Raw genomic sequence first — 57,325 nt, 5'->3', positions numbered from 1 at the left:
CGTCCCTCGAAGCTGATGGACGCGCAGTGGCTGGACGTGAAGGAAGCAGTGAAATGAAGGGGATCAGGAGCGTTGCCCTCGCAGCGCTTCGTCGTCCCTGACACTGGGGGGGCAGCGCGGACCGCGTCATTCATCCAGTTCTTCGACTCGGCATTGCAAAGTCAATTCCTACCCATCGAACCATGGACGCAGAGGATTGACGCGGAGCACAGCGCTCCAGGAGAATATCCCGTACGATGTGCCCGCCAATGCTTTCCGTCTGAGCCTGCAGCAGCGCGACTGGGAACCCAAGAGGAGGCAGTCATGCATCGTCATTCGGTCGAGAGAGTACGCGATGAAATCGCAACCACGAGGAGGCCGTGGCCCGTCCTGCTCGCTGCGCTATTGCTGGGCTCCACGGGCTGCTACCATGCCGGGCGACACGCGGTGGCGCAGCAAATGCAAGCATCATTCAGAGAGGCCCGTCTGAGCGAAGCGCTCAATGATGAGCGGGAGTTGTCTCAGAAGATGCTTGACCTGGAACTGGCCGCCGTACGGCGCTCCGTGGACGTTGAGCGCGACAATGCCCTCACGCTGATCCTGGGGCAGCCACTGGCAGGTGGCGGAGGCAACGGCGAGTGCAGTCCCAAGTGGAGCGGCGGCAAGGCTGGCAGCCTGCTGTGCGACATCGACTTTCGCATTGAGCGACTCCTGTCGGTCCAACACCAATGCCTCACGGGTTCGACTGACGGAGTGGCATGCGCCGAAGCATCCGTGCTCGGCCAGGTGCATGCCTATGTGGAATTCCAGAACAAGAGGGCACGCAATGAAGCCTCGCTCAAGGATTTGGCGCGAATGATCAACCTCACGCGCAAGTCGCGAGGGCTCTCCGCGCTGCCATTGACGTGTTCGACGAGCGGACTCGAAGAGCTCAAGGCCCCACTCTCCAAGGCGAGCCCCGGGGAGGTGGGAATCCCCATGGCTCAAATCTATGTCACCGACTGCACCGATGAGCTCGCCACCAGGCCACCGCAGATAAACACCGGCCTCATCCCGGACGCGCAGCGTGAACTCGATGCGCTCTCCACTGGCTTGGATCAATCATCCACGAACGCGAAGACGGCCAAGCAAGAGTTCGACGCGGCCCTCGCTGCCTACAATGAAGCGGTGTCCAAGGAGAGCGACACCAAGACGGCCTTGGAGAACGTGAAGACGAAGCTCGAACTGCTTGGCACCGCCAAGGGCAACACGCACCTCCCCGAAGAAGCCGCCGACGCCGCTGCGCGGTACGACGCAGTGGTCCTTGCAATCAACCACATCCTCGAAGGCAAGCCGGCGGACAAGAGCGGTATCGAGCGAGCATTGGTGACGGCGATCAACATCGACAAGCTCGAGCAAGCAGAGCGGCTGCCCGTCCTACTGCTTGAAGCGGAGCGGCTGCGGGGCCTGACAGAAGCAGCCAATGCCCGCCTGGCGCATGCGGAGCGGCAGCGCACCCTGCTTCGGACGCGCATCGAGGCGCTTGGGGATGAGCTCCGCCTGCTCCTGGAGGCGCGACGGATTGCGGCGGGCCCCGCGCGTGCCTGTGCCACGGCCAAACCCTCCTTGATGGAGTCACTCCAAGAGGCGAGCGGCACTTGCAAGATCGATCTCGCTACCGCGCTCATTCACTACGGGAACTCATGGTCCGTCGGTGAGCGACGGGCACGTGTCGCCCTGGTCCAACTCAACGGTGACCTCCATCAGCAGGCGCTCGATCTCTCCGCTGTTGCCCTCAGGCAGTGGGAGAACGTCCTGGCGGTACCAATCAATGCCGTGGTGGAGAGGCATGCAGGCGGCGTGAAACCAGAGGACCTGGCGCGCCTCCTCGTGGAGATCGCAGGTTTCACCGCGGTTGGCCTCGCCACGGCTCTTTAACCCCTGACCCAAGGTGGGACGATGATTGGCACTCGATGGATGTTGGTCGGATGCACCCTGGTGGTGATGGGCTGCGGTGGCGTAGGGCCCGAGGTCCGCATCGCCGGGACAGTTGAGGTGTTCCAGAAAAGCGAGCAGGCCTTCGTCGACATGCGGCGGGAAGTCGTGCGTGAGCGGCAGGCACTGATGAACGCCCAGGAGGCAACGGACGCGCGGCTCCGGGCGGAGGTCGACCAGCGAATCGCCGCATACAAGGTGGCGGGCGACGAGAAGCGCCAGAAGGTGTTCGCGGAACTCCTGGCCGCGACGAACACCGCCGCGGAGGTGAGCGATGCGCTCGAAAAGCAGGCGGAGCAACACCGGATGATCCTCGCCGAAGCGAACACGAAAGTGGCCATCCGCCAGGACAAGCTGAACGAGGTGGTCGCGAAGCTGTCGGCGCTGGGGCAGGAGCAGTCCATCGCCGAACAGGCGAAGTTCATGGCCGACTACCTTTCGAAGACGCAGGGGGAGTTCAAGAAACTCAAGGAGGCCGCGGAGGCGGCGCTCGCTCAGGAGAGACAGCAGACGGAAGCCCTGAAGGACGCGAGCGCCCCTCTCACGCGGCCCAAGTGACGTGCTCGGAGCATAGAACGACAGTGGCATGCCTACGACAAGGGAGATGAGGTCATGACAGTCGACGAGAAGCTCAATGAGCTGGGGATGGCGTGGATCCGCATCTACAAAGCGGTGAATCTGCTGGCGGATCGAATCGATGACGCCGATGTAACGGAGGGCGAGCGCGCGATGATCGCTTTGCGCTTTCCGACGCTGCGCGCGGACCGCGACGCGATACAGGCGCGCATCGTGGCGCTCACCGCGAACGCAAGCGAGCTGGGGCTCGTGAGTGATGACGCCTTTCAGCAGATGAAGAGTGTCGTCGCGCAACTGCAATCCGTCACGAAACAGCAGGCCCTCGTGACGCAGCTGCTGAACGTGGCGACGGACGCGGCGGCGGCGGCGCGCTCGATCACCGGCTGAGGCAGCCGCAGCGCGACACGGCGGCACCAGGGGCTGCTGGACAACGGCGTCCCCGTGGTGGCTTGCACTGAGCTCGAGGCCACTGGGACTCCCCCAAGCAGGCGGGACTTGGTCGCGGGGCCCGCCGGCTTCGCGACCGCCTGGGTCACCGTGCCGCTCTCAACCGCTGACGCCGCCTTCACTTCCGGCGCGGGAGCAGGCTCCTCCTTCTTGCTGCATGCGGCACTGCTGAGCACCGCGGAGGCGAGCAGGACGTATGAGATTGGAAAGGCCTTCAACGAAGGCTCCGTGATGGGTTTGGCCGCGTCATCTTCGACGCCGACCGCTGACGCTGGATGTCAGACCGCATCTGTAGAAGGTCATCCCGACGATGACCGACAAAATCACCTTTCCTGAAGAACCAGCATTTCAGGATCCGATCAAAACACCTGGGCGTCTTCGTCAGTCCATGGGGTCCGCGCAAGGAACCGCCCTGCTCTCCGCGGAGCGGCTTTCCTTCGCCTTTCCCCAGGGGACGCCCGTACTCCGCGATGTCTCCCTTCACTTGAAGGGGGGAACATCCGTGGGACTGCTCGGCGCCAATGGCGCGGGCAAGACAACGCTCTTGGGGGCGCTCACCGGCACCGTGCGAGGAACGACGGGAGGCTCGGTGCGGCTCGACGTGGGTGGGCTTCACGCCCGCCGCGCCATCGGGTTCGCGACGCAGGCCATCGCGCTCTATCCCGTGCTCACGGTGGAGGAGAACGTCGGGCACCTGGCCCGGCTGTTGTTGGGGCGCAGAGAAGCGAAGGCCGCCATCGCGCGGACCCTGGAGGAGTTCGCGCTGGGTCCCATTGCCCGCATGCGCGTGCATCACCTGTCGGGTGGGCAGCGGCGGCTCGTGCATCTGGCGGCGAGCTTCGTCCATGCGCCTCCCATCCGGTTGCTGGATGAGCCCACCGTCGCGCTCGACTTCGAAGCCCGCCAGCTGGTGGTGCGCCGGGTACGCGCGTGGCGCGAGGAGGGCGCCGCGGTGCTCGTCACCGCGCACTACCCCGAGGACATCGAGGAGCTGTCCACGGAGCTGGTGCTGCTGCGGGACGGGAAGACTCGTGACCTGGGGGAGTTGGGCACCGTGCTGTCGAATCAGGTTCGCACGCTGTCGCTGCGTGGCGCGCGTCCCGACGCATCGTGGGAACTCACGCTCGCCACCAGCAGCCTGGAGGAGGTCCGCTCCAAGCTGGGCGAGGTCCCCTCCGATGTCCACCTGTCCGAGCTGCGCCTGTCCGGCAACCGGCTCCGCGACATCCTGCTGAGGGACCCGTCCCTGAGCGCCTTCGCTCGGGAGTCAGAGGGGCCATGAATCACGACATCGCTTCCAGTGCCCCCTCCGCTCCCAGCGGCGTGGCGGGTTTTGTCAACGTAGTGCGTTGCTACGCCCTGACGGAGTGGCGGGTGCTCGCACGCGAGCGCACGGCCATGGTGTTCATCTTCATCCTGCCCGCGGTGCTCTCCGCCATCCTGGGCCCGGGTGTGTCGGGGCTCGACACGGCTCCGGGCGCCATGGGCCGGGCCACCATCGGCTTCGCGGTGATGTTCAGCTACATGGTGGTGACCTACTCCGGTCACGCGTTCTACCGGGACTTCTGGTACCACACCGACGGCAGGCAGGCGCTGATCCGCCCCTCCCGGCTCGCGTTCGCCATGGGCAAGGTGCTGCCCGCTTGCGCGATGTCCTTCGTGCAGCTGCTGCTCTTCACGGGCTTCGCGGCGGTGTTCCTGGGCCTGCCGCTCAACGGCAACGTCCTCCAGGTGGCCCTCACCGGCGCGGCGCTGGTGACCAGCGGTTCGGCCCTGGGCTTCCTCCTCTTCGCCATCACGCGCAGCACCGCCACGCTCTCCAACCTCTCCTACCTGGTGCTGGTGACGTTCAGCGCGGTGGGTGGCGCCATCGTCGCCACCGAAGCCCTGCCGGGTTGGTCGCGCACGCTCGGCTACGCCACGCCGCACTACTGGGCCCTGCGCGCGCTCAACGAAGCCACCTTCGGCGCAGGCCGCTGGAGCGTCGTGCTCCAGAGCACCGCCGTCATCCTCACCTTCACCGCTGTCTGCGCGACCGCCGCGAGTCTGGCGTTCGACTTCCGGGACCAAAAACATGACACGACCTGAACAAGACACGGCGGACCGCCCTCGGGCGCCCGTCATCCAGCGGCTGCTCGGGGACCCGCGCGTGGCGCAGGCCCGCCTGGGCAAGCGCATTGGCCGCCTCCCCTACTTCACGCGGGTGGAGTCGGCCACCGGCCCCATCACCCGCATGGAGGGCCGGGACATCCTCAACTTCGGCTCCAACAACTACCTGGGGCTCGCGAACGACCCTCGCGTCATCGCCGCCGCGCAGGAGGCTTCCGCCCGCTGGGGCGCGGGCGTGACGGGTTCGCGCCTGCTCAACGGCAACCTGACACTCCACGAGGAGTTGGAAGAAGCCCTGCGGCGCTTCTATGGCCGCACTGGCGCCATGGTGTTCTCCACCGGCTACGGCGCCAACCTGGGCCTGATGAGCTCGCTCCTGGGCCGCAATGACCGCGCCTGGGTGGACGAGGAGATGCACGCCTCCGTCCTGGACGGCGTGTGGCTGGCGCGCGCGAACATGAAGCGCTTCGGCCACAACGACCCGGAGCACCTGCTGGCCCAGGCGAAGGACGACACCGCCTCCGGCCTCTGTGTCGTGGAGGGCGTCTACTCCATGCGCGGAGACCGGGCCCCGCTGCGCCGGTTCCTGGAGGTGTGCCGGGAGACGCGGCTGGCGCTCGTCGTGGACGAGGCGCACGGCCTGGGCACGGTGGGCGCGCGGGGGCTGGGCACCGTGGAGGAGGACGGCGTCGTCCAGGACGCGGACTTCATCACCATCACCTTCTCCAAGAGCCTGGGCTCCTGCGGCGGCGCCATCATCGGGGACAAGGCCCAGATTGAAGCGCTGCGCGTCCTCACGCGGCCCTTCCTCTTCACCGCCGCCAACACGCCGGCCTCCGTGGCCGCGGCCCTGGCCGCCCTGCGCATCCTCCATGAGGATCCGGGGCTGGTGGCCCAACTGAAGGAACGGGTGCGCTCGCTGCGCGAGGCGCTGGTGGAGCGCGGGCTGCGCCCCATTCCGTCCGACGGTCCCATCGTCAGCGTGGAGGTGGGCGCGGACTTCGACACGCTCCAGGCGTGGAGGCTGCTGTGGAACCGGGGCATCTACGCCAACCCGGTCATCCACCCGGCGGTCCCCGCGGGCCACGGCCTGCTGCGCCTGAGCGTGATGAGGACGCATGAGGAGCAGATGGTGCGCACCGTCGCGGACGCGTGCGCGGACGTTTTCTCGGACTTGCAGCTGTCCCATACGGGACTGGGGAAGGTGGCATCATGAAGCGCACACATCAGCTTTCCAGTGGTCAACCGCTCACCATGCAGACGCTTCGCGCCCATGGCGTGGACGTTGAACGCATCCTGTCGGAGCTGGTCAGTGACCCCGCCTCGTGCGGCGTGCTGCTGACGGGTTCGCTCGCGGCCGGAAATGGCACGCCCAGCTCGGACGTGGACCTGATGGTGCTGGTGCCGCACCGCACGTCGCTCATCTCCACGAAGGAGGGCGTGCGCTTCAAGAACAGCCGCTTCAGTGAAGCGCTCCAGTACTGCGACGGCATCGAGGTCAACATCGAGCTGGCGGAGCGCGGCCGCGTCGCGGAGATCATGACGTGGATGACGGCCATCGCGCCGGCGCTCTACAAGCCGTCCGAGCTGAAGTTCATCCCCATCATCGACGGCCCGGAGCTGCGCTTCCTGCACCGGCTGCGCGTGGGATTGCCGCTGATGAACCCGAGCCTGGTCGCGAGCTGGCGGGACGAGTTCCTGGTGGAGCTGCTGCCCACCTACCTCACCGTGCGGCACTTCATGGAGGTCCACGAGTACCTGGAGGACGCCATCAGCCACCGCGCCGTCAGCGAGGAGTCCAGCCGGCACGTGGCGCGCATCGCGGTGGAGGAGGCGCTGGTCTCCATCCTCGCGGCCCTGGGGATAACGAGCGCGGCGCGCAAGTGGCTGCTCATCGAGTCGCGCAAGGCGATGGCCACCGCGGGTGAGGTGGACCGGGGCCTGCTCGAGGAAGGGCTCCTGCTCCACGCGGACTGCGCGACGGGCCCGCTGGGCGGGTGCCTCACGCGCATCGAAGCACTCCACCAGCGCATGGCCCAACGCATGTCGGCGGAGCCGGAGCTGGCGCGCGCGGTGGAGTTCCTCCAGGGCAGCATCGACTACGTCCTCGAGCACCAGGGATGAGCGCCTCCGGATACACGGCTCACCCGGTCCGCGCTCCCGCGAGGACGCGGCTGGGGGACGCACTGGGACAACTCTACGGGGCGGAGCGCGCGGAGGCGCTCGTCCGGGAGCTGACCCAGGCGGCGGAGGGCGTCCGCGCGTGCCTTCGGCCCGGGCGCGCGGCGGTGGACGCGCGGCCCGCGGTCATCGCCGTGTATCCGGACCACGTGCTCGATGGGGACATGGCTCCGCTCGCGGCGCTGCGGCGCTTCCTCCTTGAGGAGGTGGGCGGCGTGGGGCCGGCCCTGCTGCATGTGCTCCCGCCCTATGTGTCGGACGGGGATGACGGCTTCGCGGTGGTGGACCACCAGGCCGTGCATCCGCGCCTGGGGGCGTGGGAGGACCTGGAGCGGCTGTCGGAGGTGAGCGGCGGGCTGATGCTCGACCTGGTGATGAACCACGTGTCCACGTCGCACCCGGCGTTCCGGGACGTGCTGCGCGGGGAGGGACGGCCAGGGGACTTCCACCTCTTCTCCGAGCCGCGGGCCATCGAATGGGGCACGCGGGTGCGGACCTCCTCCATCCTCCAGCGCTTCGACACGGGGACCCGCGCGGTCTGGGCGTGGTGCACGTACGGGCGCGCACAGGTGGACCTGAACCACGGCTCGCCGGACGTCTTCCTGTCCATGGCGGGGACCCTGCTGCGGCTGGTGGAGGCGGGCGCGCGGGTCGTGCGCCTGGATGCCATTCCCCACGTGTGGAAGCGCGTTCCCGGAGGGCCGCACCAGCCGGAGGCGAAGCTGCTGGTGCGCGCGCTGCGCGCCGTGGCCGACCTGGTGGACCCGTCGGTGCGCCTGCTCGCGGAGACGGACCACCGCACGGGCGAGCGGTGCTACCTGGGCGAGGAACTGGCACAGCACGACAACCACCTCGCGGTGCCGCTGCTCGTCTTCGCGGCGGCGCTCGCGGGCGAGGGCGGTCCGCTGGTGGAGTGGGTGAACGCGTCCGCGTCAGATGCCCACGTCCGTGACGGCTACGCCTTCCTCCAGACGCATGACGGCGTGCACCTGCGTCCCATGGATCCGCCGCTGGCTGCCCCTACCCTGCGGCGGGTGATGGAGCGGCTGGAGCGCGCCGGGGTCCGGGTGTCCCACGCGGACGTGGGGGGCGAACCCCGGCCGTACGAGCTCAACAGCTCCCTGCATCGCATCTTCTCCACGGAGGCGGGGCTCGACGTCGAGCGCTACCTGGCCGCGCACGCGCTGCTCTTCGCGCTCCCCGCCACGCCCTGTCTCTACTTCCCCACGCTGTTCGGGCTGCCGGACGCGGTGGGCGTCGAGCCCTCCAATCCTCGCGCCGCGAACCGGCACCGGTACTCGGATGGGGCCCTGCGTGCGCGGGTCCGTCAGCCGGTGCACACGCGCATCCTGAAGTCCCTGCTGGGCCTCATCCGCCTGCGCGACCGGACGCCCGCGCTGCGGGAGGACAGCGGCTGTGAGGCGCGGCTGCCAGCGCCCCAGGTCCTGCACCTGGCGCGAGGCCATGCCCGTCAGCCCCTGCACGTGTTCGTGAACTTCGGCGTGGACCCCGTGTCCGTCTCCGTGCCGTTGCGGAAGTGGACGGACCTGCTCGGCGGGCGTCAGGGCCAGGGGGACGTCCTGCTCGCGCCTTCCGAAGCGCTGTGGCTCGTGGAAGCCGGGAATGGAGAGCTCACATGAGAAACGCTGCCAGTGTGTCCAGCCTCGTGGAGGCCTTCGGCTCGCGTCCGGGGAGCGAGGAGTTCGTCTTCACGTTCTTCGACCCGTACGCCATCGGGCTCGGGCTCGCGGAGGAGGCGCTCGCGTTCCTGGAGCGCGAGGGCTTCCGCGTCGTGGACCGGCGCTTCGTCCAGTACACGCAGAGCAGCATCGAGGCGGTGTACAGCCCCAACCGGCCCATCGCGCTCGACAAGACGTGGGCCGTGCCCAGCGAGGTGTACCTGCTGGAGTCCTCCTGCGCGCTCATCCTCCGCACCCCGAGCCGGTCGGCCTGCGCGGCGTTCAAGTCGCTCAAGGGGTCGGCGAATCCGCACAAGCGCTCACCGCACCACCTGCGCAGCCAGCTCCAGGCCCCGACGCGCGCGCTGAGCCTCATGCATTCCTCGGACGACACGCGCGCCATGATTGAAGAGGCCGCCACGGCCTTCGATCCTCGTGAGCTGCGCATGCTCCTGGAGTCGGAGGGGCGCCCCACCCGGCGCGCGAGCTCCGCCATCCAGCAGCTGCCGGGGGCGGTCGTGGGCCGGGCATGGCGGCCTTCGCCCATGGAGTTCCTGGTCCACCTCCGCCTGCGCCTCGCGGAGGAGGTGGAGCTCGTCGCGCCCCTGCCGGAGGAGCTGGTCTCGCCGTGGCGCGAGGCTGCGAGCGAGTTGGAGGGGCTCCGCTTCGAGCCCTCGGCGTCGCGCGAGGTGTACCTGCGCGTCGTGGCCCGCGAGGCGGCGCTGGTGAACGACGCGGTCCAGGCGGGGCTTTCGCATCCGCGCCGGCCCGGGATGTTCGACTACCGCGTGGAGCCGGCGCTCGCCGCCACGGTGCTGGAGTTGCTCCACCACCCGGCGCTGTACCGCGAGACGGACCTCACTCGACTCATCGGCCCGCTGGGGGCGCTGGTCCGCAACGCCTACGAGCGCGTGCTCCTGCGCAGCGCGCTCCAGGAGTTCGAATGACCCCGTCACCCTGCCAGCGGTACGCGTTCGAGCACCCGGCTCTTGAGGATGAGGTCGTCGTGCGTACGCAGGATGGAGAGCTCGGTCACGTCGAGCTCCACGATGGTCGTCTCGCGGAAGCGCCTCAGCACGTCGAAGAGTTCGTCCGCCTCGTGCACGTCCAGCTCGGAGTTGAAGCGCAGGTGGTCCATCAGCTGGAGACAGCCGATGTAGAAGCCCGGGTGGAGCGAGTGGCCCAGGCGCGTCTGGACCTCGGTGAGGTGGTCCACGGGGTTCGGGCCATCCGTCAGCTCCGGGTAGACGGGGAAGTAGATGCGGCCGTTCTTCTTGCCCCAGAACCAGCCGCCCTTCACCTGGATGCGGAAGCGCGGGAAGCCCTCCAGCCGCTGCTTCACGAAGGGCACGATGTCCGCGATGAGCATCCGTTCATGCAGCCCGTTGCAGATGGTGAAGTGGTGTCTGTATTTGCGCCGCTCGACGATGTCCCAGGCGATTTTGCGCGCCGCGGCGGTCATGGCCACAGCGTTCATGAAGCGGTTGAACTGGGGGCTCTGCGCGAAGGCGCCGAAGTCCACGAAGCCCACCAGCGAGACGCGGGGCGCGCGGTAGGTGCCCAGCCAGTCGTAGCCGGCCTTGAGGTCGAACGGCACGACCTCCGGGTGGTCGGGCCGCACCAGCGGCAGCTGCATCAAGCGGTACTCGTAGGAGAGGACATGGTCCTCGGACGGGCGGGGCTGAAGCTCATTGCCCGCGCGGCGGTACGCCAGCCGCTCATCCGTGGCGAAGGTTCTCATGCATCGAATCCACCACACGTGGGCAGAGGCCACAATGCGATGCCGCGCACGCGCCATGCCCCACGTCCGCTCGTGCGAGGTCGCCCGTGACAGCCCTGGAATGCGAAGCCGTGATGTTTCGCCCCACCCCTCCGATTGGAAATCCTCCTGACTGCCGCATCCGTGGCGTAGGCCCCGTGCACGCCTCCATGCGGGCCTGGGCCGAGCGCGTCCTGGACACGCTCGCCCAGACGTACGACGGCGTGCCGCTGACGCTCGTGTTCAAGGGAACGGTGCTCCCGCGTCCGCGCGCGCTCCGCCTGCGGCTCCAGGCGGCCCCCGCCATCATCGCAACCTGGCGGGGAGAGTGCCGCTTCATCGTCGGAAGGACCCAGGTGGTACGTGCGGCGATGGAAGGCTGGGACGTGGACGAGGTGGCGGACAGGCTTGCCCAGGCCGGAGACGTGGCGCGCTTCGAGCTGGAAGACGACGAGGTCTCCAGCGAGCCCCAGGCCCCCGTGGGCCGGCTCGTGCTGGGGGACAAGGCGCGCACGCTCGACGTCCTTTCGGAGCTGCACGGGCCGTGGCGCATCTCCCCGCCGCACATCGTGCGGAGCGTGGACTGGACCCGGGACCGGGACGCGGTGCTCCGGCGGGTGCGGGAGCGCTTCGGCAACGACCGCGTCGTGGTGCGCTCCTCCTGCTCCGCGGAGGATGCGTGGACCGCGTCGAACGCGGGACGCTTCCTCTCCGTGCTCGACCTGGACGCGGGTGATGCCGAGGCCGTGGGCAGCGCCATTTCAGACGTGTTCGAGTCGTACGGTCCGAGTGCCAGGGAGGAGAAGGTCTTCCTCCAGTCCTACGTCCACCCCGTGAGCGAAAGCGGCGTGCTGATGGCGCGGCACCCGGAGACGCTGGCCTCGTACTGGGTGGTGGCGTCGGACGTCTCCAGCGGGCGCACGGATCAGATTACGTCCGGCGCATTGGAGAAGCCTTCGTCCGCGTACGTGGAGCACGGCGTGCCGCGGGGCCTGTTGCCGGACTCGCTCCGTCGCGTCGTCAGCGTGGGGCGTGAGCTGGTGAAGCTCATTGGCGTGGAGGCGCTGGACATCGAGTTCGCGCTGGCGGGCGGTGACTTCCACCTCCTCCAGGTGCGGCCCATCGCCAAGGGTTCGTCGCTGCCGGAGGGAGGCGAGGTCCGCCGGGCGATGCTGCTGGCGGATGCCTGCACGGCGCACCAGGCGCTGCTGCGGCCCAAGGCCCCCGTCGTTGGAGACGGCCCCGTCTACAGCACGATGACGGACTGGAACCCGGCGGAGATGATTGGCCGGCGCCCACTTCCGCTCGCGAGGACGCTCTACGGCAGGCTCATCACGGACCGGACCTGGGCGGAGCAGCGCGCGGCCTACGGGTACCGCGACCTGCGCGGCACTCCCCTGCTGCGCGACTTCGCGGGGCACACCTACGTGGACGTGCGCGCCTCGCTCAACTCCTTCATCCCGGCCGTCACCCCCGCGCGCGTGGCGGAGGTCCTGGTCACCCAGCAACTGGCCCGGCTGGCCAGCGCCCCCGAGCTGCACGACAAGGTGGAGTTCGAGATCGCGGACACGTGCGCGAGCCTCGGCCTGCGCGAGCGGCTCCGGAGGCTCTACGCGTCCTCGCTGGATGCAGGCGAGCTGGACGCCCTGGCCACCACGCTGCGGGACATCACGCTCCACGGACTTCGCGACCTGCCCGCGCAGGTGGAGCAGGTGGAGCAGCTGCGGGCGGAACCGTTCGCGCCCGGCTTCGAGGGCGGGCTCGGCCCCATCCTCGCGCGCCTGCGCAAGCTGGGCACCCTGCCCTTCGCGCATCTGGCGCGGACGGCGTTCGTGGTGACCGCGCTGCTCAAGAGCTTCGTGCGCGAAGGCGTGATGAATTCGAGCGAGCAGCGCGAGGTGCTCCAGCGCATCCGGACGGTGGCGGGACAACTGCAAGCGGACGCGCATCGCGTGCGGAGGGGCGAGCTGGGCCTGGAGGCGCTCGTCGCGGAGTTCGGGCACCTGCGCCCCGGGACCTATGACATCCGGATGCCTCACTATGGCGCGGATCCCGAGCGCTACTTCGGCCCGCTCATCTCTGGAGCGGAGGAACCGTTCAGGCACGAGGCGCCCCTGTCCCGGAGCCTCCACGAGCGCCTGGGCGCGGGCCTCCGGAGCGCCGGCCTGTCGATGACCAGCGAGGTGTTCCTCGCGCACCTGGGCGCGGGCATCGCGGGGCGCGAGTACGGCAAGCACGTGTTCACGAAGACGCTGAGTGGCGTGCTCGAACACCTCGCGGCGTGGGGCGAGCCGCTGGGGCTGAGCCGGGATGACCTGGCGCACCTGTCGCTGGAGCAGGTGGAGACCGCCCTGGCGCTGCCTCCGCTTGAAGCCCGGTCGTGGTGCCGCGACGCCGTGGAGGAGGCCCGCGAGCATGCCTCCGCCGTCAACCTCATCGAGCTGCCGGACATCCTGACGCGCACGTCGCACCTGCTCTTCCACGTGAGCAGTGGAGAGCAGCCCCTGTTCGTCACCAAGGCGTGCGTGCGCGCGCCGGTGCTGGTCGCGGACGGGCTGCCAGACCCGGAGAGCGTGCGCGGCAACATCGTGCTGCTGGAGCGCGCCGACCCCGGCTACGACGGGCTGCTCGCGCTGGGCGTCGCCGGCATTGTCACGGCGTACGGGGGCGCGAACTCGCACATGGCGGTGCGCTGCACCGAGTTGCAGCTGCCCGCCGCCATCGGCGTGGGCCGGGAGCAGTTCCGGCGGCTGTCGGGTGGGCGGGTGATGACGCTGGACTGCGGGGGGCGCAGGCTCGTCCATGAGTGAGCGCCGCGTGGCCCTCATCACCCAGCGCAGCGACCGTGTCCCGGGGCGTCCGGAGGTGCGGGATGCGCTCGAGGACTCCTGGGCCTCGGGACTGTGGGAGTCCGGCTGGGTGCCGTTCCCCGTGGTGAACGTGGCCGCCGCGGCCGCGGCCCAGTTCGAAGCCCTCCGTCCACGGCTCGTCATCCTGAGTGGAGGCAACGACGCTCCGGGAACGGGACCGGACTGCGTTCCCGCGCGCGACGAGACGGAGTCCGTCCTCCTGTCGCTCGCCGCTCGGACGCGGACGCCGGTGCTGGGCGTGTGCCGGGGCGCGCAGATGCTCGCGCGCTTCGCGGGGATGCGGCTGGTGCCTGTCGAAGGCCACGTGCGCGCGCGCCACGCGCTGACGGGTCCACTCGCCCAGACGTGGCGGGGCCCCGCGGAGGTGGCGAGCTTCCACCACTGGGGCGTGGCGGAGGACTCCATGCCTGACGGATGGGACGTCCTGGCGCGCTCGGAGGACGGCGCGGTGGAGGCCTTCGCGAACCGTGAGCGGCGCTCGCTGGGCGTCCTCTGGCACCCCGAGCGGGAGCCCCATCACCTTTCCTCGGTCCTCGAATCCATGGAGGCGTACGAACCGTGAAAGCCATCATCCTTGCAGCGGGCCTTGGCACCCGCATGGGGCCGCTCGCGGCGAACCGGCCGAAGTGTCTGGTGGAGCTGGCGGGAGCCCCGCTGCTCGACCATCAGCTGGCCGTCTACGCGCACTTCGGCGTGGACGTCACGGTGATGGCTGGCGCGTATCCCGAGCTGACCGGAGCGGGGCGTAACGTGCGCGTCGTGGTGAACCCGGCCTACACCACCGGCAACATGGTCTCCACGCTGCGCTTCAGCCTGCCGGTGGTGTCCCGCACGGAGCCGGTCCTCGTCTCCTATGGGGACATCGTCTTCTCGCACGAGGTGTTGGCGCGGATGCTCTCTGCGTCCCGGGACGTCGAAGTCGCCATCGACACGCAGTGGCGCCGGCTCTGGGAGCTGCGGATGGAGGACCCCACGACGGACTGCGAGTCCTTGCGCCTGGAAGACGAGCGCATCGTGGACATCGGCTCGCGGGTGCGTTCGGTGGAGGAGGTGCAGGGGCAATACATCGGGCTGCTGCGGTTCGGGCCCGGCGTCCTGCACTCGCTCCTGGAGCGCTTCGACCAGCGCGTGGCGAGGGACCCGCGTTACTGGAACATCTCCATGACGGCCTTCCTCCAGGACCTCATCTCCGAGGGCGTGGCGGTCCACGCCGTGCGCATCGCATCCGGCTGGCTGGAGGCGGACAACGCGGAGGACCTGCGCCGCTACACCGAGGCCCACGCTTCGGGAGCACTGGCGGGCTTCTGGTCCCCCACGGCCGTCAGATGAGGCGCACCCACGGGTCCCCGGCGTCCTGGAGCAGCGAGAAGCCAGCGCGGTAGCGCTCCTGGATGTCGGGGACGAAGGTCAGCGCACGGACGGCCTCGTCCCAGTCCGGCCAGGTGAGGTGCTCCGAACGGACGGCGTCGCTGAAGGGCGTGTCGTCCGTGAGGTGGAAGTGCACCTGGCCCACGTCCTGCCGGGGGCCCGCGTTGACGAGCACCGAAGCAGGGGCCCGCTGCCGCGCTCCGGCGATGAGCGCGAAGAGGTCCGCGCGAAGTCCGGCGTGGCGCGGGTGTGCCAGGGCGAAGACATCTGGCACGCCGCGCAGGGGAACGGCGATGTGGTGGAAGGTGCCGTAGACGGGACGCGGGTGGCGGTAGATGGCGGCCTGCTCCGAGCGGTCCACGGAGGTGAGGGGCAGGAGCCGGTCCGCGTGCGCGAAGCCGAAGCGCACCAGGGAGCCAGAGGCAGGGGTACGCGCCATCCGGAACGCCAGCTGTTTCAGGGTTGCCATGAACGTCCTTCGCTCGGGTGTCCGTCGAAGGAAGCATGCCCTCGCGGTCTGACAGCGTGCGCCGCCGGTTCTACTCCAGGCCCCCTGACAGTAGGCCCATGAACGAAACGAGTGGGGTAGTGGGCTATATCCGCTTTAGCAGTTATTACTCGTTCTGGACTGCCATTCGGTCCCATTCACAAAGGAGTCTCCATGTTCTCAAGAAGCCTCGTACTTGCGGCAGGGTGCATCGCGCTGGGATTCGGGTGTGGCGAGCCCGCGGATGAGACGCAGGAAATCGTTGGCAACCTGATCAGCGCCGGGTTCCCGTCCAACGACATCATGGTCGTCGATGGGAAGGTCTATGTCGGGCGGGACGCCGAGGTGTCCCTGGACGCCTCTCGCGAGATGCTCGCGGCCGGCGCGACCCCTGGGGAGCAGTACCGCACGAACAACGTCGTCAGCCCCTCCCTGACGAAGATCTGCATCAACGGTTCGGCGTTCACCGGCGTGTTCAGCACGGCGCTGGACCTCGCCATCCAGAACTACGACGAGCTGCCGCTCACCTTCTCCATGGCGCGCGCGCCGAGCACCGGCTGTAGCTTCACCATCAACGCGGTCATCGACCCGAACATGAATGGTGGCGTGGCCGGATTCCCGGCGAACGGCAACCCGTTCGGGCAGATCACCATCGGCGGCCAGCTCAGCCAGTACGGCGTCGACGTCATCGAGCACGTCATCACGCATGAGATTGGCCACACCATCGGCTTCCGGCACTCGGACTACTACAACCGCGCCATCAGCTGCGGCTCCGGCGGCAACGAGGGTGACGCCGGTGTCGGCGCGATCCACATCCCGGGCACGCCGACCACGGCCACCGTCGGTGCCTCGATCATGAACTCCTGCTTCCGCACGAGCGAGACGGGCGAGTTCACCGCCAGCGACCGCACCGCGCTGGCCGCGATGTACACAACCGCCTCCGCCCCCGCCCTGGTCAGCGCCCTGGACCCGAATCGCTGCCTGGACGTGACCGGCGGCAGCTCGGCGCAAGGAACAGCCACCCAGCTCTGGGAGTGCAACGGTACCGCCGCACAGCAGTGGACCCTGACCGCTCAAGGCGAGCTGCGCAGCAGCCTGGCGCCCAATCTCTGTCTGGACGTCTTCAACGGCGATCCGACGCCGGGCACGCGTGTCCAGATCTACGGGTGCAATGGGACGGCCGCCCAGCGGTGGACGGTGGTAGGCGCCACGGTGCGGAGCGCCCTGGCCCCCAACCTCTGCCTTGACGTCTTCAGTGCCAGCACGGCCCCAGGGACGAAGATTCAAATCTGGGGGTGCAACGCCACGAACGCCCAGAACTGGTTCACGCGCTGAGCGTGAGTTCCGGCGGAAGCTGAAGGATTTGAAATCAGGTCTGGCGGGTGTCATTGACACCTGCCAGACCGGTCGCGAATGAGGGCGCCTGTCTTTTCCCTGGGGGCCCGTCATGAGCGAGTCGCAGGCGATCACGCAGTTCGCCATCTGTCCGTCGATTGGCGTCGCGAGAGTTGGCAACAGCCCGGATGGGTTCTTCTTCGGGCCCGAGCTACCCGGCGCCCCGCGTGACCGGGGCAGGTACCGCGATACGAGCGGCCGCATCAAACTGGGAGCGGCCCGGGCGCCGGACTGGAGACGGAAAGGACCCAGGGTTGTCCCGGACCTGAACGCCCTCAGGAGTGTGTGTGTTTGACATTCAATCCACTCGCTCTGTATAGGCTGCTCGATTTTCTTCATTCACCGCCAGTGAATTCCGGATACCCCTTTGATATCGAGCAGCGGAAGACTTGCCGTGGTCCTCGTGTGGCTGTCAGGGCTTGTCGCATGTGACGCCGGCAGGCTTCCGGAAGGGGCGGACGGTGAAGTCCTGGCCCAGGTGGAGGCCGCGCTTGACGGAGGGAGCGTGGAGCTGCGGTCGAACGTGCTGAAGGGCACGGTGCGGCTCACCAACCAGAATCCAGAGGTGTTGGCGGTGCTGGCGGCGGATCCCTGGGTCCAGGACGCGGGCACCGTCACCGCGACGAGCACGGCGCCCGCGGGCTTCCGGGCCATCGCCAGTCCTTCCGAGCGCATCAGCCCGCTGGAATACCGCTTCGAGATGTCGGTGGAAGCCGGGGCGGGCGGAGACGCGGGCGTCGTCTACAGCGTCGCCGCCACTCGGGGAGGCTATGCCCATCCGGCGTTGTCCGGCGTGACGGTCCGTCCCGTCGCGGTGCAGCCCGAGCCCACGGACGTCACCGTTCAAAGCTGCATGGGGCTGGTCCAGTTCCGGTTCGGAACGGATGAAACCTGCCAGACCCGGGTGCCCCTCGCCGGGCTCAACATCCGGAACTTCCTCTTCCACGGCACGGGGCCCTACACGGCCTACGTCAACGCGGGCACGACGCAAGCCACCACGCTCACGTACACGCTCTCCACCTCCACGGGTGCCGTCACCCGGACGATTCCCGTGCAGGTCGGCGCGGCGTGTGACGAGGTCGTCCGGATGTGCATCCCCGTGGCGCCCCCGGCGCCTCCCGCGGTGGGTTCCATGACGGGAGCCTTCGAGATCCATGGTGAGCCCGTCCATGGATCGTCGCGGATCCTGATCCCGGGAGGCAACAGCCGGAACCAGGTCCTGCATGGGCCCTGGCGTCCCGTGAGTGCGCCGGAGACGTGGTGGACGGTGTCCGACCTGCCCGTGAATGCCTATCTGATGAATGCGATTGTGTATCTGCGGTCGGGGCGGGGCTTCACGGAGGCGTATACGCCGGACCTGGAGCCGTTCCTCGTCGTGGCGGGGCAGACCACGCCCATGACGAAGCAGGTGAACGGGGTGTCGCGTCACGCCTTCGACATCCACCCGGCGTATTTCTATGGCTCCGTCCGGCTGGCGGATCCCTTCATCCCCGCGCATCCCGGCGCCCGGAGCACCCTCCAGTCCCTCTTCTTCGAAGCGGACCACGACGCCAATGGCGATGGCACTCCGGATGTCGTGAGCATCGGCAACCGGGGAACCGCCTTCGTGGCGGAGGCGCCTGGAGGCTCCAGCCGGACCTCCTTTCCCGGGACATTCGATGTCACTCGCGGCGAATTGGCTTCCACGTATGAGCACGTGTTGCCGGGGCCCTATGATTTGACCTACCGCTGGTTCCAGGGCGCCATGTACCTGCGCTTCTGGTCCGAGCCGACGGGCAGCGCGCCCTTCACCACCCGGCCGGGGCTGTATGATCCTGAGCGTTTCCGTTACGGCTCGCTCGCGCTCCGCACCCTGCCCGCGAGTGGTTACACCGCCGACCTGGGTCCCGGGCAGCGCTTCCGCATCGACCACGAGTACTGCTTCAACGAAGTGCAGTTGCAGTACACCTCCACCCAGGGGCGCTTCTTCAATCCCACGGTAGAGGTGTCCACACAGTTCTCGGGCAAGGATTGGCGCGGCCAGCCCGTGGCCTACGTGGCGAATGGCACCTTCTACGGAACCCCCGCCGCCGTGAACGTCACGAACCCCGCCCAGTATGCGGACACCCAGGGACAGGTATCCCTGGCGCTGCCCCAGGGCAGCTTCACCCTGCGCCCCGGAGCATCCATGGTGAGTGAGTCGGGCACGGTGAACACCGCCACCTTCGCGCCCCTGGGCGTGACGCTGGGCTGCGGGCAGCGGATCAAGCTGGTGCCGCCGCTGGCCGTCAGCCTGGACGGCGCGCCAGGCTGTGCCACCTCGGCTTCCGGGGCGGTCTCCGGCCAGGTGAAGAGCCTGCCCGCGCAGGTGGACCGCATCTGGTACCGGCTCAACGGCGGACCCGAGGTCAATCTCTGCACGAACTGTGGCATCGACCCGCGCTTCTCCTTCCAGGTGCCGCTGCAAGCCTGTGACAACGCCATCCAGGTCTTCGCCTTCAGCGAAGGCATGGCCGAGCCCGCCACCGCCATCGAGCAACGCGTCTGGGACGACCCGGCGGATGGCCCGTCATGCGGTGCCGGCTACTGCGTCAACCGGCCGCCCGTGGCGCGCTGCCGGAGCGTGACGGTCCCGGCGGGCGGCGCATGCAGCGGCTGTGGCTCGGTGGATGACGGCTCGTACGACCCAGACCCGGGCGACACCGTGAGCTGCGTGCAGACCCCGGCGTGCCCGTACCCGCTGGGCTCGCACCGGGCAACGTTGACGTGCACGGACAGCGCGGGCCTGAGCGCATCATGCGAGGCCACGGTGACGGTCCGGGATGAGACTCCACCCGCGGTCGTGTGCGGCACCGTGCCGGAGCTGGAGTGTGACGGAGGCGGCGCGACCGCGAGCTTCACTGCGACGGCCACGGACAACTGCGGCGCGGTGACCACCACCTGTGCGCCGGCGTCCGGTGGGCTCTTCCCGCCCGGCACCACCACCACGACCTGCACGGCCACGGACGGCGCGGGCCTGCGCACCCAGTGCACCGTTCCTGTGACGGTGCGGGACACGCAGCCGCCCACGCTCGTCTGCCCGGCCCCCGTCATCGTCGAACGCACGGGGCCGGAGGGCGCCACCGTGGTCCCCGGCACGGCCACCGCGAGCGACACCTGCGCTCCGCCTGGAGTCTCCGGCCCGGCGGCTGGCGTCTACCCGGTCGGAACCACGGCCGTGACGTACACCGCCACGGACCTGGGCGGAAACCAGGCCTCGTGCGTCTCCCACATCCACGTCACGGACCCAGAGCTGGGAAATCCCCCGAACGTCACGATGTGCAACCTGCCCCGCTACACGCGTGAGACGAACCTCATGGCCTGTGGCTGGACCACGCCTGTGCCGGGCAACGCCCCCATCACCTCCGCCTTCTTCCGGGTGGACGGAGGCGCGCCCATCCCCGTGACGCCAGACCTCAGCGGAGGCTTCGTCATCACCTGGCTGGACCTGGAGGAGGGCACGCACGTCGTGGAGCTGACCGCCATCGACACGCGGGGCGCCATCCTCCGGCGGCAGATGACGGTGACGGTGGACCTCACGCCGCCCGTGCTCGCCATCCTTTCCCCTCTGGCGGATGACGTCCTCTCAAGCCCCGTCGTCACCGTGCGCTCCTCCATCGAGGATGCCTCGCCGACGACAGTGCGGACACAGTGGATGGAGTCCAGCCAGCTCGAGACCGGCAGGGGCACGGTCACCCACACGGTGGACCTGGTGAACTGGGGGCAGGTCGCCTTGCTGGTCAGCGCGACGGACGCGGCGGGAAACACCACGCAGCAACTCACGCAGGTCTTCGTCGGCGCCACGCCTCCGGCGCTTCGTGCGAGCGCTCCCGTGCCCTGAGCCGCCACGGCAATGAGGGGGATGGTGCCAGTGTCTGGAAAGCTGGCAGCGCCACTCGCGTGGAATACTGGCAGGCAGGTTCACGTTGCCCACCCTTTCTCCGAGCATGCCCCCAGTTCCTTCCGAGGTCTCGCCCCCCAGCGCCGAAGCCCGTCCCGTGGACTCCGGCGAGCGACTGGCGCTCCTCGACACACTGCGTGGTTTCGCCCTGTGCGGCGTGTTCATCTCCAATGTGATGGTGTGGTTTAGCGGCAGGGTATTCCTGCCGCGAGAGCAGACCCTCGCGGCGATGAACAACGCACCGCTCGCCGACACCGTCACCTGGCAGGCGTTCTCGCTCCTCGTGGCCGGGAAGTTCATCACCCTCTTCTCGTTCCTCTTCGGCCTCGGCTTCGCGGTGCAGATGGGCCGCGCCGAGGCGCGCGGGGCCTCCATCACGCCGCTCTATGTCCGGCGGCTGGGGGTGATGCTGGTGATGGGGCTCTCCCACCTGTTCCTCATCTGGTACGGCGACATCCTCAGCACGTACGCGGTGCTGGGATTCGGACTGCTCCTGTTCCGGGGGCGCTCGGACCGAACGCTGCTCATCTGCGCCCTGCTGTTCGCCCTTGGGTGGTCCGTCGTCGGCGTGGTCATCCTCAAGCTCCCGCAGTTGATGGCGGACACGCCGGAGGCCGGCGCGGCCATTGCCAAGGCGGCCACCGAGAAGTCCGCGGCCATCAAGGCGCAGACGCTCGCGGCCTACACCCATGGAAGCTGGCTGGACGTGACGAAGGCGACCTTTCACTTCGTCGTCCGCGACTACTTCCCGCTGCTGCTGGCCATCACGCTCTCGACGTTTGGCCGGTTCCTGCTGGGCCTGCTGGCGGGGAAGCGCCGCATCTTCCACGACGTGCCCCAGCACCTGCGGCTGTTCCGTCGGCTCCTCGGGTGGGGGCTCGTGGCCGGGGTGATTGGCAGCGGCAGCGGACTGGCGCTGCAACAGCTCATGCTGAAGCAGGTCTTCACCCCGGAGACGCTGCCGACGTGGGTGTCCTTCGCCATCGCGCCGCTGCGGAACCTGGGCGAGCTGGGCTTCGCGGCCGTCTACGTGTCCGGCATCACCCTGCTCTTCCAGCGAGCCACCTGGCAGCGAGCGCTGGGTCTGCTCGCGCCCGTGGGCCGCATGGCGCTGACGAACTACCTGTCACAGTCGATCATCAGCGTGCTGTTCTTCTACGGGTTCGGACTGGGCTTCATCACGAAGCTGGGCCCCGTGGCGTGCGTGGTGTACTGCCTGGCCATCTTCTGCGTCCAGGGGGTGTGGAGCCACCTGTGGCTGGCGAGGTTCCGCTTCGGCCCCGCGGAGTGGGTGTGGCGGTCGCTGACGTATGGAAAGGCCCAGCCGATGCGCCGGGATGACGCCGCGAGCCAACGCACGACGGCGCCAGCGTAGCGCGGACGTCAGCCGCCGCCGTTCCCATCGAACTCCAGATAGGAGCCATTCCAATACGAGAGTGAGTCATACGTGGCGTTGGTCTCGGTACGACAGGCGTCGGTGACCTGGCTGCAATTGGGGCCAGAGCGGAAACGTTCAGGAAGAATGGGGGCGCATGGAATGACAAGACTGGCGCACAGGGGTCGATGCTGACCACCGGGCACAAATTCAGGACATCCCTGGAAGCACCTGCGCTGTTCGGGCAACATGGACAGCCTTCCCCCGCGGTCGCATCCCTGGTGCCTGATGACACGCCTTGGCCTTCCGCAGCGTCTCCTGGTGTTCGCGACCTTGATGGGAGGCGGCGTCTCGGTCGCGGAGGAGGCCCCGGTGGGCGTCGCGGTGGACCGGGCGGATGAGCCTCCGCGCAACTACGGCAACCTGCGCGCCGGGGCGTCCACCTCCGGCCGGCGTCCCAGCATCTGTCTGGAGTTGTCTCCGCTGGCGCGGCTGGGCGTGGAGGCCTGCGGCACGGGTTCGGGGTTCCTCCACCGCGACCCGGAGCCGGAGATCGCCCACTTCCGCGCCAACCTGACGCTCACCTCCTTCAAGACGCGCCTCGGCTGGCTCCAGCCCCGGTTGAGCGCCGGCTTCGCCGAGCTGCAGATTGGCGAGGACAGCTCGGGCTTCGACTTCGGGGGCTCCGGCCCCACCGGCGTGGAGACCGCCGGGCCCGAGGTGGGCGCGTCCCTCCGGGCCCTGCTGCCCATCTCCTCCGGCTTTGAGTTCGTGGGAGAGCTGGGGTTCAGCGCCGCGTACTTCAACGCCGCGCCGCAGCTGATCAGACCGCAGGCCCGCTTCCAGCCGAGCGCCTCGTTCACGCTCGGCGTTGGCTTCTGAGCCGCACCATGACCCTGGCGAGCCCTGGAACGAAGCGCGCGGCGGTGGGCTGGAGCATCTGCGTCTGCGTGGTGCTGGCGGCCATCCTCGTCCCCTTCCTCCTCTTCGGCGAGCGCCTGGAGGCCGCCACTCAATCCTTCCTGGAGGCGCGTCCACCGGACTGGCAGGTGGCGCTCGTGCTGGGAGGGCTGCTGGCGGGGGACATCGTCCTGCCGGTGCCGTCCAGCCTCGTCGGCACGGCGTCCGGGGCGCTGCTGGGCTTCTGGGGCGGCCTGACGGCCTGCTGGGCGGGAATGATGGTGGGCTGTGGTTGGGGCTACCTGCTGGGCGCCAGGGGCGGCGAGGCGGCCTTGCGGCGCACCCTGGGTCCGGTGGAACTTCAGCGGCTGTCCCGCCTGGCCGAACGCCGGGGTCCCTGGTTGCTGATTGCATTGCGCGGCGTGCCAATGCTGGCGGAGTCCTCCGTCCTCTTCGCTGGCGCCAGCCGCATGCCGTTGGGGAGTTTCCTCGGGGCCTGCGCGCTCTCCAACCTGGGCGTCTGCGCCACCTACGCCGCGGTGGGTGCCTCGTCGGCGCGACTCGGGTCATTCCTGACATTGTTCGCGGGCATGGTTGTACTGCCTGGACTCGCGCTCTGGCTGGTGCGGCGCTTGATGAACTGACAGCGGACTTTACCGCCCCAGCATGAATTTCATGAAAAACCGTTTTAAGTCTGTTTAGCCCTCGACGGCTTCTCCCCCGCAGCGATTAAACTCTTGCGCCCACGCCCGGCACCTCGTCGGGCGCAACCGCATGGGGGAGACTGCCTTTGTCCGACAAACCGCGCATCCTGCTCGCCGTGGCACTTGGTGCCACGGGCCTCCTGGCCTGCCCAACAACGTCGCTCATGGATTCGGGCCCCTCCGCCCCCAAGGCGACGGCGCTCGAGGCCAATGACTGCCCGGCGGACGTGGCCTGGCTCAACAGCTCCACCCTCCCCAGCGAAGTGCCGGGGAACAAGACCATCTGCAACTTCGAGCAGTTCATGTGGCAGAGCATGCTCGCGCTCGTCCAGCCGGCCAGCGGCAAGCCGGACATGGTGCAATTCGAGACGTGGATGCCGTCCTACGGCATCTTCATCAAGGACGGGGTACCGACGCCCTGGGGCCAGGAGCCGCCTGTCTCCTGCACCAACGCCGTGAAGCCCACGGCGGGTGGCAAGCCGCCCCGCCTCTACACCGACATCATCAAACAGGCCGGCGCGGATCAGCCGCTGATCGACCTGAAGGGCGAGTTCGTCTACTACGGCATGTCCGTCAACCAGAGCACCTACACGATGCTGACGTCCTGTCAGCTCTACCAGGCGAACTGCGCGGGACAGCTCAAGCCCGGGAACAACGGCATCGACATCATCAAGAAGTATCCGAACCTCGCGTACCCGGACACGGCCGTCGAGCTGAAGACGAGCTGGATGGTGCTCGACGAAGCGACGGCCAGCTCGGGCCTCTTCTATGTGGTTCCCGGCCTCATCCAGGTCAAGGACAGCCCCTGCCGGCAGGTGAACCTGGGACTGACCGGCATGCACATCGTGTCCAAGACGCCCAGCTTCCCGGCGATGATCTGGGCCACATTCGAGCACCGCAACAACGCGCCCGACTGCAGCAACCTCTCCGGGGCGCCTCCGCTCGGGGGCACGTGGAACTTCTACAACCCGGCCTGCACCGACTGCGTGACCAACACCTATCAGCCGGGCAAGCCCGCCCAGGTCTGCCGCATGCACCCGCAGGGGGACTCGGCCATCGGCACCTTCCCTGGCGGCGTCGACTGTAGTGTCAATCCCAATCAGTTCGCCTGTCAGGACAAGACCCGCACGATGCTCGCCGAGAGCACCCAGGCGCTCAACGCCATCAACAGCAGCGTCCAGGCGCTGATCCAGGCCAACCCCGGCCGCATCAACAAGGTCTGGGCCAACTACGAGCTCGTCGGCAACGTGTGGACCGTCAACGGCACGGTCCCGCCCTATCTGCAAGCGCAGCAGGGTTCGCTGTCCGCCGCCAATACCTCCATGGAGACCTTCGTCCAGAACGGCGTCGCGGCGATGACCAATCCCTACAGCTGCTTGAGCTGCCACGACATGTCGGGCCCCACCGGAAGCCAGAACCTGCCGCCCGCGGGCTTGAGCCACCTGTTCGACGAAGTCCAGATGCCCGGTGGGTGCACGAATGGCTCGCTTCCCGCCGCGTGCGCCCCCTACATCGGCAGCGGCAACTAGAACCCCGAGGAGACCTCCATGAGCTACCTTGATACGCCTCGCATCAACTTCTCTGGTTCGTTCCAGGCTTCGCCGGCCACCATCAACAACACGCCCAACAACTACAACCCGGCGAACTACAACGAGGACTCGCTCAAGCCCAACAACATCGAGCTCTACTGGGAGCCCAAGGGCGACAGCATCTTCGACCTGCTCGACTGCAAGGTGACCACCGTCGAGCTGCCCGGCGGCGGCAGTGATTCCCTCATGGGAGCCGGGGTGAGCTGCCTGTACATGGGGTCTCCGCCCAAGCTGGTGGACCTGGATCCCATGCAGCAGAACGGCAGTGAGATCTGGGGCTTCAACGTCATCATCGGTGACATCAGCGGCGCCAATGTCCAGGGCGTGTTCACGCCGGTTGCATTCAACGGCATCTGGATGAATTCGCAGGACCCAAACACCCCCAGGAGCTCCGCGAGCGGCTCCGCCGCCTATCAATCAACGCTCACGAACCTGAAGTGGAACGTCGGCAATTCGGCGGTCCTCCAGGCACTGCAGAAGGCGTCCCCCCACCGCCTGTCCATCCGCCTGGTGGTCAGCGCCCACAACAACGCCCCGTACCTCTTCGCCTTCAACTCCGCCACCTTCCAGGCGATGCAGGCACAGGGGGTCCCCGCCGCCATCGTGGACAAGCTCGCGATCCTCCAGGACTACGTGATGAACGTGGACGGAGATGGCAAGCCGCTGGATCCGGGTCGGGGCTACATCCCCACGCAGATGTACGTCAGCTCCCTGCTGGAGCAGTTGCTGGGCCAGGCCACGGCTCAACAGTACGGGCCCACCATCCTGGCGGTGACCCAGCAGCCCTACCATCCGTGGATCAACTACACCACCAAGGAGCCCCTGCCCCAGCAGCCGCTCTTCAACTTCAATTACGGCAAGCTCGTTGGCTCCGTGGGCCCCTGTCTGGATGACGAGCCCACCTTCGCCGTGCCCGCGCGCACCCTGGCGCAAATCCCGCACCCGCGCCCGGCCGTGAACGCGTGGTGGGCCCTGGCGCAGCTCAACCTGGACTCCACGCCCTCGTTGACGCTCGACCTGGGCAACTCATTGCCCGTCCAGTGGCCGGGCCGTTCGCTCTGGACGGAGAAGCTGGGAACACTATCGCTCGCGTACTACACGGGCTCCGGTGACTCGAAGACGTATACGACCATCGTCCCGTCGATTGACTACAGCAATCCCGATTTCATCGACAAGCAGTCCGGGATGCTGGTCGTCACGAACTTTGGCGGTGTCGATCCCAAGAGCCTCGCGAACCTGCCGCTCGCGCTCCGGAGCACGACCGGCACCGGCACCGATGCCGTGACGCTGACCCTGCTGGAGGAGAACTCCGAGGGTTTGAGCCTGCGCGCGGATCAGTTCATCTACCGCATGAACCCGGGCATGCAGACCACGCCTGGCTTCCAGCTCGGGGAGACCAACACCCTCAACCTCTACGTGCGCAAGTTCGGCCGCATCGAGGGGACGGAGCAATGGAAGATCGCCCTGCACACCCTCACCCCGGCCGAAGCGGCCGACTACACCCTGAAGACCCTGGGCACGCAGGGCACCAATGGCATCAGCGAGAAGAACATCTCGACCCCCGAGAACATCCTGGCGCTCTCCCCGAATGTCGTGAGCGTCACCGGAGGCAAGGCCACCGTCACCCTCACCGCAGCGGATCCAAAGAATCCCCGGCTCTATGTGGACGGGCAGGTCTACTTCACCCGGTACACCTTCAGTCCCACGGTCGCTGACTACAAGCAGGACCCCAACGACCTGGTCAGCGTTCAGATCTACCAGCAGACCCCCATCACGGGCACGCCGACGTGGGTCAATGGGATTGGAGACATCCTGCGGCAGTACGGCATGCTCTATCCCGTCATGGGCCGCTTCCAGCTGTGGACCTATGACGGCATCATCAACAACCGCGAGAAGATCGCGCGGGTGCTCGGCCTGGACATCAGCCAGCCGCTGCACATGCCGGTGAGCCGCGACCTGTCCGCCATCAAGCTCAAGCTCATCCTGGATTGGTTCAACGCGGGCATGCCCTACGGACCCATGGGCCCCGAGGGCGGTTCGGGGACGGCCTGGGACAACCTGCCGGCGGTCAGCGGATGGGGGCCCATGACGAGCCTCCTGGTGCGCTCGGGCGACATCATCGACGCCATCCAGCCGAGCTATGGCTCCAACGCCGCGCCCTACCAGGGAGGCCCTGGCGGGAACGCGCACACGCTCGACCTCACGGACGACGGAATCGTGTCGATGACGGGCTACACGGGCACGTACTTCGGCATGACGCAGATTGCCCAGGTCACGTTCAAGACGGCGCGGGGCAAGACCTACGGCCCCTACGGGACGATGGCGAACGTGTCTGGCACGAAGCCCTACTCGCTCGTCGTGCCCACCGGCAGCGCGATCCGGTCCTTCTTCGGAACGACGGTCGTGCACTCGGGCGGAACGAAGTACATCGCCTCGCTCGGCGGCAACGTGCAGTTGCTCTGAACAAGGGACTGCTACCGCCGTGACTCGCGGCGGGCCTGATGCGTGGGCCCGCCGCAGGTCTTCAACGGCAGCCCACCGCCTTGGCAATCAGCTCGGTGACGGCCTCGGGGTGGCTGATCATCGCAACGTGTGAGCTGCGGATCTCGACGGTATGGGCGCGAGCGCGCCGGGCCATGAAGCGCTCGGCCTCTGGCGGGATGGTGTTGTCGTCGCGGGCAACCATGTACCAGGACGGAATGACCTTCCACGCAGGCGGTCCGGATGGCTCATTGAAGACGGAGACCGCGGCCGGGCGCTGACTCGAGGCCCCCACCGCCGCGTCCTTCTCACGGATATCGGCCGCGAAGAGCTCCTGGAAGAAGGCGGGGTCGATGTATGCGTCGGCGTCCGAGGTTCCTCCCCCTGGGAACGGGCGCAAGATGAGGTGCTCGCCGAGCTCGGAATGGCCGCCGCCGAGAGTGTTGGCCTCCGAGATGGTCTCCCCTTGGTCGAGTGCATACGCGGCGATGTACACAAGCGCTTTCACGTTCGCATTCCCGGTAGCTGCGTTCGTGATGATGGCTCCACCGTAGGAGTGGCCGACCAGTACGATGGGACCGGTGAGGGTCCCCAGGAAGTACCGCAGGTACTCCGCATCACCCGAGATGCTGCGCAAGGGATTCGCGAACGCGTAGGCCGTGTAGCCTTGTTTCTGCAGCCGCTTGATCACGTCGGCCCAGCCGGATGCGTCGGCGAACGCGCCGTGGACGAGGACGATGGTGGGCTTGCGACGACAGCCGGTGCTCCATTCGTCTTCGGATGCAACGGCCAGGGAAGGAGTGACGCTGACAGCCATCAGTGCCCAGAGGGCATAGAGCAGACCCAGCCGGCATGCGTTCTGTTGGGTGAAGCGCTGAGCGTTCATCGGCCTCTCCGAATGGGCCCGCGCGTGGCGCGGGACGGCGCGGAAGGTGGGTGGCCGACACGACCGCGACAACCCAGACCGGAGTCCAGGCCTGATGACTCAGCCTGGGAAGGGATTCGACTGGGGCGCCCGGCTGGCGACACCCCGCGCCACGCGCAGCCACACCAGCGAGACCATCAGCCACGCCGCCGTGAGCGCGCTCCACGTCTGGGGCGCGCTGGCCCAGACCAGCCACAGCGTCACCGACACTCCCATCGCGAGCACCCGGACGAGCTCCAAGGGCTCGCTCCACGCCTTCGACTCCAGCATCCCGCTCCAGGCGGTCGCCATCGCCCAGAGCAGCAGACTCAACGCGACCTTCTGCCAGCCTGACAGCGGCGAGGCATGGTGGCTCACCAGGAGCATGAACGGCATCGACGCGAACAACTGGAAGACGAGGTACCCACGGACGCCAGGCAGCTCCCGCGAGTGATACTTCACCTCCGCGCCCTCCTGCTTCCAGTACCCCAACACGCGAGGAGGCAGGTCCGCGGGCCGCCAGCCCGTGGGCATCAGCCAGAGGCGCAGCCGGTCCCAGTGGCTCTTCGTGGCGACGGCGTCCGCGAAGAGCCGGGCCCATGCCTGGAAGTTGATGACCGTCGGGTCCCAGGTGTTCGCCGGGGTGGTCAGGCCGTAGGAGCACGGCTCGGTCTCCTCCGCGTAGGTGCCGAACATCCGGTCCCAGATGATGAGGAAGCCCGCGTAGTTCTTGTCGATGTAGGCGTCGTTGCGCGCGTGGTGCACGCGGTGGTGCGACGGCGTGTTCAGCCACGACTCCACCCACCGCGGGAGCTTGGGGATGACCCGCGTGTGGGGGATGAACTGGAGCACCAGGTGGAAGGCCACCATCGCCAGCACCGCCTCCGGCGGAAAGCCCACCAGCACCAGCGGCCAGTAGAAGAGGAACGAGAAGAGGCGCTGCGTCACGCTCGCGCGCAGGGCCACCGCGTAGTTGAGCTCCTCGGTGGAATGGTGCGGCGAATGGGCCGCCCAGCCGATGTTGGTGCGGTGCCCGAAGCGGTGGAACCAGTAGAAGAGGAAGTCGACGCCCAGGAAGAGCGCCACCAGCGACAGCGGCGACGAGGCGTCCAGCCGCCACGGCGCGAACTGGCCCAGCTGCGTGAAGAGGGGCAGCACCATCAGGGCCACCGCGACGTTGACGCACTGGTTCATCACCGCCGTGCCCATGCTCGCGATGGAGTCCTGGAAGCTGTAGTAGCCGTTGCGGCGCACCACGCACCAGGCGAACTCGGTCAGGGCCAGGACGATGACGAAGGGCGTCGCCACGGCGTAGACGTTGATGGACATGCCTCCGGTATATGTTTCCCGGAGCGGCCTGCGCCTTAACCCAGGTCAAGCCAGGGTCCTTAGAGACGTGAGATTCCCCAAGCTCTTCGAGCGCCTCGCCACGCTGGCCCCGCTTCCCCCCGAGGAGTGGGCGAAGGCCGAGGCCGTGGCGAAGGAACAGTCGCTCGCGAAGCGGGAGTTCTTCATGCGTCCGGGAGATGCGGCGGACCGGTTCGCCGTGGTGCTTCAGGGCGTCTTCCGGGGCGTGCGCGTGTCGCCACGCGGGGGCGAGTCCATCAAGGCCTTCCGCGCCGAGGGAGAGCTGATTGGCGCCTACGCGGAGATGTTGCAGCGGCGGCCTTCAATGACCGCGATTGAAGCGCTGGAGCCGAGCCGCGTGCTGGTGTTCCAGACGCGGGACTTCCAGACGCTGGAGCAGGGCCACGTGTGCTGGGAGCGGCTGGCGCGCCGGGTGGCGGAGCAGCACTTCCTCCTCAAGGAGCGCCGCGAGCAGGAGTTCCTGGAGCTGTCCGCGGAGGAGCGGCTCGTGAACTTCTGGGAGGAACATCCCCATTTGAAGGGACGGATTCCCCAGCGCGACGTGGCGGCCTACCTCGGCATCACCGAGGTGGGGCTGAGCCGCATCATGTCGCGGCGCCGCAAGCGCACCACGTCGCCCGCGTAACGCGGACCCGCGAAGGCCAACGACACACAGTATGGGCTCAGGCCGATTGACAGGACGCTTCGTGGAAACTTGATACAACCAGAGCCAAAGTTTTCATCCATCCTCCCGCGACAGATGCAGGTTGTCTGGCGAGCATGCCCGCCTCTACGCTTGCCTGATGACCCGACTGCTCGCAGCGTTGATCCTTCTTCCTTCGATGGCCTTCGGGCAGGTGCGTGTGGACATCGACGTGAAGCTGCCTGACATCGTCTTCACGACCCCGCCGCCACTCGTCGTCGTGCAGCCCGGCGTGCAGGTGGTGGAGGACTACGACGAGGACCTCTACGTCGTGGACAATGTGTACTGGGTGCGCCGCGATGGGCGGTGGTTCCGGGCGCGCGACTACCACGGCGGCTGGGAGGTCGTGGAGGAGCGGCGAGTCCCCGTCACCGTCGTCAAGGTGCCTCCCGGCCGTTACAAGCGGTGGAAGCACCCGAAGAAGCGGGGGGCCGTGCCCGCGTCGTACCATGAGCGCGACCGCCATGATGATCACCACGGCGGTCATCACGACGACCACCACAAGGGCGGCAAGGGCAAGGGGAGGAAGAAGTAGCCCGCCTCCGGCCGGCCATAGCGGGGGAATCCGAGGCCCGGGCTCCGGCCGCGAGCGGAGCGAGGACCCCTTACAGCAGCGGCATGACGTCCAAGAGCGCCATGCCGCCGGCTCCAGGCAGGCCCCGCTACGGCCCCAACTCCTGCCCCAGGTCGAGCACGGCGAATGCCATGACCACCAGGACCGTCCCCAGGAGCACGCCCCTGAGGATGAGTTGCGAGGGGCCCACCTCGTCCCCCACGCGTTGATGCTGCTGGGGGTCGTGCGGCAGGTAACGCACCTGGATGGAGTCTCCCTCCGCGGGCGGACGGTCCCACGGGGTGGACCGGACGCGGTAGGAGTCGTGGATCTCTTCGCCTCCCGGGAGGGGGAAGACGTACTCCACGATGTGCTCAGGATACCGTGCCCTGAGGGCCCTGCGGACGCGGATGAGCGTCCCTTGGGCGGGATGGCCCTCCGCTCGCAGCTTCTGGCTGAGCCAATACGCGTTCAACGACATCGCCATGAGCCGCAGCGGGATGCTTCCGAAGGCCACGGCGATCAGGAGCAGGAAGAAGGGGGACATGGCGCCCCCCGGCTGCAAGGAGCAGACCGCCGGCGCCTACTTCTTCGAAACGGACAGCACGAGCTTCCCGCGTCCGTGCCCCGAGTCGAGCTGTCGGTGGGCTTCGGCGACCTGCTCCAGCGGCAGCACGCGCTCGACGAGGGGACGCATCTGCTTGTTCTCGAGGCTCGGAGGCTTCCTGGCGATGATGTCCGCGCCGACGAGGGCGAGCTCCGAGTACGTGCCGTGAGGGTTCTGGAAGATCTCCGGCGTGTAGAAGACCTCGTCACCGGGCTTGAACCCGGTGACGCCGGGCCCCGCCTGTTCGATGACGCCAGAGGCGTCGTAGCCAATGACGGCGGGAGGCTGTAGCCCGGCCCATGAGCCGTCCTGGCGCAGCTTCGCGTCCACGGGGTTGGGCGGCCAGGAGTTGGAACAGGGACGTCGCGGACTTCGAACAGCGCGGGCCCGCCGACCCGCCTGGCCTCGGCGCGGGGGCCACCATCCTGCCGCACGGCAAGAGGGCTCCCCTTCCACCTATGCTGGGGCGGTGAACACATCACGACTGAAGCCGTGCGCATTCCTGGCTGTCTCCCTCTGGCTGGCATGTACGGGCCAGCTTGGCCAGGACGTTCCCGCGGAAGGCCCTCCAGATTCGGGCGTGCGTCCCCAGGACGACGCCGGGACGCAGCCCGATGCCGGGCCTGGTGACGCGGGCGTCCTGGATGCTGGCAGTCCCGATGCCGGCAGCCCTGACGCGGGGACGTCCCCCATCACGAGCGCCCGGGTCTTCTTCTCCGGACACAGCCTGCTCGACAACCCGATGCCCGACCATTTCGACGACATCGCCAGGAGTCGGGGCAAGGACTTCAACTGGAACCAGCAGATCGTGATTGGTTCACCCCTCCGCGCGCGGACCTGGGGCAGCGGCAACTGGCAGGGCTACCGCTCGGGCAAGAACCGCGTGGGCGACAGCATGAACGTCATCCAGGAGCTGTTGTCCCCCCAGACGCTGGGCGCGGGGGAGAAGTACGACACCCTCCTCGTCACCGAGCGGCATGACATCCTGGGCCCCGTCCAATGGGAGGACACCATCGGCCAGCTGCGGCACTTCCATGACCGGATGGTCGCCGGGAATCCCCAATCCGTCACATACTTTTATCATACATGGCTGGACATCAACAAGTCCGACCCGTCCCAGTGGATTGAGTACGAGACGAACGCCCGGGTTGCCTGGGAATGTGTTTCATCCAAGGTAAACCTCACGTTGCAGGCCGAAGGCCGGCCGGCCCGCGTGGTGTCGCTCCCAGGGAGCGCGGCGCTGGTCCACCTGGTGGAGCGGGTCATCGCGAACGAGGTGCCCGGCATCAGCGGTTCGACCTCGCAGAAGCTCAACGTGCTCTTCAGCGACAACGTCCACCTGACGTCCCTGGGGTCGTATTACATGGCCTCGGTCCACCATGCGGCCGTGTTCCGGCAGTCGCCCGAAGGCGCCCAGGTGCCCTCTGGCCAGAACGCGGCGACCGTGCAGGCCCTCCAGCGCATCGCGTGGGACTTCGTGAGCGCCTATTACGCGCAGCCTGGCGCGGGGGAGCGGACGATGGAGGACTGCCGCACGCGAGTCCCCAGGGACGTCTGCCCTGGCTTCTGGACGATGCTGGGGCGCCCCGAGAACATCGAGGGCTGCCAGCGCTTCTTTGGCAACGCGACCGCGAGCCAGGGTGGAAACCCCTTCGTCTGGCCTGATCCGTACTGGCAGCCGCTGCCCGCTCCGTAGGCAAACGAAAACGGGCTGGGGGGGCGAATGGACGGCTCTCATTTCCCCTCCCATGCTCCCCATGTTAGGAGCCTCCCAATTCCGGGAGGAATTCATGCGTTCATCACAGGCATTGGGGCCGCCCCTGTGCTGGGTCTTTCTCGTCATCCTGCCGTCAGTCGGGCTGGCGGCTCCAAGCAGCGAGGTGAAGAACCATCTGGAGGCCATCGCCAGCCTCTACGAGGAGCTTGAGTTTGAAAGTGCCCTCGGCCAGCTCGCCACGGCACGGCGGCAGGCGCGCGGACCGGACGACGAGGTCGCGCTTTCCATCTGGGAAGGCCTGCTCATGGCGGAGTTGAGCCGGACGGAGGAGGCCTCCGCTGCCTTCATGGCCGCCCTGTTCGTGCGGCCGGACGCACAGCTCCCCGTGAAGGTGTCGCCCAAGGTGTCGGGCCAGTTCGAGTCGCTGCGGAAGGCCGTGAAGAGCACACAACAAACGCGCCGTGGCGACCCCAAACCCTCGTCCGCGCCGCGACAGGCGACGGATGCACCGCGTGAAGGTTCTCCGCCGCCCGCACCGCCCCGAATCGCGTCCCCGTCCAGCGTCGTGGCGGCACCGGCGCCCATCGCGCCCCCGCTCCGGGTGGCCCAGGAGACGCGGACCAGCTCCTTGCGCTCCAAGGCCTATATCCCCGCGATCGCCGGCGGCGCGCTCACCGTCGCGGGTGGGATTTCCTGGGCCCTGTCGCGTGGGGAGCTGTCCAAGCTTCGCAACGCGGACCCGTCCCTCGCGAACTTCTCGGACATTGACCGGGCCGCGTCGCGGGGGCGAACACTGCAAACCGCGGGCGTGGGCCTGCTGGGAGCCGGTGTCTTGGGGCTGGGATTGGCGACGGGCATGTATCTGCTCGGGGCTCCGGAGAAGACTCTCGCGATGCAGATGGGGACGGATGGACGATCGGCGCTTGTGTATGGGAGGTGGCCATGAACTTGTTTCCACTGCGGGCAGTGCTGGTCATGTTCGTGCTCGCGAGCGTGGCCTGTGCCGACTTCGACCTGGAAAAGCAGAAGCTGTGCACCCAGTTCCCTGAACGGTGTGGCAACGCCGATGGAAGCATGGGCGATTGGACGGGCGGAGCGCTGAACGTCACCCTCGGCTACAGCGGCTTCACGCGCGGATGCGTCACGGTGACCGCTACGGACTCGGACAACGTGAGGAACACGAGCAGCATCGACGTGGCGATCCCCGCCAAGACGCCGGGCACCGTGTTGGTGGCGGTGTTCGGGAAGAAGACCTGGGGCCGCGCGCTGAGCGTGACGACGCAGCTGCGTGAGTTCGACTGTTCGGGACCCGCGGTGGGCGACCCGCAGGAGCTGAAGGCGCAAGTTCCCGAGGAAGGCACGCGGGACGTGGCCTTCACCGTGAGGGCCATCGATGCGGATGGGGACGGCTATTTCAGCAGCGCCGACGCGGAAGGTGTCGTCAGCGGCACGGACTGCCGTGACGAAGACCCCGCCGTGAACCCCAAAGCCACGGAGGTGTGCAACGGGAAGGATGACAACTGCACCCTGGGGGAGTCGGACGCGACCGACAAGAAGGCCTGGTTCGTGGACGCGGATGGGGACGGCTACGGAAGCACCCAGGTGGAGGCCTGCATCCAGCCTGCTGGAGCCGCCAACAGAGGCGGTGACTGCAACGACAACGACGCGCAGGTCCGGCCGGATCGGGCGGAGTTCCTCTGCGATGGGAAGGATGACAACTGCAATGGCATGAACGACGAGGACTTCAACGTCGACGGTGATTGCCAGGATGATCTCAAGTGCGCGGGCAAAGTCGCGTGTGCCTCCACGCCGAGCCAGACGACCTGTACGCGACTCCCAGGGGAGAATCCGGTGGCATGGTACGTGGACGGCGACGGCGACGGTTTCAAGGGACAGCTCGCAGGGATGGGCTGTGAGTCGCCCGTGGAGGGCGGTGTTTCCCAATCCGAGGACTGCGATGAAAGCTCCGTCTACGTCCGGCCTGGGATGCCGGAGCTCTGCGACCGGCTGGACAACAACTGCTCCAATGCCGTGGACGAGGGATGTGGCGCCCTCGCTTGGACGACGCAAGCGGGCGTTGGAGGAACTGCGGACGTGACGGCCATCGCCCTTTACGACGAGGGGCGGAAGGCGTGGCTGGTCGGTACGGACAAGCTCGTCCATTTCGACAGCACGACCAACACGACGACGTCGTTTACGAGAGCTTCCTGCAAGGGGAACTGGAGAGCGGTGTGGGCGTCCGCGAGCGGGCGCGTCTTCGCCGTCGGGGATTCAGGGAGGATGACGACCCGGGGCCCCGACCCCTCCGATCAGGAGTGTTTCACTCTCACCGCGCCCAACTCAAACGCTCAGACGACGCTGTATGGCATCACGGGTATCGAGCAGCTCAAAGACCCCACTGTCTATGTGGTCTCGAACCAGGGCAAGACCTTCAAATGGGTAGAGCCCTACTACAATCTCAGCGTGAATCTGACTGAGTTCGGCACTGTTCCCGCCAACCTTCGTGCGGTCTCGAGCGCCGGGTCCGAGGACACCTTGCTGGCCGTGGGCGGGGATGGCATTAACAAGGCAGTTGCCTACCGCTATGACACGGCAAGTTCCTCGTGGCAGCCGGATCTCCAGAGCGGAGTCTTCGACGGATTCCTCAGGGGCATCCATGTCACGGATGGCCGCTTCGCCTACGCGGCAGGCGAGAATGGGCTGGTCCTCAAGAGGAGTGGAGGCGTCTGGACCTCGCTGCCTACCGTCTTCGAATCCAACGGAACAACGAGGGCCATCATCCGGGACGTCCTGGCCTTCAGCGAGAAGGGCATCTACGTCGCAACCAGCGAAGGGAACATCCTTTTCTACAATGGCTCCGTGTGGACCACCGCGTACTCAGGGACAACCCCGCTGTCCTCGTTGGATGGCCCCAACCCCACTCGCATCGTGGCCGGGGGAGGCAGTGGCACCGTTGTGAGCTTCACGGCTCCCGCGCCGCCGGTGCCCTGACCGGCTGGAATCGCGCGTCGAATCCATCGACGCGCTTTCCACGTGCCGTCTCGATGAGGGAGTAGAAGAGCGCGGCCTTGCTGGCCCCAGCCGCCTCCCAGCAGGAGGGCTCTCATTTCGCTTGAACTTCTCCTTTGATCAGCGGTAGAGCGACGTCCTCACATGGGCTCAGGTGCAGTGCCTGTTCCGCCCATGAGCGTTTTGTGGGGAGTTAGTTCAGTTGGTTAGAACGCCGGCCTGTCACGCCGGAGGCCACGGGTTCAAGTCCCGTACTCCTCGCCACAGAGAAGGGCCCGGAATCGAAAGGTTCCGGGCCCTTCGTTTTTCGGCCCGCTGAGCATGATGGCCATGCCACGCGTGCCGCCCTCGGCTACCGCGTGACGTCCACGGTGTAGACGCCATCGCCGGACGTGGCGGTGCCCGTCACATGGGTGCTGCCCGGCGTGCGGCGGACCTGGCCGGTGCCGTCGTCCTCGATTTCACCCGTGAGGGCGAGGTCCAGGGTGACGCTGCCCTCCAGGTCCCCGGTCATCTGGAAGGGCCCCTTGAGCGTCCCGGTGAACGTGCCTCCCGGGATGTCGCGCAGCTGGAGGGTGAGCTCCGGCTGCGCCGCCGTGTCCGTGCTCGAAGCATAGGTGATGTTCACCGGGTCCTCGTCCCCGCCCAGGAGGACCTCCCCGTCGGAGTACCCGGTCATGCCAATGCGCAGGCGCATGCCCTTGTTGGCCGAGCTGCCCTGGTCCACCTGCCCGGTGACGAGCAGCGTCCCGGAGACCGCGCCCGTCGCGGACTGGGGCGGGATGTTCGCGCTGGACGCGGCGTTGAAGCCGACGAAGCCCAGTTGCAGGGCCTTGCTCACGGACGGGTCGAGTCCGAGGTACGCGCGGCGGGCCTGCTCGTCGGAGCTGATGTCGTCATCACCGCAAGCCGTGAGGCCCAGGGACAAAAAGAGGGAACACGCGACAGCGGTCACGGCACGCGGAAGGGGTATGAGCATGATGGGTGTCTCCTGTCATCCGATGGGGCTGTTGCACCGGCAAGGCTCCGTGCCAGTGCAGGCTTCCCCGGCGATCGTCTCGCAGTTGAGCTTCACGCAACACGGGCTGGTGGGCGAGCACGCCTGACCGCCAGCAGAGCAGGTCGAACCCGTCTCGCAGGTGCCGACGATGCTCCCACCCGGGATGTTGCAGCCGAGCCCGACGCAGCAGTCCGCGGGCGAGGTGCAGGCCTGCCCCTGGGGCTGACAGACACTGGGGGTCGAGCAGGTACCATTGGTGCAAATGCCGGAGCAGCAGGCGGCACCCGAGGCACAGGCCTTCCCGTTCGCGGCGCACAAGCCCGCGTCCGTCCCACCCGAGCCACCGTCCGTGCCGCCACCGCCCGGCGTGGCCCCGGCACGGCAGGCGTAGGCGATTTCGGAGACGATGGAGCAGGTGGTGCCAGCACAGCACTTGGAGTCCTGCGGATCACAGAGCGTGCCCACGGGATCGCACGTCACCTTCTGGCAGGTCAGGCCGCCATCCGCGCCAGGCAGGCAGCGCGCGCCGCCGCAGCACTGGTCGGAGAACTGGCACTGCTGGTCCTGCGCGATGCAGCACGGCTCCTCGCCGGTGTAGCCCGTGGGGCAGCCCGCCGGACAGCTGTTGTTGGGACAGCCGCCGAAGCAGCGCGGCACGCCGACGGAGTCCACCTTGCACACGGCCTTCTGGCCGTCGCAGCAGGCCTCGCGGGCGTTCACGTCGATGATGCCGCCATCCGGCAGCTGGCCGCTGCCGCAGATGTTGCCCACCGGGTTGCAGCCATTCGGCTTGTCACAGCGGCTCTCGCGGCAGTCCACCGCGTTGGACAGCTTCTCACCGCCACAGCACACGCCGTCGTCAGTGCAATAATTGCCCGTGGGACGGCAGCCGCCCACCGGCTGGCACACGGTGGTCCCGTAGCCCAGGTCCACGCACGCGCGCGAACAGCAGGTGCTGGAGCCCGAGCAGGGGTTGCCGTCCTGGAGGCAGCCGCCCGCGCCGCCACCGCTGACCGCCACGCAGCGGCCCGGGGTGCCCGTGTTCTCCTGCGAGCACACACCGCCGCAGCAGTCCGCGCCCTTCATGCACAAATCGTTATTGGCCTGGCACGAGTACGCCGGCTTGCAGAGCCCTCCCTGGCAGTTGCTGGAGCAGCAGTCCCCCGCGCCGGTGCAGGCCTGGCCCGGCACCTTGCAGCTGCTGGTGCTGTTGGAAGGCAGCGCCGCGCACTTGCCGTCCGCGCCGCGGAGCTTCGTGCAGCACTCCTCCGCGCTGGCGCACGTGCTGCCCACGTCCAGGCACTGCAGCGTGGAGCACCTGCCGTCCAGGCAGCTGTTCGTGCAGCACTCGATGCCGCTGGTGCAGGCCTCGCCCGCGGCGGTGCACTGGGCACTGGGGGCCGGACAGACGCCCGTGTCCGAGCAGAGGCCCGTACAGCATGAGGCGCCCGAGTCCCGGCTGCACGCCGTGCCCTCGCCGAGGCACTGGGAGCCAGGCCCCGCGTCGGGCAGGGGCTGCCCCGCATCCGTTCCAGCATCCACCGTGACCGGCGGGGAGTCCGGCGGCTTGCCAATGTCTCCACTGCTACAAGCCACGACACCGAGGGCCACACCCAGGGCCCCCAGCAACAGCCAGCGGTTTGCATTCATCCCCCAGAAGACCCCGGCCGGTGACCACCGGCCACGCGACAGCCCCGCCCACGCCCTGATTCCAGGCTGGAATCCCCTCCGCGCCCGGGCCCACCATCCGCTTCACCATCTGGGACTTGAATCCATCCGTGTACGGCACTGCGTCCTGCCTGCTCTCGCCCCCAAGGCGTGGTCATCCCGGCCGCTCAGCCGAGGCGACAACTTCCCTGACACAGGGGGCCTCCAGGCAGTGTGATCATCCCGGGTCGAGGGAATTGATGGCTTTACGGGCCATGGGTTGGATGACCCTATAGTAGAAGCCGTTGGTCTCCAATGGAGCAGGCGCAGCCCCGTACCCCCCAAAGCCGTGGTCATCCCGCAGCGTGTTGGCGACAAGCAACTCGTTGGCTTTCTTCTGTTCCGGATACTCCCCCTGCTTCCAATTGAAATAACCAGGGGTCTGGTAGACACGGAACGGACCCGAGTTGCTCACGCCACGAAGCTCAGTGAATGACCAAACATCGCTGTTCAACGTCTTGACGTCCGTTCCTCTGGCTCCGGGGCCAAACCGCAGTTTGTTGAACGCGTTCTGGTGCATCCCCGTAATGGAGCCGAAAACCGCCTCTGCTTCGTTTTTTCCGGCGAAAGTGGCGCCGCCCAGGCGGAAGTTCACGCCCTGGTCGAAGTTGCTACCGTACTTGTTTGAAGCGGCAAGGAGAAAGCTGCCCAGGCATTGGTTTTCCACGCCACCGGCACCCGCTCGGGAAAAGCTGATGAAGCTGTCAAGAAAGCGATCCGCAGGATAGCTGTGGATCCACTTGCTGGGTCCGATTTTCAGGTCCAGTACGATGCCCACACGAGTCCCCGCGATGAATGACTTGGTCAGGTCACCGATGGCGTAGCTGGTGTAACCGACGCCAATCTGAGCAATCCACCTGCGCAGCAGGGTCCGGGCGTTTGGCATCACCGGAGTTTCGGGTTCGAGCGTGTCGGCGAGGGACACGACGGAGAGGTCGCCTTCTCCAATATGGTAGAAGGCCGGACGGGCATCCATGGGGAACAGCGCGCTCACGGAGGCACCCGCCACGGGGGCGGGGTGCTTGTAGATGGTGACGGTCCAGCCGCATGATATCCAGCTGAGGATGTTGAACGCTGACAGGTAGTTGATGGGGCCGTTCCCAATCCAGACGCAATTGATTTTCTTCTGTGCCTTGGGAAGCTCTGCCAGTGTGGGCATGTTCGGATCCTGTCGCGTGGAGATAACCCTGAGCATAGGACGACACATAAGACGGATGGGGCCCTACCGTTGCGCGAGGATCCGGTCAGCAGGGCTCGGAGGGCATCCCTTCCAGGTCGCTGGAAGTGGCCGCGGGCATGGAGCGGCTGTGGCTGGGACGCGGCGGAGGACGTGCAGCCCGGTGGCACGACGGGCGGCGCGCCAGGCTTCCGCTGGGGGGCGCGTCAACGCACGACGGTGAAGCGTCCCCGCGCGAGGAAGACGTGCGCATCGTCGATGATCACCTGGGTCTCCGGCTGCGAGCGCCACAGGTCGATGAGCTCGCGGAGTCGCTCCGGGGTGACGGGCGCGGGGATGCCCAGAGGCGGCTTCTCCACCAGCACCAGGTCATAGACGAGGACACCATCCGCCTGGGGCCCGCCCACCATGTAGATCTCGTCCCGCGACGCCACGTCCGGCACCAGGTTACCGCCGAGCAGGACCTTGCCCCCCGGGCTCGCGGCGAGGACGTCCTTCGCGTGCTGGAGGGCCGAGAGGCGTTCGGGTGTGGCGGGGCAGTGCGCGGGAAGGGACTCCGACCGGGAGACGCTGCGCCATGACGAGCGCAGGAGGTTCTGGTTGGTGGTGAAGAGCAGCACGCCGGTGGTGAGCAACACCCAGGGCGGAGGGCCACGCCGGAGCAGCAGCGGTAGCAGGGTCATGAGCGCGGCGGCCATGAGCGGGGCGCCGTACTGGGCGCGCCATGCCATGCCCAAGAAGCGGATGCCAATCATCGGCAGCAGTAGCGACAGCCATACCCAATCGGGCTTCCACTTCCGCCGCCAGGCCCAGAGGCCCACGGGGATGAAGACGGTGAGCAGGGTGCCGACGCGCCGCATGGGGTCGAGCGCGAAACGCTCGGCCAGATACGCGCCCAGCCCCTGGCCCGCGGTCGGCGACAGCCGCGCGCGGTAGTCCACTGTCTCGCCCCACAACGCGGAGCGCCCGAAGAACACGAACGCAAGCCACGCTGCGGACAGCGTGAACACCCACAGCGCGGCGCGACGCTCGCCCCGGAGCAAGAGCCCGCCCGCGAGCATCAGTCCCACGAAGGCGAATTCCTCCTTGCAGGCGAACAGCAACACCAGCGCGGCGATCATCCACCCCGTGCGCCGAAGGCAGTACGCCACCGCGAACCACGTCCACGGCAGCATGGCCCACGTGGTGGGGTGGGCGGGATAGATGAGCGCCGCCAGGGTGCCGGTGTTGAAGAGCAGCACCGCGCCCAGGAACACCGTGGAGGCCCGGTCCAACAGGCCGCGCACGTGGAGCCACGCGAGCGGCGCGACCGACAGCAGGACGAAGACGGCCTCCGCCACCAGCGCCGTCCACATCGCCGGCAGCAGCGCACCCAGCGGACGGGCCAGCCACAGCACGGGGTCGAAGTGGTCCGCGAAGATGAAGACCTGCCGCGCGCTGAGCCAGGGGTTCGGATCGCTCAACGACAGCCGCGCCAGGGCCTGGGCGTAGATGCCCAGATCATAGGTCGCGAAGCAGGAGCGCGCGGCCTGGAGCCACACCGGCGCCACCGCGACCACCGCCCAGAGGAGCGCCAGCGCGGACAGCACCAGCAGGCCCGGGAGCGCACGGCGAGAGGAGTCGGGAGTCGGGGTGGAGGTCATCGCGCGCGCGGGTGGCGCGGCCCATCTAGCGCATTCCCCCCGGAGACTCCACCGGAGGCCATGGTGCCCGCTTCAGCGACTCCTCGCCCCGAAGCCAGAACCCGCGTTCGTTGGAGTTGAGCGAGCCTTCGAGGAAACCAGAGAAGGAGTCCGCAATCTGGCGTAGCTGACGGCTCCGCCTCCTCATGGGAAGGCGGCTTGAGCGGTGAGTCAGGACACGTCGCCGGAGGACCGGCAGGGCAGTGCCCCGAACCAACGACCTGCGCGCCCTGCCTCAAACAGGCAGCGACCATCGGCCGGTGCGGATGACCCTTTTCGTGCCGGTCCGTGAGCAGACGCAGTACGTTCGGACGGAGGATGACGTCAATCCCTCCCGATGGAGTCACGACATGGTGAAGGTGTTCGCCTTTCTCACGAAGAAGCAGGGACTCGAGACGCAGGCCTTCATCGACTACTACGAGAAGAACCACGTGCCGCTGGTCTGCGGCCTGGCGCCCCCGCCCATCGTCTACAAACGCAACTTCCTGGTGCGGGGCGATGCGCTGAACATGGAAGACAGCTCCATCGACTTCGACGTCATCACCGAGCTGGTGTTCCCCGACCGGGAGTCCTTCCATGCATGGGGGGCTCTGCTCTTCGCTCCTTCCAATGGTGACGCGATCGCCAAGGACGAAGAGAATTTCCTCGAACGCTCACGGACCCGGGCCTACGTCGTCGAGGAGCACGTGACGACCTCCGGGTGACCGGTGGCCTCAGCGCCAGGCGTGCCGCAGGAGGCGGGCGGAACGGCGTGCGCTCCGCAGGCGGCGGAGGCCGAAGAGGAGGAGCGCCGTGCCCGCGAGCCACTGCGCGCCCCGGATGATGCGATTGACGTCCACGGCGGGAACCCAGGTGACGTTGCCCTCGCGGATGACGAAGGCGCCCGCGGGGCGGGCCTTCAGACCGAAGCCACTGCCAGAGCCGCTGCCCTTCACGGCCTCTCCCTCCACTCCGGCCTGCTGGATCGCCGCCGGCCCCTCGCCGCCGCCTCCGCCGCCTCCGCCGGCCACCAGGGCCGCGGGAATCACGGTGATTCCGTCCTGCTGGATGGCCTCTCCGTAGACACGCTTCACGGAGATGCTGTCGCGGGCCCGGTCGATGACCTCATTGACGTCCATGGCGTCCCCCAAGATGGGATGTCGGTGTCCTCTCAGCGAGAGGTGGACACGGTGCGGCATGAGGACCGGATGGGCAGGCCGGCGGGCCGTGGGGCGACACGGGGAGCAGGGGCTCCAGGACAGGGCGCTCGGGCGCAGGGGCCGGAGGGGCTCGGGCTTCACCGTCAGGCCGCTGCCCGGCACCGCGAGCTCAGGACGTCTTGTACTCCAGCGCCTTGCGTTGCTCCGGCTCCAGCCGCTCAATGGCATAGCGCAGGGTATCCCGCTGCATCCCGGAGATGTTCTCCTGGATGAACCTCACCACCGCCTCCCGGTGGTGGTCCGCCGCTACCTTCAGCAGCAACCCCACGCTCTTCTGCACGTACGGCTCTGGATCCGATAGCAATTGGCGTGCATTGCCGGGGATCACCTCGCCAGGGCACACGCTGCCGTCAGCCTCCCACTGGCTTCTCGTGAGCCCTGCGAGACTGGGGAACTCGGGCCGCTCGCGTCCGTGAGCGGGTTGACCCTGTGGGGCCGCATGTGCCCCCAGTGTGCCCCTCCAGCGGGGCTGAGAACGGGACAAGACGGGATGGGGCGGCACCACGAACCGACGTGAGATCAAGGCGATAGCGGGTAACAGCGCGTCCTGCCTGGGGTTTGCTATCGCCCTGCCCACGGGTTCAAGTCCCATACTCCTCGCCACTGAGAAGGGCCCGGAATCGAAAGGTTCCGGGCCCTTCGCTTTTAGCCACAGGGCCCTGGCCACCGACTCGCCACCGGCCGGGTCGAGCTCCAGGGTGCAATCGAATGGATAGGCTGGCGTACACCTCGCGTCCCACCCCCTTCCTTCGGTGAACCCATGCGTCGTTCCCTGTCCCGCCTCGTGCTCGCGGCCATCCTGTTCAGCCCGGGTGGTGCGGCCCTCGCGGCGGAGGGGACGAAGAAGCCCGCCACGCAATGGTTGGCCAGCCCTGCTCAGGCGGCCCGCGCTGCGCGAGTGGAGGCGGGCCTGGCCCCGGTCGTCATCGAAGGCGAGAAACCCCAGAGCCTGACGCTCCCGCAGTGGATGGCGCTGTACCGGATCCCCGGACTGAGCATCGCCGTCTTCGACAAGCACGCCATCGTCTGGGCCAGGACCTATGGCGTGAGGGAGGCGGGTGGCTCGGAGCCCGTCACCCTGGAGACGCTGTTCCAGGCGGGCTCCATCAGCAAGCCGGTGACGGCCCTGGCGGCGCTGCACTTCGCCGAGGCCGGCAAATGGTCGCTCGATGAGAACATCAACGACAGGCTGCGCTCGTGGAATGTCCCCGAGAACGACTTCACGAAGGAGCAGAAGGTCACCCTGCGCCGGCTGCTCAGCCACAGCGCGGGGACGACCGTGCATGGCTTCCCCGGGTACGCCGTGGACGCGCCCATGCCCACGCTGGTGCAGGTGCTGGAGGGCGTGGCGCCCGCGAACACCGCCCCGGTGCGCGTCGACCTCGTCCCCGGTACGAAGACGCGCTACAGCGGCGGTGGCACGTCCATCGTCCAGCTGATGATGGTGGATCAGCTCCAGAAGCCGTTCCCCCAGGTCATGCGGGAAACGGTGCTGAAGCCGCTCGGCATGAGCAGCAGTTCCTACGAGCAGCCCCTGCCTCCGGCCCTCGCCGCCAGGACGGCGACCGGGACGTACCCCAGCGGGAAGAGCGTCGCGGGCCGCTGGCACGTGTACCCGGAGATGGCCGCGGCCGGACTGTGGACCACGCCGTCCGACCTCGCGCGGGTCGCCCTCGAAGTGTCCAGCGCGAAAGCGGGGAAGTCCAAGCGAGTGCTGTCACAAGCGATGACGAAGCAGATGCTGACGCGGCAGTCGGAGCGGTTCGGGCTGGGCTTCCAGGTGGAACCCGGCACCGACCGCTTCTGGCACGGAGGCGCGGACGAAGGCTTCCAGGCCGCGTTCATGGCCTTCAGTGACACGGGCAGCGGCGTGGTCGTCATGGCCAACTCCGACAACGGCTTCCTGCTCTTCGACCGCCTCATCGCCAGCGTCGCGTCCGAGTATGCCTGGACCGCGTTCAGGCCCGAGCCCGTGTCGCCGTCCGCACAGGTGGATGTGCTCATGCGGCTCAAGGGCGTCGACACCGCGCTCGCCTGGTACACCGCGAAGCATCGCGAGGGCATGAAGGGCCTGGAGTCGGGGCACCTGAACCAGCTCGGTTACCAGATGCTGGGAGACGGCAAGGGCGCGGAAGCGGTGCGGGTGTTCGAAGCGAACGTGAAGCTCTTCCCGACGGATGCGAATGCCTACGACAGCCTCGGCGAGGCACAGCTCCAACTGGGACAGAAGGACGAGGCCATCGCGAGCTACAGGAAGTCACTCGCACTGGACCCGGGGAATGCCAATGCGGTGAAGGTCCTCGGGAAACTTGGCGTGCCCACCGGGAAGTGAGCGGAAGGCAATCACAAGCGCCGCGCCTGGAGGCGCTACAGTCTCGCGCATGCTCACGGGTCGCTCCGCCCTCGAAACGACCGACTGGTCCCGCCTGCTCCACGCCTATGGTCGCGCCACGGACGCGCCCGGGCACCTGCGCGCGGCGGACGTGCCCCTCCGGGACAGCGCGAGAGGGAGATGCGGCCGGCCTACAGCCCTACCTGGAACAGGAGGATGAGCCGCGAGAAGGAGTCCGTGCCCTCCCACAGCGCCGGATAGTGGTCCCAGCTGAGCGCGGCCCCCAGCGGACCGAAGTGCAGGTCCGCGAGCAGCCGCAGTCCCGGCCTGGCTTCGGGGAGCACCTGCACCGGCACACCCAGGCCGAGCCCGAGGCTCGGGATGATGACGACCTGGGGCGTCGCATACTGCGTGAGCGGCGTGAGGACGAGCTGCTCTCGGAAGTCCGTCTCCACCGAGAGCGAATGCAGGAAGGACTCGGGCGCGGCGAGCTGGTAGCCGAGCCGCGCCATGAAGCGGGAACCGCCCCCGAGCCGCGCGCCCAGGCCCAACTGCACACCGCCCGGAATCCACCACGGCTGGGGCTTCGTCAGCGTGACGTTGAGCCACTCGGGCGCGCTCTCCGCCGTGAGGCTCCGCTCCGCCACCACCTGCTCGCCCTCATGCCGAAGCCGCCAGCCCGTGGCCACCGGCAGCGTGCGCGCGGATGCATCCGGGCTGCTGCCCACCTCCCACGCGGAAGGGACACGCACCGTGACGTGGAGCGTGGGGTTGCCCGCCCAGGTCCGGATGGGCCCCAGCAGATAGTCGATGTCCCAGTGCGTGGCCCGCGCCGGTCCGGGGGACAGCAGTGCGTGGCGCGACTGGACCGCGGGCCACACGTACCCCGAGGGCAGGAAGCGCCGCTCGAGCTGCATCACGCCGCGCACCCACAGCTCCCCTTCCCGCCCGGGCGGAAGCGTGAGGGTGAAGCCAAAGCGCTCCACCGGGGAATGCGCGGGCCTTCCGAACGCATCCTCCGGTGTGGGGCCCATCGCTGCCCCCTGCCCCTCTGTCACCGGGAGAGGCTCCTCGTCGAATCGCACGCGGACCTCGCGCGTCCGGAGTCCCAGGAAGGCGGCATCGATGACCTCCGCCTCGGAGGTCCCGTTGCGCAGCCGGTAACGCGCCTCGAAGCGACAGACCGCCTCCTGCTCCGCCTCCGCGCAATCGAAGTCCAGCTTCTCGCTGAGCACCTCCGTGCGCGTGCGCGCGGTCCCCGGGGACAGGGTGAAGGTCGCCGGCGTCCGCCTGGATGCGGCCACGTTGGCGGCGGCGGGCAATGCAGCGAGGAGACACACGAGGAACGCAAGGCGGACCGCCATGTCCGCCATTGTCGCTCAACGAATGCCGTAGGGGACGAAGAACGAGCCCCAGATGAAAGCGGGCTGAAGCGCCAGATGAGCTCCAGCCCGTTTCATCATTGTCCCGGGTTGCCAGGGTGGCCGCGAGCCGTTCGCCCTGCCCCGGCTTCCCCAGGTCGAAGACGAACGCGTCTTCTCCTTCGCCAGGGGAAGGTCCGCTGGATGGAACCATCAGGCTCACGCGTCCACCTACTCACCCGCTTGCCACCCTGACAGACGAATTGTCCGCGCACCTGCTGCTCGATGGGCCGAGAGACTCATTTCGTAGATGAAATGGTTTGGCTGCCCTTCATGGCCACGCCGCCACCGCGAGGACCGTCAGCGCACATTCACGCCCCACACATTGCATCTGCCCAACCCACGCGGGGATGACGAGCCGTGGTGTGTATGGGTGATGCATTACCCATGAGTGTGGGGTGCCACCCGGGTGTTGCCGCGCGGACTTGAAGTCTCCCATTGTCGGTGACAAGGATGCGCGTCGCCGCTCCGTGAGGGATGGAAAGGCTTCCACCTTCGCGTGAGCCGGCGATCACGCCCGAACATGACAAGGACCTTCTTGCCATGGCAGGGCTTCGCTCCAAGGGGGGCAATCCATGACGCGTTCCTTCGCATCCACCTTCCCATCCATCGTGTTGCTGCTCGCCAGCACGGCTTGCGGTCCCGGCCCGTACTACGACCAGGAGCCGACGGGGCCCTCCCCCGCGGTCGAGGTGGCCACCGAGCGCCAGGCCCTCGCCAGTTGGAGCTCCGCCGCGCCGATGTCCACGGCCCGATTCGACCACAGCGCCACCGTCCTGCCGTCGGGCAAGGTGCTGGTGGCGGGCGGCGACCCTGGCACGACCACCTACCTTTCCAGCGCGGCGCTCTATAACCCGGCAACCAACACCTGGGCCGCCACGGGGAGCATGACGCAGGCCCGCTCGGCCCACGTCGCCGTCCTGCTGTCGTCGGGCAAGGTGCTCGTCATCGGCGGCACCTTCGGCAGCACCACCACCGCGGAGCTGTACGACCCGGCCACGGGGACGTGGACCGCCACCGGCAGCCTCTCCACGCTCCGCACCAACTTCTCCGCGACCCTGCTGTCCTCGGGACAGGTCCTCGTCACGGGCGGCCGTGGCACTGGGGGCGTCTACCTGACCAGCTGCGAGCTGTACGACCCGGCCACCGGCACCTGGTCCGCCACGGGCAGCCTCGCCGAGGGCCGCATGGACCACTCCGCCTTGCGGCTCGGCAACGGGCAGGTGCTCGTCAGCGGCGGCCTCTACATGATCTTCACCTCCCTGTACCGGATCGACAGCGCGGAGCTGTACGACCCCGCCACCGGCACCTGGTCCACGACAGGAAGCCTCGCCACGGGCCGCAGCGAGCACCTGTCGCTCCTGCTGCCCTCCGGCGATGCGCTGATCGTGGGAGGGGTGGCCGGCAACGGCAGGCTCCCCGGTCACTACTCGGTCTCCGCGGCCGAGTCGTTCAGCGCGGGCACCATGTCGTCCGCGGGCACGATGAGCAGCCCGCGCCACGGCCACGCCGCCGCCGCACTGCCTTCGGGCGCCGTCCTGGTGGCGGGGGGCCTGAACAAGATTGGCAGCACCACCACGACGCAATTCCTGTCCAGCGCGAGCCTGTACGACCCGGCCACCGGCACCTGGAGCGCCACGACCAGCATGCTGGCGGTGCGCAACCACTTCACGCTCAGCCCCCTGCCGTCGGGCAAGGTGCTGGCGGTGGGCGGAACCAACAGCTCGGGCCTGGGGCTCGCATCCACGGAGCTCTACACCCCGTGACCTGAGTGCCCCGGGGCCCCGCTCGCATGCGGGAGCCCCGAGGCGCGGGTGTCTACTTCTTGAGCTTGAGCCCTTTTGATGGAGGGCAGCCTGGGCTTCCGTCAGCCAATGACTGAGCAAGAAATCCGTGCAACCCGAGCGGTTCCTTGACGCTGATAGGAATTCAAGCCTTCATGGCCTTCCACCCATCCTGCATTGAGGAACGGCTCACCCCATGAAGAAATCCAAGACATTTGTGCGTGCCACGCTTGTAATGGCTCTCGTCTGCGGCGGCTGCGGGCCGGCACCGGAGGGAACGGAAAGCGACACACTCTCCAATACCTCCGGACGGGCTGTCACGTTCGAGGAGTTTCGCGGCACCGTCCACCAGGACTCGCGCGGCCGGTACATCTACGACGGGGACATGGTGGCGCATGACCTGACGGAGCTGAGGCAGGCCTGGGAGCGGATGCATCCACAGAACGGAGCCCTCACCGTCAACCAGTACAATGCGGCGCTGGACGCAATCTGGAGGAACGGCGAGCAGCTCTATCTCACCTATTGCGTCAGCGACTCTTTCGGAGGCAACAAGCAGGCCGTCGTCAACGCCATGAGCACCGCTGGCGCCGCCTGGGGCGCGAAGGCTCGCATCAACTTCGTCTATGTTCCCGCGCAGGACACCAACTGCACCAACGCGAACGGGAGCGTCGTCTTCAACGTCAGCCCCATGTCGGGAGGCGCGGCCCTTGCGACCGCCTTCTTTCCCGGAACCGCGCGACCGCTACGCACGCTCGATCTCGATGCCTCCGCGTTCAACCTCCAGGGCTGGGCGACGCTGGCGGGCATCCTGACGCACGAGCTGGGTCATACGCTCGGCTTCCGTCACGAGTTCCTCCAGTCCGGCATGTGCTACGCCGGCATGGAGCCCGGGGGCTGGCGAGGCGTCACGCCGTATGACGCGGGCTCCATCATGAACTACCCCTATCCGGAGTGCGGCGGCTTCAACTCCACGGGCCCGTCCACCACCGACCACGAGGGGGCCACCCAGCTCTACGGCAGCCGCGTCTGGGTCAACGCGAGCGCTCCGACAGGGTGCGGCCAGATTCTCGGTGGCAAGGGCCTCGACCGGGATCAACTTCTCTGGTCGTGCGATGGCCGTTTCTATCTCCACCACTCGCCGTTCGGCATCCTTCAGCTCGTCAAGTACACCCCGGGCCCTGGCGGAGCAACCGTCCAGACGCTCTGGACGTCTGGCACCTCGGGGCAGCCGGGCTACGGCACGTACATGCAGACCGACGGCAACCTCGTCATCTACTCGGGTCTCGGGAGGGCCATCTGGCATTCCGGGACCTATGGGAACCCGGGCTCCGCGCTGGCGCTCCAGAACGACGGCAACCTGGTCATCTATTCGCCGCAGGGACAGGTGCTGTGGACCAGCGGCACCGGGGGCCACTGACCTGACGGGCTGACAGCCTGGACTACGGCGCCGCCATCGGCCCCAGGGCGTGAGCGCACGCGCAACGCTCGGTGGATGAAGCACAGCGGCCCTCCCTGAACGTTGGGGCGGGCCGCTTTGGCGGAACGAGAGGTGTCAACCCGACGTCAGCAAACGCCGTCGCGGGACTCGCAGTAGCTGAAGCGAATGGAAGGAGAGCCGGGGGTGCGGCATTCGCTGCCGTCGCAGCAATACATGACGCCCCAGGAAGCATGCTTCGAGTCCGCGCTGGATGAGGCACACTGCGCCTCGCACGTGGCAGCGGGACCAGTGCACGTGGTGCCGTTGGCGCACGTAATGTACACATCTCCGTCGGACGTGCCCCCACAGCCCGCCAGCATCCCTGCTGCCCTCACGCGGAAGCGGGAGAGTCGGTTGCCCGGTCCCCAGCGGCGTGACGCTGGCAATCCAGCCAGGGCGCCTTGCTCATCCCGAAAATGAAGACGGGCTGGAGACCTTTCGGCCTCCAGACAGCTTCGTCATTTGGTCGAGGGGACAGGATTTGAACCCGTGGACACGGGGTGCCCTAAACCCGCGACGGTGCACGTCTTTCGCTAAATCATGAGTAAACCCAGGCGCTTCGCATCCATGGGGCTGTCCTCCCCCGTCCCGCCTGTCGCCTGTAGGCCCCGCAGTCTTGGAGACATTTCCGGAGACGGCACCAGGGGCCACGGTACTCCAGCGGTGCGCTGCGAGAGTCGCAAGGACGAATTGCTCGTTGCCTTTTCTTGCAAGGCGGTGCGCTCCATTCTGGAGCACCTGGGGCTGCCCACGCGGCCTGCGAAGCTGGTCCCGACGCAAGGGCCACCCCAGCTGGCGTGGTGTTGAGCCACAAGCAGTCGCGCTGCCCCAGAAGCCTATGCCCCTGCTGCCCTTGCTGGATGGGCCGCCTGGGCCGACGTGTGCCCAGAGGGGACTGCACGACCTCCTCGCCGCATTGGCGCACAGCCTGAGGCCCCGTCAGCCGCCTTCTTCGGCTCCCCGGCTCCAGCCCTCTCCCTTAACAGGGCTCCCGTCCCTCCTATACGGCCCACCCGCGCGGGCGAACAGACGACAAACATGTAATTTTCAAGAATTACACGAATAACCATTTTCAAAGCAACTCATTCACGGGACGCGAGAAAACCCTGTCGACACATCCTCCCCCGCTGTTTCCCCCTCCCCTGGAGCGAGATGCGAAAACAATTCCTGACACTCACAGTGATGACGCTTGCGGCCACCAGTGCCCTGGCGGCGGACCGCCTGAATCCGGCGGATCTGCGCCGTGTCACCAAGGCGCGTGAGTCCCTGGTCCCCGCCGTCGCGAAGGAGTTCGGCCCCAAGGCCCGGTTCATCCACCTCTTCGGCCAGGGCCAGGGAATGCTGGCGGGCGTCGTCGCGGAGATTCCCGCGGAGCCGCTGGGCACGGACGAACTGCCCCTGCTGGCCATCGTCCGGTACGACGAATCCACCGGCGCGGTGCGCATGGTGGCCCGCGAGTTCAAGTACCGCGAAGCCCGCTCGGTGGGAACGGACGTGGCGCTGCTGGAAGGTGATGGCACCCTGCGCATGCGCGACGCCCATGGCCAGGACCGGCTGCTCGCGCGGGGCGTGGGCGGGGACCTGTTCCCCACGGCGAAGGGAGACGCGCTGGTGGCCACGCTGCTGATGAACAGCGAGGGGCCGCATGAAACCGCCGTGGGCCTCATCGACCTCCAGGGCCGCGTGAAGGTCCTGGCGGATGGCCCCGGCGTGGACGCGACGCCCAGCATCTCCCCCGATGGCAAGACCGTGGTGTTCGTGTCCGGCCGGACCAGCGTGGCGTCGTTCTACGTGACGAACGTGGAGGGCGCGCCGGCCCGGCAGCTCACCAACGTCGGCCTGGAGAACTGGATGCTGTTCGGAGGCCCGCCCAAGGAGTTCGTGCCCCCGCCCGTCTCCACCCACCACATGGAGTGGCTGAACGAGGACGTGCTTCGCTACAACGCCGGCGGCGGTGCGTTCTGGAAGCTCAATGTGCGCACCGGCCACGCGGCTCCGGATGTGGGAGGTGAGCCGTGAAGTCCCTGCCCCTCGCGCTGGCCTTCGCGCTGCTGGCCTTCCCTGCGGTGTCCTCCGCCCAGACGATGTTCCGCTTCCCTGCCTCACAGCTCGCGGACCAGTGCGGCAACGGTGGCTGCGTGGTGAGCGCATACAAGGACTACGGCGGCCGGGACTACGCCTGCGGCGGCGTGCGCTACAGCGGCCACACAGGCATCGACTACGCGCTGGTCGGCGGGTTCAGCAAGATGGACTACGGCGTCTGGGCCATGAACGCAGCCCGGGGCTACGTCGAGGCGTCCGTGGATGGCTATTTCGACCGGTGCAACTACTGGGACCAGGCCAACCCCTACGCCGCCTGCGGCCTCTACACGGCCAACTACATCATCATGCGACACCCGGACAACACGCAGACCAAATACTGGCACCTGAAGGCATACACCCAGCAGTTCGCACGGGGCACGACCCTCGCCTGCGGAAACTGGATCGCCCGGGTGGGCTCGTCCGGCGCCTCCACCGGCCCACACCTGCACTTCGAATACTGGGTCCCCGGCTACGGCACGGATGACCCGTACGCGGGCTCCTGCGGAACGCCCTACACGCGGTGGACCGCGCAGGGCGCCTACCGCGGCCTCCCCGGCATCACCTGCCAGTAACCCGCCACCGCCATCCCCTGGGAAAGCCTTCCCGGGTCCAGTGGGTATACACTGTATACCCGCTGGACCCGACAGGAGGAACACCGCATGGGCGACCGATGGCTGCTGCGTGGGGCTGAGATCATCACCTGCGACCCCGAACAGGCGGACCTGCCGCGAGGTGACGTCCTGGTGGAGGACGGGCGCATCGTCGCGATGGGTCCCCAGTTGCACGCCGGGGACTGTCGCGTCGTCGACCTGCGCGGGAGGCTGATCCTGCCCGGCCTCATCGATGCGCACCGGCACACGTGGCAGACGCCGCTGCGCGCCCTGGGGGCGGACTGGACGGTGATGGACTACCTGGCGGCGGTGCGCGTGAAGCTGTCGCCCGCGTTCCAGCCGGAGGACGTGCATGCCGCCAACCTGGCCGGGGCGCTGGAGGCCCTGGACGCGGGCATCACCACGCTCGTGGACTATTCGCACTGCGTGGAGTCCCCCGCGCACGCGGACGCCGCGCTCACTGCGCTGGAGGACTCCGGCATCCGGGCCCTCTTCGCCTACGGCTACGCGGCGGGTCCCCAGGAGAGCGCCGCGCTGCCGACCCCCGCGAGCCGGAGACAGGACGCCCGACGCCTGCGCTCCACCCGGCTGGCCTCCGACAGCGGGCTTGTCCGCATGGGCGTCGCGCTGACGGAGATGCAGGTTCCCTGGGAGCAGAGCCGGGCGGAGCTCCTCTCCGCACGCGAGCTGGGCGTCCCCATCACCGCCCACTGCTCCGCGTGGCCCGTGTCGGGCCCGAGCGAAGTGCGGCGGATGGCGGACGAAGGCCTGCTCGGTCCGGACGTGCTCTTCGTCCACTGCACGTGGAGCTCCGACGAGGACCTGCGGCGCATCGCCGACAGCGGCGGTGCCGTCGCGGTGACGCCGGAGACGGAGCTTCAGATGGGCATGGGCTTCCCCGTCACCGGACGCGCGCTGCGCGCGGGGGTCCGGACGACGCTCGGCTGCGACGTCGTCTCCAGCAACGGCGGGGACCTGTTCACCGCGATGCGGCTGGCCCTCCAGGTGGAGCGGGCCCGAGCCCATGAGAAGGACGGGCTGTCCAAGGTCCTCGCGCTCAAGGCCGCTCGCATGCTGCCGATGGTGACGCTCGACGCCGCGGAAGCCCTGGGGCTGGGACGCGTGACGGGCTCGCTGCGGCCGGGCAAGGACGCGGACCTCATCGTCCTCGCCGCCGATGCACTGAACCTGACGCCGCTCAACCGTCCCCGCGACGCGGTGGTGCTCCAGGCGCATGCGGGCAACGTCGAATCAGTGATGGTGCGCGGACGGTGGGCGAAGTTCCAGGGCGCCCTGGTGGGCGTGGACCTGGCCACGGTCCGGCGCCGGGTCATCGAAGCCCGCGACGCGGTGCTCGCCCGGGTGGGAGGACCGGACGCACTCCTGGGCGGACGGGAGGACCTCTCCGCGCACTGGGACATGGGAGGCGCTGGAGGCACGAAGGACGCGTGACGTGACGCCCACTCAGCGCTGGTGACGGCGGGGGCGCTTCCGCGCGGGGACCCGCCGTGCGTCGATGCGCCGCTGGATGCCCTCCAGCATGAAGCCGAGGCTCTGCTCGAACTCCCGCTCCACGTCGGTGGCCCGCATGTGCGGCACGCTGTGAGCAAGCCCCGGGTAGTCCCTGGCGGGAAGCGCCTGGGCCGCCGCGAAGAACCGCTCGAACGGCGGCGGCGTCCCCGGTGGCCCCACGTCCCACGGCTCTTGCCGGCGGATGGCTCCGGCCAGCCAGGAGAAGAACGTGTTGTGCAGCGCCCCCGCCTCCTTCCACGGGATGCCGGCGGCGTGAAGTCCGCTCACGGTCCGGTCGAGGATGACGAGCGCCGTGTGGACGACAGGACCTTGCTCCAGCAGGAATTCCATCAGCCCCGGATGCGCCAGCCCCAAGGTACGCAGACGGCCCGCGAGCAGCCGGAGCCACGCCACCGGATCCTGTTGCTCCGAGGGCAACACCAGGGTCTGGAGGATGGTCTCGGCGCACAGAAGCACGAGTGCATCCCGGTTCGCGACATGCTTGTATATCGCCATGGGCGTGACCCGGAGCCGTTCGGCCAGCGTCCGCATGGAGAGCTGTCGCAATCCCTGTTCCCGGACGAGCGCGACGGCGGTCTGAACCACGGTGTCTCGCGACAACTGAGGCCGACGCCTACGTACTCCTCGAGGACTGCCCGCGCCGAAGGTCATGCGCCGGAGCATATCCCGTCCGTCAGAAGCGACGGTGATTCACAAACAATTTCAACACCCTCCCAGGCCTGTATCCAGGCAATTTCCGCGGACACTGAATCAACCCGACTTCACTTCAAGTGCGTCAGGCTTTGTGCCAGAACGTGGCTTGTCGCGCCCGGGATGCGTGGGCCATGCAGGCCCCGTCCGAGGAGTGGGCGGACGCAAGAGGGAAAACATGTTCACTGAAAACACGCATCGCTCAAGGGGGGCGCTGCTCGTGGCGCTCGGGCTTGGCGCATGGGTTGGCTGCGGAAGCGCGCCGGAGGCGTCCATGCCTTCCGAGCAGACACCGCCGGGAGCGCTGCGGCACAGCGAGGCCGAACTCTACGTGGCATCCTCCACCCTCTGGTGGCCGCTGACCATCCCCGTGTGTTGGGAGAACCCGGCCGCCGGCAACGCCACCCAGCGGCAGTGGGTGCGCGACGCGGTGACGCGCACGTGGGAGGCGAACTCGAGCGTGCGCTTCTCCGGCTGGGGGACGTGTCCGTCCTCGTCCAACGGCGTCCGCATCAACATCAGCGACGTGGGCCCGCACGTGAAGGCGCTGGGCAACAGCCTCAACGGCAGGGCCCAGGGCATGGTGCTGAACTTCACGTTCGCCAACTGGAGCCCGTCGTGCGCCAGCAGTCTCAAGTACTGCATCGACGCCATCGCGGTGCATGAGTTCGGCCACGCGCTGGGCTACGCCCACGAGCAGAACCGTCCGGACCGGCCCTCCACCTGCACCGAGCCCGCGCAGGGCTCCTCGGGTGACTGGCTCATCGGGCCGTGGGACCTAGCCTCCGTGATGAACTACTGCAACCCGGCCTGGAACGGGGATGGCAACCTGAGCGCCACGGACATCCAGGGCGCGAAGATCACCTACGGCATCCCCTGGCAGTCGCTGGGCGGTGGTTTGTCTTCCGGCCCGGCGGCTGCGTCCTGGGGCGCGAACCGGCTGGACGTGTTCGTCCGGGGCCTGGACAACCAGCTCTACCACCAGGCCTGGGCGGGCGCGGGCTGGAGCGGCTGGGGCCTCCACACGGGCGTCATCACCTCCGACCCGGCGGCGGTGAGCTGGGGCTCCAACCGCATCGACGTGTTCGCGCGCGGCACGGACAACTCCATGCTCCACAAGGCGTGGGATGGCTCCTCCTGGAGCGCCTGGTATTCGCAGGGTGGCGGCTTCAACTCCGGCCCGGCCGTGGCGTCCTGGGGCGCGAACCGGCTGGACGTGTTCGGCCAGGGCCTGGACAACCAGCTCTACCACCAGGCATGGACGGGCTCGGGCTGGACGTCGTGGGCGGTGATTCCGGGCGTCGTGACGTCGGATCCGGCCGCGGTGAGCTGGGGACCCAACCGCATCGATCTGTTCGCCAAGGGCTCTGACAACAGCTTCCTCCACAAGTACTGGAATGGCACCGCCTGGAGCGCCTGGGGCTCGCTGGGCGGCAGCTTCACCTCCGCTCCGGCGGCGGTTTCTCGCGGCGTGAACCAGTTGGAGGTGTTCGGCCGGGGCACGGACAACAGCCTCTGGGTCAACACGTGGACGGGTTCCAGTTGGACTGGCTGGAGCTGGCTCGGCGGTGAGATGACCTCCGCGCCCGATGTCGCGAGCTGGGGTCCCGGCCGGATGGATGTCTTCTATCGCGGCACGGACAACACCCTGCGGCACTCCTGGTACGTCAACGGCTGGTAGCTCCCCGCCGTCGCCAGAGCCCGTGGGCCCTCGTGGGCTCCGGGCTCAGGCCCTCTCCCTCAACAGGGCTCTCGTCCTCCTCCGCCCCAGGATTTCTTGAGACACCTCTCTGGGGGAATAACCTCCCCCTTGTGAGGTGGATGTGAAGAAGCAGCAGAAGCAGGACAGGACGTCGGAGCGCGGTCGGTTCTCGGCGAAGCGCAAGAAGGAGGCGGTGCTCCGGTTGCTCAAGGGCGAGGAACTCGACGCCCTGTCGCGGGAGCTGGGCGTCACGGCGGCCGTGCTGAGTGAGTGGCGGGAGAAGTTCCTGGCTGGGG

General features: G+C 67.8%; 48 protein-coding genes, 1 tRNA gene and 1 pseudogene. 35 read left to right on the top strand and 15 right to left on the bottom strand.

Translation table 11 applies throughout. The features are described from left to right. Positions 1-303 precede the first annotated feature (303 nt). The 9 genes from D7Y21_RS03035 to D7Y21_RS02995 all read left to right on the top strand — a co-directional run bounded on the left by D7Y21_RS03035 (position 304) and on the right by D7Y21_RS02995 (position 9,892). Positions 304-1,896 (top strand): hypothetical protein, encoded by a 1,593-nt coding sequence (locus tag D7Y21_RS03035; protein ID WP_147469171.1) that lies wholly within the window; start codon positions 304-306, stop codon positions 1,894-1,896. Between the two features lie 21 nt (positions 1,897-1,917). Beyond that, complete coding sequence (locus D7Y21_RS03030) at positions 1,918-2,511, top strand: hypothetical protein (RefSeq protein WP_147443097.1); 594 nt, start codon at positions 1,918-1,920, stop codon at positions 2,509-2,511. Positions 2,512-2,565: 54 nt separating this feature from the next. Further along, the gene (locus D7Y21_RS03025; protein ID WP_120561490.1) at positions 2,566-2,916 is read left to right on the top strand and encodes a hypothetical protein; all 351 of its coding nucleotides are present in this window, start codon (positions 2,566-2,568) and stop codon (positions 2,914-2,916) included. Between the two features lie 370 nt (positions 2,917-3,286). Then, positions 3,287-4,258 carry an ATP-binding cassette domain-containing protein gene (locus D7Y21_RS03020; RefSeq protein WP_121711126.1) on the top strand — a complete coding sequence of 324 codons (972 nt, stop codon included), beginning with the start codon at positions 3,287-3,289 and terminating at the stop codon, positions 4,256-4,258. After that, positions 4,255-5,064, top strand: coding sequence for an ABC transporter permease (locus D7Y21_RS03015; RefSeq protein ID WP_121711124.1), 810 nt, complete (start codon positions 4,255-4,257; stop codon positions 5,062-5,064). Before D7Y21_RS03020 ends, D7Y21_RS03015 begins: the two co-directional genes overlap by 4 nt. Continuing rightward, entirely contained in the window at positions 5,051-6,301 is a 1,251-nt protein-coding gene (locus D7Y21_RS03010) for an aminotransferase class I/II-fold pyridoxal phosphate-dependent enzyme (protein WP_120561487.1), read from the top strand. Before D7Y21_RS03015 ends, D7Y21_RS03010 begins: the two co-directional genes overlap by 14 nt. Further along, positions 6,298-7,209, top strand: a complete 912-nt coding sequence (locus D7Y21_RS03005) for a nucleotidyltransferase domain-containing protein (protein WP_121711122.1) — start codon at positions 6,298-6,300, stop codon at positions 7,207-7,209. Before D7Y21_RS03010 ends, D7Y21_RS03005 begins: the two co-directional genes overlap by 4 nt. Beyond that, positions 7,206-8,906 (top strand): alpha-amylase family glycosyl hydrolase, encoded by a 1,701-nt coding sequence (locus D7Y21_RS03000; RefSeq protein WP_121711120.1) that lies wholly within the window; start codon positions 7,206-7,208, stop codon positions 8,904-8,906. The genes D7Y21_RS03005 and D7Y21_RS03000 overlap by 4 nt, the downstream gene beginning before the upstream one ends. After that, the gene (locus D7Y21_RS02995; protein WP_121711118.1) at positions 8,903-9,892 is read left to right on the top strand and encodes a nucleoside-diphosphate kinase; all 990 of its coding nucleotides are present in this window, start codon (positions 8,903-8,905) and stop codon (positions 9,890-9,892) included. Before D7Y21_RS03000 ends, D7Y21_RS02995 begins: the two co-directional genes overlap by 4 nt. 5 nt (positions 9,893-9,897) lie before the next feature. Here D7Y21_RS02995 and D7Y21_RS02990 read toward each other — a convergent pair whose 3' ends face one another. Then, complete coding sequence (locus D7Y21_RS02990; protein ID WP_121711116.1) at positions 9,898-10,686, bottom strand: hypothetical protein; 789 nt, start codon at positions 10,684-10,686, stop codon at positions 9,898-9,900. A gap of 176 nt (positions 10,687-10,862) precedes the next feature. Here D7Y21_RS02990 and D7Y21_RS02985 point away from each other — a divergent pair, with 176 nt between their 5' ends. Genes D7Y21_RS02985 through D7Y21_RS02975 form a run of 3 tightly spaced genes read left to right on the top strand, consistent with a single transcriptional unit; the run spans position 10,863 to position 14,903 of the window. Further along, positions 10,863-13,514, top strand: coding sequence for a PEP-utilizing enzyme (locus D7Y21_RS02985; protein WP_158627217.1), 2,652 nt, complete (start codon positions 10,863-10,865; stop codon positions 13,512-13,514). After that, the gene (locus tag D7Y21_RS02980) at positions 13,507-14,136 is read left to right on the top strand and encodes a gamma-glutamyl-gamma-aminobutyrate hydrolase family protein (RefSeq protein WP_121711112.1); all 630 of its coding nucleotides are present in this window, start codon (positions 13,507-13,509) and stop codon (positions 14,134-14,136) included. Before D7Y21_RS02985 ends, D7Y21_RS02980 begins: the two co-directional genes overlap by 8 nt. Continuing rightward, positions 14,133-14,903 carry an NTP transferase domain-containing protein gene (locus D7Y21_RS02975; protein WP_121711111.1) on the top strand — a complete coding sequence of 257 codons (771 nt, stop codon included), beginning with the start codon at positions 14,133-14,135 and terminating at the stop codon, positions 14,901-14,903. The genes D7Y21_RS02980 and D7Y21_RS02975 overlap by 4 nt, the downstream gene beginning before the upstream one ends. Here the strand turns inward: D7Y21_RS02975 and D7Y21_RS02970 are convergent. Next, positions 14,896-15,411 carry a homoserine O-succinyltransferase gene (locus D7Y21_RS02970; RefSeq protein WP_147469170.1) on the bottom strand — a complete coding sequence of 172 codons (516 nt, stop codon included), beginning with the start codon at positions 15,409-15,411 and terminating at the stop codon, positions 14,896-14,898. The two genes, D7Y21_RS02975 and D7Y21_RS02970, sit on opposite strands and share 8 nt — an antisense overlap. A 192-nt stretch (positions 15,412-15,603) precedes the next feature. Between D7Y21_RS02970 and D7Y21_RS02965 the strand changes: the two genes are divergently transcribed. The 8 genes from D7Y21_RS02965 to D7Y21_RS02935 all read left to right on the top strand — a co-directional run bounded on the left by D7Y21_RS02965 (position 15,604) and on the right by D7Y21_RS02935 (position 27,774). After that, positions 15,604-16,764 carry a M57 family metalloprotease gene (locus tag D7Y21_RS02965; RefSeq protein ID WP_121711107.1) on the top strand — a complete coding sequence of 387 codons (1,161 nt, stop codon included), beginning with the start codon at positions 15,604-15,606 and terminating at the stop codon, positions 16,762-16,764. Positions 16,765-16,876: 112 nt separating this feature from the next. Beyond that, positions 16,877-17,119 (top strand): LodA/GoxA family CTQ-dependent oxidase, encoded by a 243-nt coding sequence (locus tag D7Y21_RS43585; RefSeq protein ID WP_158627216.1) that lies wholly within the window; start codon positions 16,877-16,879, stop codon positions 17,117-17,119. Positions 17,120-17,218: 99 nt separating this feature from the next. Then, positions 17,219-20,683 carry an HYR domain-containing protein gene (locus D7Y21_RS02960; RefSeq protein ID WP_121711105.1) on the top strand — a complete coding sequence of 1,155 codons (3,465 nt, stop codon included), beginning with the start codon at positions 17,219-17,221 and terminating at the stop codon, positions 20,681-20,683. 106 nt (positions 20,684-20,789) lie between these two features. After that, positions 20,790-22,118, top strand: a complete 1,329-nt coding sequence (locus tag D7Y21_RS02955; RefSeq protein WP_121711103.1) for a DUF418 domain-containing protein — start codon at positions 20,790-20,792, stop codon at positions 22,116-22,118. 321 nt (positions 22,119-22,439) lie between these two features. Further along, positions 22,440-23,000 (top strand): hypothetical protein, encoded by a 561-nt coding sequence (locus D7Y21_RS02950; RefSeq protein WP_233611950.1) that lies wholly within the window; start codon positions 22,440-22,442, stop codon positions 22,998-23,000. An 8-nt stretch (positions 23,001-23,008) separates the two neighbouring features. Beyond that, entirely contained in the window at positions 23,009-23,662 is a 654-nt protein-coding gene (locus D7Y21_RS02945) for a TVP38/TMEM64 family protein (protein ID WP_121711101.1), read from the top strand. A gap of 224 nt (positions 23,663-23,886) precedes the next feature. Further along, positions 23,887-25,251 carry a hypothetical protein gene (locus tag D7Y21_RS02940; protein WP_147469169.1) on the top strand — a complete coding sequence of 455 codons (1,365 nt, stop codon included), beginning with the start codon at positions 23,887-23,889 and terminating at the stop codon, positions 25,249-25,251. A gap of 18 nt (positions 25,252-25,269) precedes the next feature. Beyond that, entirely contained in the window at positions 25,270-27,774 is a 2,505-nt protein-coding gene (locus tag D7Y21_RS02935) for a hypothetical protein (RefSeq protein WP_120561468.1), read from the top strand. Positions 27,775-27,835: 61 nt separating this feature from the next. Here the strand turns inward: D7Y21_RS02935 and D7Y21_RS02930 are convergent, their stop codons facing one another. Further along, a complete protein-coding gene (locus D7Y21_RS02930; protein WP_121711097.1) occupies positions 27,836-28,678 on the bottom strand; it encodes an alpha/beta fold hydrolase in 843 nt (280 codons plus the stop codon). Between the two features lie 99 nt (positions 28,679-28,777). Then, the gene (locus D7Y21_RS02925; RefSeq protein ID WP_121711095.1) at positions 28,778-30,025 is read right to left on the bottom strand and encodes a sterol desaturase family protein; all 1,248 of its coding nucleotides are present in this window, start codon (positions 30,023-30,025) and stop codon (positions 28,778-28,780) included. A gap of 67 nt (positions 30,026-30,092) precedes the next feature. On the opposite strand from D7Y21_RS02925, the gene D7Y21_RS02920 reads away from it, so the two are divergent. Further along, positions 30,093-30,689, top strand: coding sequence for a Crp/Fnr family transcriptional regulator (locus D7Y21_RS02920; protein WP_121711093.1), 597 nt, complete (start codon positions 30,093-30,095; stop codon positions 30,687-30,689). Between the two features lie 157 nt (positions 30,690-30,846). Beyond that, positions 30,847-31,281 (top strand): hypothetical protein, encoded by a 435-nt coding sequence (locus D7Y21_RS02915; RefSeq protein WP_147443093.1) that lies wholly within the window; start codon positions 30,847-30,849, stop codon positions 31,279-31,281. 127 nt (positions 31,282-31,408) lie between these two features. On the opposite strand, the gene D7Y21_RS02910 is transcribed toward D7Y21_RS02915, so the two are convergent. Together D7Y21_RS02910 and D7Y21_RS02905 are read right to left on the bottom strand one after the other, a co-directional pair. After that, positions 31,409-31,846 (bottom strand): DUF3592 domain-containing protein, encoded by a 438-nt coding sequence (locus tag D7Y21_RS02910; RefSeq protein ID WP_121711091.1) that lies wholly within the window; start codon positions 31,844-31,846, stop codon positions 31,409-31,411. A 36-nt stretch (positions 31,847-31,882) separates the two neighbouring features. Continuing rightward, positions 31,883-32,236, bottom strand: coding sequence for a zinc-binding dehydrogenase (locus D7Y21_RS02905; protein WP_233611948.1), 354 nt, complete (start codon positions 32,234-32,236; stop codon positions 31,883-31,885). 250 nt (positions 32,237-32,486) lie between these two features. Between D7Y21_RS02905 and D7Y21_RS02900 the strand changes: the two genes are divergently transcribed. From D7Y21_RS02900 to D7Y21_RS02885, 4 genes are all read left to right on the top strand, one after another. Next, positions 32,487-33,602, top strand: coding sequence for a hypothetical protein (locus D7Y21_RS02900; protein WP_233611946.1), 1,116 nt, complete (start codon positions 32,487-32,489; stop codon positions 33,600-33,602). A 94-nt stretch (positions 33,603-33,696) separates the two neighbouring features. After that, positions 33,697-34,569 (top strand): hypothetical protein, encoded by an 873-nt coding sequence (locus D7Y21_RS02895; RefSeq protein ID WP_147469168.1) that lies wholly within the window; start codon positions 33,697-33,699, stop codon positions 34,567-34,569. After that, positions 34,566-36,614 carry a putative metal-binding motif-containing protein gene (locus D7Y21_RS02890; protein WP_121711085.1) on the top strand — a complete coding sequence of 683 codons (2,049 nt, stop codon included), beginning with the start codon at positions 34,566-34,568 and terminating at the stop codon, positions 36,612-36,614. Before D7Y21_RS02895 ends, D7Y21_RS02890 begins: the two co-directional genes overlap by 4 nt. Before the next feature lie 205 nt (positions 36,615-36,819). Then, positions 36,820-36,896: transfer RNA gene (locus D7Y21_RS02885), tRNA-Asp, on the top strand. An 88-nt stretch (positions 36,897-36,984) separates the two neighbouring features. Here the strand turns inward: D7Y21_RS02885 and D7Y21_RS02880 are convergent. The 4 genes from D7Y21_RS02880 to D7Y21_RS02865 form a co-directional block, all read right to left on the bottom strand. Further along, on the bottom strand, positions 36,985-37,611 hold the full coding sequence (locus tag D7Y21_RS02880; protein WP_147469167.1) for a hypothetical protein: 627 nt from the start codon (positions 37,609-37,611) through the stop codon (positions 36,985-36,987). A 15-nt stretch (positions 37,612-37,626) separates the two neighbouring features. Continuing rightward, complete coding sequence (locus D7Y21_RS02875; RefSeq protein ID WP_147469166.1) at positions 37,627-39,282, bottom strand: hypothetical protein; 1,656 nt, start codon at positions 39,280-39,282, stop codon at positions 37,627-37,629. 235 nt (positions 39,283-39,517) lie between these two features. Continuing rightward, positions 39,518-40,498, bottom strand: coding sequence for a hypothetical protein (locus D7Y21_RS02870; protein WP_121711079.1), 981 nt, complete (start codon positions 40,496-40,498; stop codon positions 39,518-39,520). 224 nt (positions 40,499-40,722) lie between these two features. Next, positions 40,723-42,159, bottom strand: a complete 1,437-nt coding sequence (locus D7Y21_RS02865; protein ID WP_233611944.1) for a DUF2079 domain-containing protein — start codon at positions 42,157-42,159, stop codon at positions 40,723-40,725. A gap of 389 nt (positions 42,160-42,548) precedes the next feature. Between D7Y21_RS02865 and D7Y21_RS02860 the strand changes: the two genes are divergently transcribed. Next, entirely contained in the window at positions 42,549-42,902 is a 354-nt protein-coding gene (locus D7Y21_RS02860) for an EthD domain-containing protein (RefSeq protein WP_158627215.1), read from the top strand. A gap of 9 nt (positions 42,903-42,911) precedes the next feature. Here D7Y21_RS02860 and D7Y21_RS02855 read toward each other — a convergent pair whose 3' ends face one another. Both D7Y21_RS02855 and D7Y21_RS43290 read right to left on the bottom strand, forming a co-directional pair. Continuing rightward, positions 42,912-43,316, bottom strand: coding sequence for a spore germination protein GerW family protein (locus D7Y21_RS02855; protein WP_121711075.1), 405 nt, complete (start codon positions 43,314-43,316; stop codon positions 42,912-42,914). 190 nt (positions 43,317-43,506) lie between these two features. Next, a complete protein-coding gene (locus D7Y21_RS43290; RefSeq protein WP_121711074.1) occupies positions 43,507-43,989 on the bottom strand; it encodes a DNA alkylation repair protein in 483 nt (160 codons plus the stop codon). Between the two features lie 168 nt (positions 43,990-44,157). On the opposite strand from D7Y21_RS43290, the gene D7Y21_RS02845 reads away from it, so the two are divergent. Next, positions 44,158-45,729 carry a serine hydrolase gene (locus tag D7Y21_RS02845; protein ID WP_121711072.1) on the top strand — a complete coding sequence of 524 codons (1,572 nt, stop codon included), beginning with the start codon at positions 44,158-44,160 and terminating at the stop codon, positions 45,727-45,729. A gap of 191 nt (positions 45,730-45,920) precedes the next feature. On the opposite strand, the gene D7Y21_RS02840 is transcribed toward D7Y21_RS02845, so the two are convergent. Next, positions 45,921-47,093: a hypothetical protein gene (locus tag D7Y21_RS02840; RefSeq protein ID WP_233591363.1), complete on the bottom strand. Its 1,173-nt coding sequence runs from the start codon at positions 47,091-47,093 to the stop codon at positions 45,921-45,923. 632 nt (positions 47,094-47,725) lie between these two features. On the opposite strand from D7Y21_RS02840, the gene D7Y21_RS02835 reads away from it, so the two are divergent. The 5 genes from D7Y21_RS02835 to D7Y21_RS02810 all read left to right on the top strand — a co-directional run bounded on the left by D7Y21_RS02835 (position 47,726) and on the right by D7Y21_RS02810 (position 54,556). Next, the gene (locus D7Y21_RS02835; protein WP_120561444.1) at positions 47,726-48,916 is read left to right on the top strand and encodes a kelch repeat-containing protein; all 1,191 of its coding nucleotides are present in this window, start codon (positions 47,726-47,728) and stop codon (positions 48,914-48,916) included. Between the two features lie 253 nt (positions 48,917-49,169). Beyond that, positions 49,170-50,351 (top strand): M57 family metalloprotease, encoded by a 1,182-nt coding sequence (locus tag D7Y21_RS02830; protein ID WP_158619195.1) that lies wholly within the window; start codon positions 49,170-49,172, stop codon positions 50,349-50,351. A gap of 1,212 nt (positions 50,352-51,563) precedes the next feature. Next, on the top strand, positions 51,564-52,430 hold the full coding sequence (locus D7Y21_RS02820) for a PD40 domain-containing protein (RefSeq protein WP_120561442.1): 867 nt from the start codon (positions 51,564-51,566) through the stop codon (positions 52,428-52,430). Then, complete coding sequence (locus D7Y21_RS02815; RefSeq protein ID WP_121711069.1) at positions 52,427-53,065, top strand: M23 family metallopeptidase; 639 nt, start codon at positions 52,427-52,429, stop codon at positions 53,063-53,065. The genes D7Y21_RS02820 and D7Y21_RS02815 overlap by 4 nt, the downstream gene beginning before the upstream one ends. A gap of 87 nt (positions 53,066-53,152) precedes the next feature. After that, positions 53,153-54,556 carry an amidohydrolase family protein gene (locus tag D7Y21_RS02810; RefSeq protein ID WP_121711067.1) on the top strand — a complete coding sequence of 468 codons (1,404 nt, stop codon included), beginning with the start codon at positions 53,153-53,155 and terminating at the stop codon, positions 54,554-54,556. Between the two features lie 12 nt (positions 54,557-54,568). Here the strand turns inward: D7Y21_RS02810 and D7Y21_RS02805 are convergent, their stop codons facing one another. Both D7Y21_RS02805 and D7Y21_RS43580 read right to left on the bottom strand, forming a co-directional pair. Next, positions 54,569-55,093 (bottom strand): TetR/AcrR family transcriptional regulator C-terminal domain-containing protein, encoded by a 525-nt coding sequence (locus D7Y21_RS02805; RefSeq protein WP_233591362.1) that lies wholly within the window; start codon positions 55,091-55,093, stop codon positions 54,569-54,571. 6 nt (positions 55,094-55,099) lie between these two features. After that, positions 55,100-55,288, bottom strand: a pseudogene (locus D7Y21_RS43580) (TetR/AcrR family transcriptional regulator); the annotation flags it as partial. Between the two features lie 313 nt (positions 55,289-55,601). On the opposite strand from D7Y21_RS43580, the gene D7Y21_RS02800 reads away from it, so the two are divergent. Further along, complete coding sequence (locus D7Y21_RS02800) at positions 55,602-57,008, top strand: M12 family metallopeptidase (protein WP_120561439.1); 1,407 nt, start codon at positions 55,602-55,604, stop codon at positions 57,006-57,008. A 136-nt stretch (positions 57,009-57,144) separates the two neighbouring features. Next, on the top strand, positions 57,145-57,325 hold a 181-nt coding region (locus D7Y21_RS02795), incomplete at its 3' end, for a transposase (protein ID WP_233611943.1).

This window comes from Corallococcus sp. AB045 (assembly GCF_003668895.1).
Taxonomy (GTDB): domain Bacteria; phylum Myxococcota; class Myxococcia; order Myxococcales; family Myxococcaceae; genus Corallococcus; species Corallococcus coralloides.
This window is presented reverse-complemented; position numbering and strand designations above follow the sequence as displayed.

What these genes read in the sequence shown, in the direction of transcription:
- D7Y21_RS03035 (WP_147469171.1), top strand. Translation starts at nt 304, where the DNA reads ATGCATCGTCATTCGGTCGAGAGAGTACGCGATGAAATCGCAACCACG.
- D7Y21_RS03030 (WP_147443097.1), top strand. Translation starts at nt 1,918, where the DNA reads ATGATTGGCACTCGATGGATGTTGGTCGGATGCACCCTGGTGGTGATG.
- D7Y21_RS03025 (WP_120561490.1), top strand. Translation starts at nt 2,566, where the DNA reads ATGACAGTCGACGAGAAGCTCAATGAGCTGGGGATGGCGTGGATCCGC.
- D7Y21_RS03020 (WP_121711126.1), top strand. Translation starts at nt 3,287, where the DNA reads ATGACCGACAAAATCACCTTTCCTGAAGAACCAGCATTTCAGGATCCG.
- D7Y21_RS03015 (WP_121711124.1), top strand. Translation starts at nt 4,255, where the DNA reads ATGAATCACGACATCGCTTCCAGTGCCCCCTCCGCTCCCAGCGGCGTG.
- D7Y21_RS03010 (WP_120561487.1), top strand. Translation starts at nt 5,051, where the DNA reads ATGACACGACCTGAACAAGACACGGCGGACCGCCCTCGGGCGCCCGTC.
- D7Y21_RS03005 (WP_121711122.1), top strand. Translation starts at nt 6,298, where the DNA reads ATGAAGCGCACACATCAGCTTTCCAGTGGTCAACCGCTCACCATGCAG.
- D7Y21_RS03000 (WP_121711120.1), top strand. Translation starts at nt 7,206, where the DNA reads ATGAGCGCCTCCGGATACACGGCTCACCCGGTCCGCGCTCCCGCGAGG.
- D7Y21_RS02995 (WP_121711118.1), top strand. Translation starts at nt 8,903, where the DNA reads ATGAGAAACGCTGCCAGTGTGTCCAGCCTCGTGGAGGCCTTCGGCTCG.
- D7Y21_RS02990 (WP_121711116.1), bottom strand. Translation starts at nt 10,686, where the DNA reads ATGAGAACCTTCGCCACGGATGAGCGGCTGGCGTACCGCCGCGCGGGC.
- D7Y21_RS02980 (WP_121711112.1), top strand. Translation starts at nt 13,507, where the DNA reads ATGAGTGAGCGCCGCGTGGCCCTCATCACCCAGCGCAGCGACCGTGTC.
- D7Y21_RS02970 (WP_147469170.1), bottom strand. Translation starts at nt 15,411, where the DNA reads ATGGCAACCCTGAAACAGCTGGCGTTCCGGATGGCGCGTACCCCTGCC.
- D7Y21_RS02965 (WP_121711107.1), top strand. Translation starts at nt 15,604, where the DNA reads ATGTTCTCAAGAAGCCTCGTACTTGCGGCAGGGTGCATCGCGCTGGGA.
- D7Y21_RS43585 (WP_158627216.1), top strand. Translation starts at nt 16,877, where the DNA reads ATGAGCGAGTCGCAGGCGATCACGCAGTTCGCCATCTGTCCGTCGATT.
- D7Y21_RS02955 (WP_121711103.1), top strand. Translation starts at nt 20,790, where the DNA reads ATGCCCCCAGTTCCTTCCGAGGTCTCGCCCCCCAGCGCCGAAGCCCGT.
- D7Y21_RS02945 (WP_121711101.1), top strand. Translation starts at nt 23,009, where the DNA reads ATGACCCTGGCGAGCCCTGGAACGAAGCGCGCGGCGGTGGGCTGGAGC.
- D7Y21_RS02940 (WP_147469169.1), top strand. Translation starts at nt 23,887, where the DNA reads ATGGATTCGGGCCCCTCCGCCCCCAAGGCGACGGCGCTCGAGGCCAAT.
- D7Y21_RS02935 (WP_120561468.1), top strand. Translation starts at nt 25,270, where the DNA reads ATGAGCTACCTTGATACGCCTCGCATCAACTTCTCTGGTTCGTTCCAG.
- D7Y21_RS02930 (WP_121711097.1), bottom strand. Translation starts at nt 28,678, where the DNA reads ATGAACGCTCAGCGCTTCACCCAACAGAACGCATGCCGGCTGGGTCTG.
- D7Y21_RS02925 (WP_121711095.1), bottom strand. Translation starts at nt 30,025, where the DNA reads ATGTCCATCAACGTCTACGCCGTGGCGACGCCCTTCGTCATCGTCCTG.
- D7Y21_RS02915 (WP_147443093.1), top strand. Translation starts at nt 30,847, where the DNA reads ATGACCCGACTGCTCGCAGCGTTGATCCTTCTTCCTTCGATGGCCTTC.
- D7Y21_RS02910 (WP_121711091.1), bottom strand. Translation starts at nt 31,846, where the DNA reads ATGTCCCCCTTCTTCCTGCTCCTGATCGCCGTGGCCTTCGGAAGCATC.
- D7Y21_RS02895 (WP_147469168.1), top strand. Translation starts at nt 33,697, where the DNA reads ATGCGTTCATCACAGGCATTGGGGCCGCCCCTGTGCTGGGTCTTTCTC.
- D7Y21_RS02890 (WP_121711085.1), top strand. Translation starts at nt 34,566, where the DNA reads ATGAACTTGTTTCCACTGCGGGCAGTGCTGGTCATGTTCGTGCTCGCG.
- D7Y21_RS02880 (WP_147469167.1), bottom strand. Translation starts at nt 37,611, where the DNA reads ATGCTCATACCCCTTCCGCGTGCCGTGACCGCTGTCGCGTGTTCCCTC.
- D7Y21_RS02875 (WP_147469166.1), bottom strand. Translation starts at nt 39,282, where the DNA reads ATGAATGCAAACCGCTGGCTGTTGCTGGGGGCCCTGGGTGTGGCCCTC.
- D7Y21_RS02870 (WP_121711079.1), bottom strand. Translation starts at nt 40,498, where the DNA reads ATGCCCACACTGGCAGAGCTTCCCAAGGCACAGAAGAAAATCAATTGC.
- D7Y21_RS02865 (WP_233611944.1), bottom strand. Translation starts at nt 42,159, where the DNA reads ATGACCTCCACCCCGACTCCCGACTCCTCTCGCCGTGCGCTCCCGGGC.
- D7Y21_RS02860 (WP_158627215.1), top strand. Translation starts at nt 42,549, where the DNA reads ATGGTGAAGGTGTTCGCCTTTCTCACGAAGAAGCAGGGACTCGAGACG.
- D7Y21_RS02855 (WP_121711075.1), bottom strand. Translation starts at nt 43,316, where the DNA reads ATGGACGTCAATGAGGTCATCGACCGGGCCCGCGACAGCATCTCCGTG.
- D7Y21_RS43290 (WP_121711074.1), bottom strand. Translation starts at nt 43,989, where the DNA reads ATGGGACTTGAACCCGTGGGCAGGGCGATAGCAAACCCCAGGCAGGAC.
- D7Y21_RS02845 (WP_121711072.1), top strand. Translation starts at nt 44,158, where the DNA reads ATGCGTCGTTCCCTGTCCCGCCTCGTGCTCGCGGCCATCCTGTTCAGC.
- D7Y21_RS02840 (WP_233591363.1), bottom strand. Translation starts at nt 47,093, where the DNA reads ATGGCGGTCCGCCTTGCGTTCCTCGTGTGTCTCCTCGCTGCATTGCCC.
- D7Y21_RS02835 (WP_120561444.1), top strand. Translation starts at nt 47,726, where the DNA reads ATGACGCGTTCCTTCGCATCCACCTTCCCATCCATCGTGTTGCTGCTC.
- D7Y21_RS02830 (WP_158619195.1), top strand. Translation starts at nt 49,170, where the DNA reads ATGGCTCTCGTCTGCGGCGGCTGCGGGCCGGCACCGGAGGGAACGGAA.
- D7Y21_RS02820 (WP_120561442.1), top strand. Translation starts at nt 51,564, where the DNA reads ATGCGAAAACAATTCCTGACACTCACAGTGATGACGCTTGCGGCCACC.
- D7Y21_RS02810 (WP_121711067.1), top strand. Translation starts at nt 53,153, where the DNA reads ATGGGCGACCGATGGCTGCTGCGTGGGGCTGAGATCATCACCTGCGAC.
- D7Y21_RS02800 (WP_120561439.1), top strand. Translation starts at nt 55,602, where the DNA reads ATGCCTTCCGAGCAGACACCGCCGGGAGCGCTGCGGCACAGCGAGGCC.